Origin of the sequence: Pseudomonas fluorescens (assembly GCF_902497625.1) — a bacterium.
Lineage (GTDB): Bacteria > Pseudomonadota > Gammaproteobacteria > Pseudomonadales > Pseudomonadaceae > Aquipseudomonas > Aquipseudomonas fluorescens_BQ.
In genome coordinates this window covers 1-57,671 of sequence record NZ_CABVGX010000021.1, presented here as the reverse complement: position 1 = coordinate 57,671, position 57,671 = coordinate 1, and the positions used below count along the sequence as shown (strand labels likewise).

49 protein-coding genes and 1 pseudogene (1 of these 50 running past the window's edge) are annotated in these 57,671 nt (G+C 59.5%); 36 read left to right on the top strand and 14 right to left on the bottom strand.

Features of this window, described 5'->3' with window-relative positions; all coding sequences use genetic code 11:
* Together F8N12_RS14560 and F8N12_RS14555 are read right to left on the bottom strand one after the other, a co-directional pair.
* Positions 1 to 255 carry the 5' portion of an AMP-binding protein gene (locus F8N12_RS14560; protein ID WP_150581047.1) on the bottom strand. The gene continues 1,227 nt to the left of window position 1, outside the view, so the window shows 255 of its 1,482 coding nt (coding positions 1–255); it begins with the start codon at positions 253 to 255; the stop codon falls past the left edge of the window.
* A complete protein-coding gene (locus F8N12_RS14555) occupies positions 245 to 922 on the bottom strand; it encodes a thermostable hemolysin (RefSeq protein ID WP_150581046.1) in 678 nt (225 codons plus the stop codon). The genes F8N12_RS14560 and F8N12_RS14555 overlap by 11 nt, the downstream gene beginning before the upstream one ends.
* Before the next feature lie 189 nt (positions 923 to 1,111).
* On the opposite strand from F8N12_RS14555, the gene F8N12_RS14550 reads away from it, so the two are divergent.
* From F8N12_RS14550 to F8N12_RS27645, 3 genes and pseudogenes are all read left to right on the top strand, one after another.
* On the top strand, positions 1,112 to 1,660 hold the full coding sequence (locus F8N12_RS14550; RefSeq protein WP_150581045.1) for a cytochrome b: 549 nt from the start codon (positions 1,112 to 1,114) through the stop codon (positions 1,658 to 1,660).
* Positions 1,644 to 2,573 carry a hypothetical protein gene (locus F8N12_RS14545; protein WP_150581044.1) on the top strand — a complete coding sequence of 310 codons (930 nt, stop codon included), beginning with the start codon at positions 1,644 to 1,646 and terminating at the stop codon, positions 2,571 to 2,573. The genes F8N12_RS14550 and F8N12_RS14545 overlap by 17 nt, the downstream gene beginning before the upstream one ends.
* Positions 2,574 to 3,886: 1,313 nt before the next feature.
* Positions 3,887 to 4,525 (top strand): annotated as a pseudogene (locus F8N12_RS27645) (DNA-binding protein); the annotation flags it as partial.
* A gap of 300 nt (positions 4,526 to 4,825) precedes the next feature.
* Here F8N12_RS27645 and folE read toward each other — a convergent pair.
* The 4 genes from folE to F8N12_RS14515 all read right to left on the bottom strand — a co-directional run bounded on the left by folE (position 4,826) and on the right by F8N12_RS14515 (position 10,861).
* Positions 4,826 to 5,383 carry a GTP cyclohydrolase I FolE gene (gene folE, locus F8N12_RS14530; RefSeq protein WP_150581043.1) on the bottom strand — a complete coding sequence of 186 codons (558 nt, stop codon included), beginning with the start codon at positions 5,381 to 5,383 and terminating at the stop codon, positions 4,826 to 4,828.
* A gap of 36 nt (positions 5,384 to 5,419) precedes the next feature.
* Positions 5,420 to 6,049 (bottom strand): TetR/AcrR family transcriptional regulator, encoded by a 630-nt coding sequence (locus F8N12_RS14525; RefSeq protein ID WP_150581042.1) that lies wholly within the window; start codon positions 6,047 to 6,049, stop codon positions 5,420 to 5,422.
* Positions 6,046 to 7,227, bottom strand: a complete 1,182-nt coding sequence (locus F8N12_RS14520; protein WP_150581041.1) for an acetyl-CoA C-acetyltransferase — start codon at positions 7,225 to 7,227, stop codon at positions 6,046 to 6,048. The genes F8N12_RS14525 and F8N12_RS14520 overlap by 4 nt, the downstream gene beginning before the upstream one ends.
* A 70-nt stretch (positions 7,228 to 7,297) precedes the next feature.
* Entirely contained in the window at positions 7,298 to 10,861 is a 3,564-nt protein-coding gene (locus F8N12_RS14515; protein ID WP_150581040.1) for an indolepyruvate ferredoxin oxidoreductase family protein, read from the bottom strand.
* Between the two features lie 357 nt (positions 10,862 to 11,218).
* On the opposite strand from F8N12_RS14515, the gene F8N12_RS14510 reads away from it, so the two are divergent.
* The 8 genes from F8N12_RS14510 to F8N12_RS14475 all read left to right on the top strand — a co-directional run bounded on the left by F8N12_RS14510 (position 11,219) and on the right by F8N12_RS14475 (position 20,421).
* Complete coding sequence (locus F8N12_RS14510; RefSeq protein ID WP_150581039.1) at positions 11,219 to 12,889, top strand: DUF1302 domain-containing protein; 1,671 nt, start codon at positions 11,219 to 11,221, stop codon at positions 12,887 to 12,889.
* Positions 12,890 to 12,955: 66 nt separating this feature from the next.
* On the top strand, positions 12,956 to 14,308 hold the full coding sequence (locus F8N12_RS14505) for a DUF1329 domain-containing protein (RefSeq protein WP_150581038.1): 1,353 nt from the start codon (positions 12,956 to 12,958) through the stop codon (positions 14,306 to 14,308).
* Between the two features lie 64 nt (positions 14,309 to 14,372).
* The gene (locus F8N12_RS14500) at positions 14,373 to 15,191 is read left to right on the top strand and encodes an SDR family NAD(P)-dependent oxidoreductase (protein WP_150581037.1); all 819 of its coding nucleotides are present in this window, start codon (positions 14,373 to 14,375) and stop codon (positions 15,189 to 15,191) included.
* A 216-nt stretch (positions 15,192 to 15,407) separates the two neighbouring features.
* Positions 15,408 to 15,857 carry a nuclear transport factor 2 family protein gene (locus F8N12_RS14495; protein ID WP_150581036.1) on the top strand — a complete coding sequence of 150 codons (450 nt, stop codon included), beginning with the start codon at positions 15,408 to 15,410 and terminating at the stop codon, positions 15,855 to 15,857.
* Between the two features lie 38 nt (positions 15,858 to 15,895).
* A complete protein-coding gene (locus F8N12_RS14490) occupies positions 15,896 to 17,260 on the top strand; it encodes a phosphotransferase family protein (protein WP_150581035.1) in 1,365 nt (454 codons plus the stop codon).
* A gap of 59 nt (positions 17,261 to 17,319) precedes the next feature.
* Complete coding sequence (locus F8N12_RS14485) at positions 17,320 to 18,141, top strand: SDR family NAD(P)-dependent oxidoreductase (RefSeq protein WP_150581034.1); 822 nt, start codon at positions 17,320 to 17,322, stop codon at positions 18,139 to 18,141.
* 11 nt (positions 18,142 to 18,152) lie between these two features.
* Positions 18,153 to 19,412, top strand: a complete 1,260-nt coding sequence (locus tag F8N12_RS14480) for an MFS transporter (protein ID WP_150581033.1) — start codon at positions 18,153 to 18,155, stop codon at positions 19,410 to 19,412.
* 82 nt (positions 19,413 to 19,494) lie between these two features.
* Positions 19,495 to 20,421, top strand: coding sequence for a quinone oxidoreductase family protein (locus tag F8N12_RS14475; protein WP_150581032.1), 927 nt, complete (start codon positions 19,495 to 19,497; stop codon positions 20,419 to 20,421).
* 65 nt (positions 20,422 to 20,486) lie between these two features.
* On the opposite strand, the gene F8N12_RS14470 is transcribed toward F8N12_RS14475, so the two are convergent.
* Positions 20,487 to 21,392, bottom strand: a complete 906-nt coding sequence (locus F8N12_RS14470) for a helix-turn-helix domain-containing protein (RefSeq protein WP_150581031.1) — start codon at positions 21,390 to 21,392, stop codon at positions 20,487 to 20,489.
* Positions 21,393 to 21,534: 142 nt separating this feature from the next.
* On the opposite strand from F8N12_RS14470, the gene F8N12_RS14465 reads away from it, so the two are divergent.
* The gene (locus F8N12_RS14465) at positions 21,535 to 22,446 is read left to right on the top strand and encodes a LysR family transcriptional regulator (RefSeq protein ID WP_150581030.1); all 912 of its coding nucleotides are present in this window, start codon (positions 21,535 to 21,537) and stop codon (positions 22,444 to 22,446) included.
* 5 nt (positions 22,447 to 22,451) lie between these two features.
* Here the strand turns inward: F8N12_RS14465 and F8N12_RS14460 are convergent, their stop codons facing one another.
* On the bottom strand, positions 22,452 to 23,075 hold the full coding sequence (locus F8N12_RS14460) for a TetR/AcrR family transcriptional regulator (protein ID WP_150581029.1): 624 nt from the start codon (positions 23,073 to 23,075) through the stop codon (positions 22,452 to 22,454).
* Positions 23,076 to 23,314: 239 nt separating this feature from the next.
* Here F8N12_RS14460 and F8N12_RS27640 point away from each other — a divergent pair, with 239 nt between their 5' ends.
* The 8 genes from F8N12_RS27640 (at position 23,315) to F8N12_RS14425 (ending at position 32,963) form a co-directional block, all read left to right on the top strand.
* Positions 23,315 to 23,464, top strand: coding sequence for a hypothetical protein (locus tag F8N12_RS27640; protein ID WP_191623168.1), 150 nt, complete (start codon positions 23,315 to 23,317; stop codon positions 23,462 to 23,464).
* Positions 23,465 to 23,536: 72 nt separating this feature from the next.
* On the top strand, positions 23,537 to 25,156 hold the full coding sequence (locus F8N12_RS14455) for a GMC family oxidoreductase (RefSeq protein ID WP_150581028.1): 1,620 nt from the start codon (positions 23,537 to 23,539) through the stop codon (positions 25,154 to 25,156).
* Positions 25,153 to 26,643 (top strand): aldehyde dehydrogenase family protein, encoded by a 1,491-nt coding sequence (locus F8N12_RS14450; protein ID WP_150581027.1) that lies wholly within the window; start codon positions 25,153 to 25,155, stop codon positions 26,641 to 26,643. Before F8N12_RS14455 ends, F8N12_RS14450 begins: the two co-directional genes overlap by 4 nt.
* 64 nt (positions 26,644 to 26,707) lie before the next feature.
* Complete coding sequence (locus tag F8N12_RS14445; protein ID WP_150581026.1) at positions 26,708 to 28,375, top strand: DUF1302 domain-containing protein; 1,668 nt, start codon at positions 26,708 to 26,710, stop codon at positions 28,373 to 28,375.
* A 27-nt stretch (positions 28,376 to 28,402) separates the two neighbouring features.
* Positions 28,403 to 29,764, top strand: coding sequence for a DUF1329 domain-containing protein (locus F8N12_RS14440; protein ID WP_150581025.1), 1,362 nt, complete (start codon positions 28,403 to 28,405; stop codon positions 29,762 to 29,764).
* Between the two features lie 177 nt (positions 29,765 to 29,941).
* Positions 29,942 to 30,979: an amidohydrolase family protein gene (locus F8N12_RS14435; RefSeq protein WP_150581024.1), complete on the top strand. Its 1,038-nt coding sequence runs from the start codon at positions 29,942 to 29,944 to the stop codon at positions 30,977 to 30,979.
* On the top strand, positions 30,976 to 32,175 hold the full coding sequence (locus tag F8N12_RS14430; protein WP_150581023.1) for a phosphotransferase: 1,200 nt from the start codon (positions 30,976 to 30,978) through the stop codon (positions 32,173 to 32,175). Before F8N12_RS14435 ends, F8N12_RS14430 begins: the two co-directional genes overlap by 4 nt.
* Before the next feature lie 2 nt (positions 32,176 to 32,177).
* Positions 32,178 to 32,963: a tyrosine-protein phosphatase gene (locus F8N12_RS14425; RefSeq protein WP_150581022.1), complete on the top strand. Its 786-nt coding sequence runs from the start codon at positions 32,178 to 32,180 to the stop codon at positions 32,961 to 32,963.
* 64 nt (positions 32,964 to 33,027) lie between these two features.
* Here F8N12_RS14425 and F8N12_RS14420 read toward each other — a convergent pair whose 3' ends face one another.
* Positions 33,028 to 33,873, bottom strand: a complete 846-nt coding sequence (locus F8N12_RS14420; RefSeq protein ID WP_150581021.1) for an SDR family oxidoreductase — start codon at positions 33,871 to 33,873, stop codon at positions 33,028 to 33,030.
* A gap of 416 nt (positions 33,874 to 34,289) precedes the next feature.
* Between F8N12_RS14420 and F8N12_RS14415 the strand changes: the two genes are divergently transcribed.
* The 8 genes from F8N12_RS14415 (at position 34,290) to F8N12_RS14380 (ending at position 45,523) form a co-directional block, all read left to right on the top strand.
* Entirely contained in the window at positions 34,290 to 35,951 is a 1,662-nt protein-coding gene (locus tag F8N12_RS14415) for a DUF1302 domain-containing protein (protein ID WP_150581020.1), read from the top strand.
* Between the two features lie 30 nt (positions 35,952 to 35,981).
* Positions 35,982 to 37,349, top strand: coding sequence for a DUF1329 domain-containing protein (locus tag F8N12_RS14410; RefSeq protein ID WP_150581019.1), 1,368 nt, complete (start codon positions 35,982 to 35,984; stop codon positions 37,347 to 37,349).
* A 94-nt stretch (positions 37,350 to 37,443) separates the two neighbouring features.
* Positions 37,444 to 38,574 carry a WD40/YVTN/BNR-like repeat-containing protein gene (locus F8N12_RS14405; protein WP_150581018.1) on the top strand — a complete coding sequence of 377 codons (1,131 nt, stop codon included), beginning with the start codon at positions 37,444 to 37,446 and terminating at the stop codon, positions 38,572 to 38,574.
* Between the two features lie 35 nt (positions 38,575 to 38,609).
* Positions 38,610 to 41,141 carry an efflux RND transporter permease subunit gene (locus F8N12_RS14400; RefSeq protein ID WP_150581017.1) on the top strand — a complete coding sequence of 844 codons (2,532 nt, stop codon included), beginning with the start codon at positions 38,610 to 38,612 and terminating at the stop codon, positions 41,139 to 41,141.
* 46 nt (positions 41,142 to 41,187) lie between these two features.
* Positions 41,188 to 42,159, top strand: coding sequence for a lactoylglutathione lyase (locus F8N12_RS14395; RefSeq protein ID WP_150581016.1), 972 nt, complete (start codon positions 41,188 to 41,190; stop codon positions 42,157 to 42,159).
* A complete protein-coding gene (locus F8N12_RS14390; protein WP_150581015.1) occupies positions 42,156 to 42,974 on the top strand; it encodes an enoyl-CoA hydratase/isomerase family protein in 819 nt (272 codons plus the stop codon). Before F8N12_RS14395 ends, F8N12_RS14390 begins: the two co-directional genes overlap by 4 nt.
* Positions 42,975 to 43,002: 28 nt before the next feature.
* Entirely contained in the window at positions 43,003 to 43,824 is an 822-nt protein-coding gene (locus tag F8N12_RS14385) for an SDR family NAD(P)-dependent oxidoreductase (RefSeq protein WP_150581014.1), read from the top strand.
* A 94-nt stretch (positions 43,825 to 43,918) separates the two neighbouring features.
* Complete coding sequence (locus tag F8N12_RS14380; protein ID WP_150581013.1) at positions 43,919 to 45,523, top strand: phytoene desaturase family protein; 1,605 nt, start codon at positions 43,919 to 43,921, stop codon at positions 45,521 to 45,523.
* Between the two features lie 193 nt (positions 45,524 to 45,716).
* On the opposite strand, the gene F8N12_RS14370 is transcribed toward F8N12_RS14380, so the two are convergent.
* Positions 45,717 to 46,382, bottom strand: a complete 666-nt coding sequence (locus F8N12_RS14370) for a TetR/AcrR family transcriptional regulator (RefSeq protein ID WP_150581012.1) — start codon at positions 46,380 to 46,382, stop codon at positions 45,717 to 45,719.
* 182 nt (positions 46,383 to 46,564) lie between these two features.
* Between F8N12_RS14370 and F8N12_RS14365 the strand changes: the two genes are divergently transcribed.
* From F8N12_RS14365 to F8N12_RS14340, 5 genes are all read left to right on the top strand, one after another.
* On the top strand, positions 46,565 to 47,842 hold the full coding sequence (locus F8N12_RS14365) for a cytochrome P450 (protein WP_191623167.1): 1,278 nt from the start codon (positions 46,565 to 46,567) through the stop codon (positions 47,840 to 47,842).
* Between the two features lie 51 nt (positions 47,843 to 47,893).
* The gene (locus F8N12_RS14360) at positions 47,894 to 48,925 is read left to right on the top strand and encodes a hypothetical protein (RefSeq protein ID WP_150581011.1); all 1,032 of its coding nucleotides are present in this window, start codon (positions 47,894 to 47,896) and stop codon (positions 48,923 to 48,925) included.
* Between the two features lie 148 nt (positions 48,926 to 49,073).
* Positions 49,074 to 49,862, top strand: a complete 789-nt coding sequence (locus tag F8N12_RS14350; protein WP_150581010.1) for an SDR family NAD(P)-dependent oxidoreductase — start codon at positions 49,074 to 49,076, stop codon at positions 49,860 to 49,862.
* 10 nt (positions 49,863 to 49,872) lie between these two features.
* Positions 49,873 to 51,174: an MFS transporter gene (locus F8N12_RS14345; protein WP_150581009.1), complete on the top strand. Its 1,302-nt coding sequence runs from the start codon at positions 49,873 to 49,875 to the stop codon at positions 51,172 to 51,174.
* A gap of 23 nt (positions 51,175 to 51,197) precedes the next feature.
* Complete coding sequence (locus tag F8N12_RS14340) at positions 51,198 to 51,548, top strand: nuclear transport factor 2 family protein (RefSeq protein WP_150581008.1); 351 nt, start codon at positions 51,198 to 51,200, stop codon at positions 51,546 to 51,548.
* Between the two features lie 39 nt (positions 51,549 to 51,587).
* Here F8N12_RS14340 and F8N12_RS14335 read toward each other — a convergent pair whose 3' ends face one another.
* The 4 genes from F8N12_RS14335 to F8N12_RS14320 all read right to left on the bottom strand — a co-directional run bounded on the left by F8N12_RS14335 (position 51,588) and on the right by F8N12_RS14320 (position 55,371).
* Positions 51,588 to 52,421, bottom strand: coding sequence for an oxidoreductase (locus tag F8N12_RS14335; protein ID WP_150581007.1), 834 nt, complete (start codon positions 52,419 to 52,421; stop codon positions 51,588 to 51,590).
* Positions 52,422 to 52,505: 84 nt separating this feature from the next.
* On the bottom strand, positions 52,506 to 53,741 hold the full coding sequence (locus tag F8N12_RS14330) for an NAD(P)/FAD-dependent oxidoreductase (protein ID WP_150581006.1): 1,236 nt from the start codon (positions 53,739 to 53,741) through the stop codon (positions 52,506 to 52,508).
* A 20-nt stretch (positions 53,742 to 53,761) separates the two neighbouring features.
* A complete protein-coding gene (locus F8N12_RS14325) occupies positions 53,762 to 54,082 on the bottom strand; it encodes a 2Fe-2S iron-sulfur cluster-binding protein (protein WP_150581005.1) in 321 nt (106 codons plus the stop codon).
* Between the two features lie 26 nt (positions 54,083 to 54,108).
* Complete coding sequence (locus tag F8N12_RS14320) at positions 54,109 to 55,371, bottom strand: MFS transporter (protein ID WP_150581004.1); 1,263 nt, start codon at positions 55,369 to 55,371, stop codon at positions 54,109 to 54,111.
* Positions 55,372 to 55,494: 123 nt separating this feature from the next.
* On the opposite strand from F8N12_RS14320, the gene F8N12_RS14315 reads away from it, so the two are divergent.
* The 3 genes from F8N12_RS14315 (at position 55,495) to F8N12_RS14305 (ending at position 57,561) form a co-directional block, all read left to right on the top strand.
* A complete protein-coding gene (locus F8N12_RS14315) occupies positions 55,495 to 55,731 on the top strand; it encodes a ferredoxin (protein WP_150581003.1) in 237 nt (78 codons plus the stop codon).
* A 51-nt stretch (positions 55,732 to 55,782) separates the two neighbouring features.
* Complete coding sequence (locus F8N12_RS14310) at positions 55,783 to 56,541, top strand: SDR family NAD(P)-dependent oxidoreductase (RefSeq protein WP_150581002.1); 759 nt, start codon at positions 55,783 to 55,785, stop codon at positions 56,539 to 56,541.
* 69 nt (positions 56,542 to 56,610) lie between these two features.
* On the top strand, positions 56,611 to 57,561 hold the full coding sequence (locus F8N12_RS14305) for a VOC family protein (RefSeq protein ID WP_150581001.1): 951 nt from the start codon (positions 56,611 to 56,613) through the stop codon (positions 57,559 to 57,561).
* The last annotated feature ends 110 nt before the right edge of the window (positions 57,562 to 57,671 follow it).

Below are 57,671 nucleotides of genomic sequence, written 5' to 3'. Positions count from 1 at the left end.
CGGCGGCAGTGTCAAGCAGGTCAACCCTTCGAACAACACCGCCAGATCCCAGAGCATGGCGTCGACGCCGTTGTCCAGCGCAAGGGCGACCACTTGCACCTGCTCGTCGCGCAGGCGCTCCTGGCGATACAGCACTTGTGCATACACGGTGGCGTAATCGAGTTTCAGCGTGTCGCCCCACAGCGCGATCGCGTTGTCATTGCGTCGAGCATGCTCCCGCAAGGTTTCCTGAAAGCGTTGCAGTTCAAGCGACATGGCAGGCTCCTTCAATCGAGGTCGGCAAACCCAGGCGGCTGAACAGGCCGCTATTGCGTAAGTGGACGAACCCGGCGCGGATGTTGCCGAAGTGCACCCAGGGTTTGCTCTCGTAATAACTGCCCCAATGCTGACGCTCGTCACCCAGGCGATCCGGGTCAGCGGCGCACAATGTCACTGGTTCCAGGCCGAGACGGTGGAAGCTGTTGACCAGGCCGATACTGCCGGTGAACGTCACCCATTCCAGGCCACCCATGGCCAGCAGATAGGTAATGGCGATGATGCTCAGGCGCGCGCTGCCGGTGTCGCTGGCCGCCAGGTTGCCAACCTCGACAATGGCGTTTCGGTCTACCGAATGTTCAGCCGCCGCGCTGATCAAAGATTCGATCGGTTCGTCCAGATACCGCTCCAGAAACAGCGGCTCAAGGTGCGCGCGACGCACGCCGGCCACTGCGCACAACTGGCCCTCAGCGTTGTGCATACCGAACAACTCGGGCATGAAGTGGCGGATGTCGGCGCCGTGGGCCTTGCGAAAGCGCTGCTGGATAAAGGCTTCGAATGTCGCTCGCAAAGCGTCGTTCGGCAACGCACCCGTCAGTGCCAGCAGTGGCGTTTCAGCTTGGCCGAAATGCAAGGGCAGGGGGATGTTCCAGTCAAAATCGGGCATGGGGCGAACGCCTCCCTCAATGGGTTTGAGCGCAGTATCCAAGCCATTTCTTAACGAAGTCTGAAGGTGAAAGAAAGTTAATCCGAGAGCCGATCTTCAGACTCTCTTAAGACAGGACGGGCAGGGTATAGCGGCCGGTTCAAGGCAGCCGGATCGACCGTCCCTCACAACAATCAAGAGGCGTTTCTTATGACCCGCGACACCGCCGTAGCCCGATATGGAAAACTTTCAATCACCCTGCACTGGCTGATGCTGGTGCTGTTCGTCGGCGTTTATGCCTGTGTCGAAATCAAGGGCTATCTGCCCAAGGGCAGCGAAGCGCGAGGGTTGCTGATGGGCTTGCACGGCTTGTTTGGTGCAAGTATTTTCGCCCTGGTCTGGTTTCGCCTGATCGGACGCCTGAGCCCACGACCACCGATCACTCCGAAACCACCGGCCTGGCAGACCGCTATCGCGCACCTGACACACCTTGCGCTCTACGGGCTGATGATCGCCACGCCCATCCTCGCCTGGCTGATGCTCGCCGCAGGCGACAAGCCGTTCCCGTACTTCGGTTTTCACGTGCCGGCACCGGTAGCAGTGGACCCGGACTTCGCCAAACAGCTCAAGTACTGGCATGAGCTGATCGGCACTACGGGTTATTGGTTGATTGGTTTGCATATGGCGGCGGGGCTGTTTCATCACTATTGGATGAAGGACAACACGCTGGAAAGGATGTTGATTGAGCGAGATTCGTGAAGGACCGCTATTGGCCGTTTATCTGGATGTCGGGTTAGGGGGGAGGGCCTGCGCGGCATTGCACCGCGCAGGCGTAGTACTTAGAAGACGTGAAAAGCTCGACGGTCTGTCCGAGACGGTCTTTAAAGAACTAAGTATTAATCCAGATCACGCTAATACCGTGTTTTTCAAAAAAAAAGAAAAGGTTGTTGGTTGGAATAGACGCTGGTGGTTCTGCGGACTTTGTCTGCGAGCGGACATTACCAATGGACATGCCCCCGGGTGGCGTAAAAATTGGTGCTATCGAAATTCAACCATTTGTACGATTCATGGAGTCGATCTACAAAGGCTACTAGTTACACCTCAATTATGTCGCGCATGGGATGCCTTTTTACAGGGGCTAAAGTCCCGAAGGCTGGACGAGAACTGGACGTGCGAGCATTACTTACGGTTTAGGATTAGTATTGTTAGCAGATTAACCAATTGGAAGCGTAAACAAAGCGTTGTCGTTATTGATCTCTTTGACAGCTTGTATAATATTTTTTTGCTTGCTCCAGTATACAACGGTAATCAAGGCATGGCGCTAGATATGTTTGGCAAGACAAAGCCGTTCGTGCGCAATACGATGTCTAATTATCACGATGGTATTATGTATGGCGCTGAATTGGCCGGTTGCAAGGCCCGATTTGCCAGTTTGTTGCTAGCTGGATACTTGATGGGCGTGATAGGTGAGCAAGATTTTGAGTTTGCGGAAAACAAAAGCGCTGAGCTTAAAATATGGCGAAGTTACAATCCAGAAATAATTCGATCGATAAAATTTGGTTGCGCGAGTGCTGCAGACTATAGATCGCTCGAGTCATATCTGGCGGGTTATAGGGATATAGGTTGCATGCGGCTTATACGCGCAGTTGACGATTATTTAACTGGGTATTAAGTTATCTTGTAATATCGTCGGCGCAACGAGCTTTATAATGGCTTTTTTATACTTAAACTTTTGAATGCGTAGCCAATTCACGTTAATATTAACGCTTTTTTTTCAAGTGTCTTACTGAGCGCTTAGGTTCACTGATCATTCTTCGGTATTGTAGATAGCTCGACGAATAAGTTACTCGCTCTACTGGTTATTAGGGACGCTGCTTGAAACTAACCCATCTCCGTATGACACTGCGGTGCTCAGTCATAGCCGTCACCTCGCCAGCGGTACACACTTGCGGCTGGCTTCGGTGACGAAGCCCGAGCGCGAGCTTTGCGCTGCCTAATCACCCTTCAAGCTCGCCAGTTTTGCCCTCCGCTGTATGATGCGCGCAATTTGATTTGCCGCCAATCCGCTATCCTCTACCTTGTTGCCTTTTTACAGCCGGCGAAACAGTGGGCCGGAATCGGCCGGCGCCGCTGAGAGTCAGGCGGCCAAGCTGCTGCCGGTCCGCGCAGCGGTTTCTCAAGACGTACGCCGCGGTCAAAGCGTATAGCCAGGTGTCGGCCTCCAGTTGGCGCACATCGCCAACTCTCAGGCAAACCACTCCGAATGCCGCCGGCCGCCACCGCTCAAGGACAGCATTAGCAGGGCGCGATCACGCACGCCCTAGTCGCAAGTGGCCAGCAGCGACTGCAACGCCCTAGCATGATGGCAGTTTTTTTGCGCACGCTCATTCCCTGGCGTGATTGTGCTTTGCTTGCCTCACGCAGCGGTGTCCCCGCATCCTCACATGGATTGGCCCATTCGCTGATCCTATGCCATTTGCCATTTGCCATTTGCCATTTGCCATTTGCCCAGTCCGAAAGACGATGACTGACGGTGTTAAAGGCCAGCGGAACGACATTGGCTTTGATTCGCGAGGCCACTAGCGCGGTGTCGATTGATGGCGGCAACAGGTGTGCCTCAAACACCGTCGGCCATCAGCCGTGCCAAATGATCGAACGCAAAGTGCACGGCCACGGACGGGGATAGTAGCCTGTCGCCTAGCGCCTAGCGCTTGGCCATAACGTAGCTGCAGCTAGGCCGACCAGTAGGCGAGGGAGCTACGATAACTGTGCACGGTATTGGCCGCGGTACCAGCGGCGATAAAAGCAGCCGCGGCTTCCTGGCGTGGAGCGCCAAAGCATTTGGATTCAGCGGCGTTCCGGCAGTCCGCGATAACTGGTCTGTATTATTTGATACTTCCAAGTATTGAAAATCCATTCTTTTGGAAATATGGTCAAATAACATTTAATTATCAGACCTAATATAACTGTAGGTAAGCTAAGGCAGTGGGGGTACCAGAAAGTGATGTGTTTGCCGCTGCGGGTCCGGTGCTAGGCCGTGGCGAACGGCCGACGGTCGAACGCGTTCGTCTGGAGCTGGGGCGGGGCAACCCGGCGCGCGTCAGTGGGCTGCTCTATCAATGGTGGCGCGTTTGGCCGAGCGCTTGAGCGGTGAGACCCGCCTGCCGGCACTACCGAGAGACGTCTCAAAGGCCTTTGTTGCTGTGTGGCAGCAGGCAGTTCTGATGGCGCGGGCTGATGCCGAAGAGGCAATAGCGGAGCAACGCCAGGTGCTATCCGAGCGGGAAAGGCTGGCGGTGGTTGAGGACCGAGCGCGTCAGGATGCGGCGCAGTTCCGCCACCAAGCGGCGTAGGCGCTGACGAGGCGCCAAGCGGCTGAGACATGACTGGCCGACCTCGCCTTGTTGCTGGCGCAGCGTCGGACGCAGATCGAGTACCTGCATCAGCAGCGCGGCGATCTGTTTCGCGAGCGGGTGAAGCTCAGCACCAAGTCAGACAATCCAGCGGGAACTGCAGGCATTGCGGCTCAAGACCGAGCAGGAGCGTATCGCCCAAGAGAACTACGTGCGTGGCGTTGAAGCTCGCGCCCACCGGGTGGTCGATCACGCTAAGAAGGAGGGCAGGAGACGATTAACCAGCTAAAGATGCGCTGGCTCAGGAAGAGCTATTAGAAGTTAGGGGCAACAGCTGTCGGCTTGCAAACACCGCAAAGTCAACACGCGATTGATGTGGTTGGGCCGGCATGGCGGATGGAAGAAAGCATCGACGCGATCAGGACGGCGTTGAGCAAGTGTCAGAAGGATTTGACTGACGCCATGCGCAGCATCGCTTGAATACTGTCAGCAAGCCGGCTCCTACAGGTCTGGCGTCGAACCGAAATGTGACGTGGCAACCTGAACACGCTTCGGCAGACTGGCACGTTGCCTAGCCGCCGCGGATCAGCTGTAGGAATTCCTGTCGGGTGTTGTACGACTCCCTGAAGGCGCCAAGCATCACAGAGGTGGTCATCACCGAGTTCTGCTTCTCTACACCTCGCATCATCATGCACATGTGTTTGGCCTCGATCACCACGGCCACCCCGGCGGCATTGGTGACCTTGGCAATTGCATCGGCAATCTCCCGGGTGAGGTTTTCCTGGATCTGCAGGCGGCGGGCAAACATGTCGACAATTCGCGCGACCTTCGACAATCCCAGCACTTTGCCTGTCGGTATGTAGGCAACATGAGCCTTGCCAATAAATGGCAAGAGATGATGTTCACACAGCGAATACAATTCGATTTCACGAACGATGACCATCTCATCGTTATCCGACTCGAACAGTGCGCCGTTGACGATCTCTTCCAGCGTTTGCCGGTAGCCATGGCAAAGATAACGCATGGCCTTCGCTGCGCGTTCCGGGGTCTTGAGCAGGCCTTCACGCTGCGGGTCTTCGCCGACGTGCTGGAGAATTTCCCGGTAGTTTTCCGTCATTGGTTCGTTCATCGGTCGACCTTGTTGTTATGGGTGCGAAAGAAGCTGCTAAGCCTTTGGCCTGCTCAAACCGGTCAGCACCATGCTGGTGAACAGAGTCGTCAGACTTTCCAGAGGAGGCCGCGCGCCCTGCGGGTAACCGGCCACCACGCCATCGAGCAATGCTTGCATGCCCAGCGCCATTGGGGGGCGCTGGCCGGCCGGCAACCCACAATGACTGAGGATGTTTTCCAGCTGCCGGGTGCGGGTGTCGCGCAGCTGCTCGACGCGTTCGCGCTGCTCCAGACTGAGGCTGCGAAATTCCATGCGCGTCAGCGTGTGGCGCTGATCGTGCAAGCTGTTGAATTGCAGGTGCGCCCGCACGAAACGTTGAAGTTGCAGTCTGCCGTCAGCCTGCCGCGCGACCTTGGTTTGCAGCAACGCCAGCAGCTCGCTTTCATGCGTCTCGATCAGTTCGAACAGCAGCGCCTGCTTGCTTTCAATGTGGTTGTACAGTGACCCCGGCTGCAAATGCATCGCTGCTGCCAATTGGCGCAGGCTGACACTTTCGAATCCATGCTCGGAAAATAACCCGAGCGCCGTGTGGTACAGCAATTCGCGGGTTCCGACATCGCCATCCGGCTGCCCAGGCCAGCGAGGCTGAGGGCCGGCGGCCGTTGCGTCGCGGGCGCCAATCATGGACGTTCCAGCAAAAGGGCGACGCCCTGGCCACCGCCAATGCATAAGGTCACCAGGCCTTTTTTTGCGTCGCGCTTGAGCATTTCGTGCAGCAGCGTGACCAGCACACGACAACCCGAAGCGCCAATCGGGTGACCGAGGGCAATGGCGCCGCCGTTGACGTTCACTTTGTCAAAATCCCAATCCAGCTCTTTACCCACCGCCAACGACTGTGCAGCGAATGCTTCGTTGGCCTCGATGAGATCGAGATCAGCCAGGCTCCACCCGGCTTTTGCCAGACACTTGCGACTTGCCGACACCGGCCCGATGCCCATGATCGCCGGGTCCACGCCAGCACTCGCGCCCGCCTTGATCTTTGCCAGAACGGGCAAGCCCAACTCCCTGGCCTTGTCTTCGCTCATCAACAGCACTGCAGCGGCGCCGTCATTGATTGTCGAGGCGTTGCCGGCAGTGACGCTGCCGTCTTTCCTGAAGGCCGGTTTGAGCCCGGCCAGGCTGCCAGCAGTGGTTTGCGCGCGAGGTTGCTCATCCACGGCAAACAGCAGCGGCTCGCCTTTGCGCTGGGCAATCGGCACCGGGGTGATCTCCGCGACAAAACGGCCGGCCTCAATGGCTGCGCTGGCCAGTTGCTGCGAACGCAGGGCATAAGCGTCCTGCTGCTCACGGGTCAGGCTGTGAGCATCGACCAGATTTTCCGCAGTGATGCCCATGTGGTAGTCATGGAAGGCGTCGATCAGGCCGTCCTGCAGCAGCGAGTCGGCCAGTTGCGCGTTACCCATGCGCAAGCCGGTGCGCGCTTTGGCCAGCGTGTAGGGGGCCAGGCTCATGTTTTCCATACCGCCGGCGATCACCACTTCGGCATCGCCACAGCGAATCGCCTGAGCCGCCAGCATCACGGATTTCAACCCGGAGCCGCAGAGCTTGTTCAGGGTCATGGCCGATACGCTATGAGGAAGGCCTGCGTTCAGCGCCACTTGGCGCGCAGGGTTTTGCCCACACCCGGCCGTGAGCACCTGGCCGAAAATCAACTCATCGACCAGGTCGACGTCAATTGCGGTTTTTTTCAGCAACGCCTGGACCACCACGCTGCCCAATTCCACGGCACTGGTGTTGGCCAATGCGCCCTGGAAGGTACCGATGGCGGTGCGGGTGGCGGCGACTATCACGACTTCATGCATGCTGTGCTCCAGTTTTCGGTAGATACGGCGTGGTGCCTTTTCCGGCAAACGACGCCTGCCACACTCGGGCTTAAAGTTGGGTAACGGCTATTTTGCTGCCGGTCTGACTGGCATCGTGGAACTGCGCGTTCGAGCCATCGCGCCACCGTTCAAGCAATTGCGCCTGACGCTGTTGGGCGTGGACGAGGAAGCGCTCCTTGACCGGGCCATAACCGCGCACGCTGTCTGGCAGCTGTGCCAGGTCCTGGGCCAGGCTCAGGTTGTCGGCAGTCAAATCCATCAACACTTCGTCGAGGACTCGTTCGTAATTGGCCAGCCAGTTACGTTCCACCTTGCGTTCGTGAGTGTGACCAAACGGATCGGCCCAGGTGTTGCGCAGGAACCGGAACCTGGCCAGAAGCTTGAAGCCTTGCAGCATCCATGGGCCAAAACTGCGTTTTTTTGGCTCACGGCCACTGCCGTTGTCATTTAGCAGCGGTGGAGCGAGGTGGAAGCGCAGGCGGTAATCACCCTCGAAGCCTGCCTGGATTTTTTGCAGGAACTGGCCGTCGGTAAACAGGCGTGCCACTTCGTATTCGTCCTTGATGGCCAGCACTTTGAAGTAGTAGCGGGCGACGTTTGCCGACAGCTCGCCCGGTTGCCCGAGCAGCGCAGTCTCCGCCTGCATGAACTGCTCGACCTTGTCCCGGTAGCGCTGGGCATAGGCTTTGTTCTGATAGCCGGTGAGGAATGCCACGCGCCGCTCCAGCGTTTCTTCCAGGCTTTGCGACAACAGGCGGTCGGCATTCTGTACCTTGCCCGCTTCCAGCTTGCGCAATACCCGTGGCAAATCTTCGGCGCTGCGTCGGCCCCAGGCAAACGCGGCGAGGTTGAAGGGCACCGCCGTGCCATTCAGTTCGATGGCTTGCAGCAGCGCCGCTTCGCCAACCGGAAGCCAGCCTTTCTGGCAGGCATAGCCAAGCATGAAGGTATTGGTGGCAATCGAATCGCCCATCAATGCCGTGGCGATTTTGCTTGCGTCGATGAAGTCTGCCTGAGCATGACCGACCGCTTCAGCGATTTGTGCCGACATGGTCCGGGTCTGGAATGTCGGGTCCGGATGCTTGAGCAGGTCACCGCTTTCCGCCTGTTGCGCAAAGGTCCGCACAAAAGCGCTGGTGATGGTTTCTTCGCTGTTGATCAGCGCATGCGTAACGCCCTGGCGCAGCTTGGACAGGGTTTCGGTATTGGCGCTGACCACCAGATCACAACCCAGCAGCAGGGCCGCTTCACCTTCGGCAATCCGCGGTGCAAACAATTGGTCCTGATGCGCGGCAATGCGGATATGCGACCATACGGCGCCACCTTTTTGCGCCATGCCGGCCATGTCCAGGTTCAGCGTGCCCTTGCCCTCGATAAACGCCGCCATCCCGAGCAAGGCGCCAATCGTCACTACGCCCGTACCGCCCACGCCGGTCACCAGAATGCTGTACGGCACGTCCAGCGCGACAGTCGAAGGCGTGGGCAAGTCCCAGACTTCATCCGCTTTCGCTGCCAGCGCTTTGGGTTTGCGCAACGTCCCACCTTCGACCGTGACAAAACTCGGGCAGAAGCCGTTGAGGCAAGTGAAGTCCTTGTTGCATGAAGACTGGTCGATTTCACGCTTGCGGCCGAACTCGGTTTCCACCGCCACCACCGACATGCAGTTGGACTTGCTGCTGCAATCGCCGCAGCCTTCACAGACGGCTTCGTTGATCACCACCCGGCGTGCCGGATCGGGAAACTTGCCGCGCTTGCGCCGGCGACGTTTTTCCGCAGCGCACGTCTGGTCATAGATGATGGCCGACACGCCCTGGAACTGGCGCAGCTCCTCTTGCACTTCGTCCATCTTGTCGCGCCGCAACACCGCCACGCCGTCTGCCAGATCGTTGATGTGCTGGTATTTCTCGACATCTTCGCTGACCACTACCACGCGCTGCACGCCTTCGGCCACCAGTTGCCGGCTGATTTGCGCGACGCTGAGGCTGCCGTCGACAGGTTGTCCGCCGGTCATGGCGACGGCGTCGTTGTAGAGAATCTTGTAGGTGATTTGCACCTTGGCGGCGATGGCCGCGCGAATCGCGAGAATGCCGGAGTGAAAATAGGTGCCGTCACCCAGGTTGGCGAAGACATGCGCCGTGGTGGTGAACGGTGCCTGACCAATCCACGCGACGCCTTCGCCGCCCATCTGACTGAACGTCTGGGTCTGCGGGTAAATCCATGCTGCCATGTAATGGCAACCGATGCCGGCCAGTGCACGACTGCCCTGCGGGACTTTGGTCGAGGTGTTGTGCGGGCAACCGGAACAATAGTGGGGCACGCGGTCCATCAGATTGGTGAACTGACCTTTGCTGGCCCGCTGCGCATCGAGCACCGCCAGCCGTACTTGCAGCGGGCCGTTTTGATGCAGGCGCAAGATGCGTTTGGCCAAGGCCCGAGCGATCATCGCTGGCGTCAGGTCGCTGATCGCTGGCAGCAACCAGTCGGTGTGAGGCAGGCTCCACTCACCTTTGTCATCAAACTTGCCGACGATGCGCGGGCGGACGTCGTCGCGCCAGTTGTAGAGCTCTTCCTTCAACTGGTATTCGATCATGTGGCGTTTCTCTTCCACCACGACGATTTCCTCCAGGCCCTCGGCGAACTGGCGCACGCCTTCCGCTTCCAATGGCCAGACCATCCCGACTTTGTACACGCGCAGGCCGATCTGCTGCGCAAGCGTCTCGTCGATACCGAGGATTTTCAGGGCCTGGCACACGTCGAGGTACGATTTGCCGGAGGTGATGATGCCGATGCGCGCTTTGGGTGAGTCCATCACGATGCGGTCGAGGCGGTTGGCGCGGGCGTAGGCGAGGGCGGCGTACAACTTGTGCTCCAGCAACCGCTGCTCCTGCGCCAGGGGCGGATCCGGCCAGCGGATGTTCAAGCCGCCTTCAGGCAACGGGATTTGCGGAATGATCGGTTGTACGCGATGAATGTCGATGTCGACGATGGCCGCGCTTTCTACGGTATCGGCCACAGCCTTGAGGGCCACCCAGCACCCGGAATAACGCGACATGGCCCAGCCATGCATGCCGTAGTCGAGGTATTCCTGAACGCCCGAAGGTGCCAGCACCGGCATCATCACCGCTTTGAAAATGTGCTCGGTCTGGTGCGGCAGTGAAGAGGAGCGCGCCCCGTGATCGTCACCGGCAATGGCCAGCACACCGCCAAACTGTGAAGTACCGGCAGCGTTGGCGTGGCGGAACACGTCGCCACAGCGGTCGACGCCCGGGCCCTTGCCGTACCACATGCCGAACACGCCGTCGTAGGTCGCGCCTTCGAACAGATTGACCTGCTGCGTGCCCCAGATCGAGGTCGCGGCGAGGTCTTCGTTCATGCCTGGATGGAACACCGTGTGGTGCTCCTTGAGATAGTCGCGCGCCTTCCACAATGCCTGATCGAAACCGCCCAGCGGCGAGCCTCGATAACCGGAAATGAAACCGGCCGTGTTCAGACCGTTGGCCAGATCGCGCTGGCGCTGCATCAACGGCAGACGCACCAGCGCTTGAATCCCGGTGAGCAAAACTTTTCCAGTGTGCTGGACGTACTTGTCATCCAGAGACGGGGCCGCACTCATGTTCATTCTCCAGGCTTTATTGTCATGGCGGCGCCAGAGGCACGGCGTTGCCTTGTTATTGGCCGAAGTCTAGGGAGCGGTGTAGTCATCGTAAAATCACAAAAACAGGCAGTCGGTATTGGTTATTCCAATAACGCGCCACATCGCCGGCTTGTATTGCGCGATCCCTGTCTGGCGTTTGTGCATTTGACCAATAGCGAAATGCACTTCAGCAATGCTCCCTTTCGTTGTGCCCAAACCACCCCGTCCCGTCTACTTCAACCCACGCCGAATGCCCTGGGGCGGTGCTGATCAGCGAGGTCCACAGGGCCCGACGCCACGGCCGCCAATAACAACAAGAATGTAGAGGGAGTGTTGATGATCGACGCAAAGCTGAAGTCGTTAAGCCTGGTTGTCTGGTTCAGCGTGACCGGGGGAGCCTTGATCGTTGCAGACAGTCAGGCGGCCGAGTTTGATACCGGCAGTCCTGACCTCACAGCGCGCTGGGACAACACCGTGCGCTACAACCTCGGCATCCGGGCCGAAGGGCGCGACTCGGCATTGGCCAACAACGCCAGTTACGATGAGTCAGACGCCAAGTTTGATCGTGGCGACGTGGTGACCAATCGCGTCGATGTGATGAGCGAAATGGAAGTCGCCTACAAGCAATACAACGGCTTTCGCATCAGCGCCGCGGGCTGGTACGACCAAGCTTACGAAGACACCGACGTCGAAACCAGCCCGGGCAATGTCTACTATCCCGGCATTTTTCCCGGCACCAGCACGCCGAGTTACAACAACGGCAAATACTCCAGTTTCACCAAGCGTTACCACCGCGGACCGAGCGGCGAGTTACTGGATGCCTTCGCGTTTACCCGCTTCGATCTGGGCGACATCCCGGTCAGCGTGCGTGCCGGCCGGCACACCGTGTATTGGGGCAATGGACTGCTGATCGCCGGTCATGCCGTGTCCTACTCGCAGGCACCGCTGGATGGTCGCAAAGCGGTGAGCAACCCTGGCACCGAAACCCGCGAAATCTTCCTGCCGCTGACGCAGATTTCCACCCAGGCGCAAGTCACCGACAAGCTGTCAGTGGCGGCGCAGTATTTCTTCGAATGGGACACCACACGCGCCCCTGAAGGCGGCACGTATCTGGCCTCCGCGGATGTCGCGCTGGAAGGGCCGGACCGCTTGCCGCTGTTCAGTGGTTTCTCGCGGCCGCTGATTGACCCGCTCAAACCCAAGGACAAGGGTAACTGGGGTGTGATGGGCACCTACAGCTTCGACTTCCTGCATTCGGAAGTCAGTGCCTTCTATCGCGAGTTCGATGACTACAACCCATGGGGCCTGCAAGTGGCGCCGACTTTCGCCCGTTACGTGTATGCCGAGAACGTCAAACTCTATGGCCTGGGGTATTCCGCAGGCCCGGTGCTGGGTGGCGGGTCCCTCGGCGTAGACCTGTCCTATCGGCAAAACACCTCGCTGGTCTCCAGCAACATCAGTACGGCAGACAATCAGGGCGCACGCGGTGACACCTGGCACATGGTGGTCAACGGCCTGTGGCTGCTGCCGCGCACCGATTACTTCGACACCGGCAGCCTGATTACCGAAATGGCGTTCAGTCATGTGCAGCGGGTCACCAAGCACGAAGAACTCTTCAAGGGCGAGGGCTATGACGGCTGCCCGGCGGGCCAGGACAAGCACTACGGCTGCGCGACCAAAAACTATGTCGGCCTCGCGGTCAGCTTCGCGCCGCAATGGCTGGGGGTATTCCCGGGCTGGAATATTTCCACGCCCATGAGTGTGGATTACGGGGTCAACGGCAATGCCGCCACCGGCGGTGGCAACGAAGGCAAATACACCTGGAAAGCCGGTGTGAAGGGCACCTACGACGAGCGTGTCGACGTGACCCTGTCGTACATCGGCTACGGCAGCGAACGCAAATATGGCGAGGTTGCCGGCGTAGGCAAAACCGTGATTGGCGGGACCGGCGACGTGGGCCTGACCGACCGTAACTGGGTCTCGCTAACCCTCAGCACAGCGTTCTGAACCGCCCTTGAACTGCAATGCAGTGATTGCCGGGCTCGGCTATCACCCATCTGAATGGAGAACGTTATGACGGTTAATGCATATGCGATAGGCCTTGTGGCCGTTGCTTTGGCGGGGTCGGCCGTGGCCGATGAGGGCGCTACCATCGCCGACCTGGGCGGCAAGCTGACGACCTTTGGTGCAATTGTGGCGGGTAACGCGGCGGGCACTATTCCGCCCTACGAAGGTGGCCTGAAAGTGCCCGCAGGGCTGGTGCCCGGCGACGGCAACTGGCCAAACCCGTTCGCCAGCGAGAAACCACGACTGCGCATTACCGCGGCCAACGCCGACCAATACGCCGACCAACTGGCCGCCAGGCAAATGCAGTTGCTCAAGCAGAACCCCGACACCTATTACCTAGAGGTGTACCCCACCCACCGCACGGCGACCTTTCCGGCCAATTTTCTCGCCGCCACCCAACGTAACGCCAACCGCAAGGACTGCAAAACCGAGAACGACGGACTGTCGATCAGCGAGGGCTGCCGTGGCGGCCTGCCGTTTCCGTTGCCGCGAGATGGCCGAGAACTGATGTGGAACTACATCCTCAACTACCAGGGGGTGAATGGCTGGGACTGGAATCACAGCGCCTATGTTGTCAACGAGGGTCATGCGACGTTGACCAACACCAACCGCTCCACCGGCGAAAAACCTTTCTACCAGATGGATGTTCCGGGGCGTGATCCGAAAATAGCCCAGCGCATCTGGTCACGCATCGTCGCGCCGGCCCGTACGGCCGGGCAGGCTTCCGGGTATTGGGATTACCTCGATCCGGTCGCCGACTCTCGTTATGCGTGGAGCTACAGCACCGGCCAGCGCCGTGTCCGCAAAGCCCCGGAATTCAACTACGACACGCCCAACTCGGCATTTGGTGGTGTGGCGTTCTACGACGAAATCTTCCTGTTCTCCGGAAAGATGGACCGCTTCGACTGGAAGCTGGTGGGCAAGAAGGAAATGTTCATCCCCTACAGCAACTACACGCTGAAATGGGGCTGTGACATGGACAAGAAGCTCATGCCCAAGCATATCAATCCTGCCTGTGAGCGCTGGGAGCTGCACCGCGTCTGGGTGGTGGAAGCGACGCGCAAGGACGGCGTGCGCCACGCGCAGAAAAAACGCCGCTACTACATTGACGAAGACACCTTTGGCGCTGCGGTCTACGACGCCTGGGACGACAGCGGCGCGCTGTTTCGCACCGGCTCGCAATACAACATCCAGGCCTATGGCGTTCCGAATAATCCGCAACAGGATTCCTACTCGTTGTACGACTTCACCCGTGACCAGTACGGCATGTTCGGCAATGGCCCGACGCGCTACCGCGAGGCCCCGGTCGCTGAGCGTGAAGCCAATCCGCAGACCATAGCCGGTGGCCAGACCCGCTGACCTCATGCTCCTTTTCGGCGCTCGCCATGGGCGCCGATTTTTTTATCCGTCCCGAGATCCCTTTATGAGCGAGATTCACCAACGTTTAGCCGGCAAAGTCTGCGTGATCACCGGCGCCGGCAGTGGCATCGGCCGTGCCTCGGCCCTGCGTTTTGCCCAAGAGGGCGCCACGGTGGTGGTCACCGACCTGTTCGCTGAATCGGCGCAGGCCGTGGCGACTGAAATCGGCGCCAAGGCACTGGCCCTGCAGGTGGATGTCGGCGATGAAGAGGCGTTGCGGCTGATGGTCGAACAGACTGTGCAAACCTTCGGCCGAATTGACGTCCTCTTCAACAATGCCGTGTACCGAAACCCGGCCACTACCCGCGACATTGACTTCATCAACTTCAACACCGAGCTGTTCCACAACTGCATGCGCGTCAACGTGCTGGGTGGCGTACTGGCGTGCAAATACGCCTTGCCGCACATGCTCGCCCAAGGCAGCGGTTCGATTCTGTTCACCTCGTCCACCAGCTCGATTGCCGGGGAAATTTCCCAGTTCAGCTACGGCGCTTCCAAGGCCGCGCTCAACTGGTACGTGCAAAGCATTGCCGCCACCTTCGGCAAACGCGGCATTCGCTGCAACGGCATTTTGCCTGGAGTGATTCGCACGCCAGCCATGGAGAGCTGGGCCAACGAGGCCATGAAGGCCGCGTTTCTGGACCTGCAAAATGTACCGCAACTGGGCGAGCCGCAAGATATTGCCGCTATGGCGGCCTTTCTCGCCAGCGATGACGCCGCCTACGTCAACGGCACGCTGATGCGTGTTGACGGCGGCATGAGCTGCGGCACGCCGATGGTGCCGGTGGTGCGTAATTTTCTGCTGCCGCAAACCTCGGCTTGATCCCGAAATGCTGACGAGCAAAGCGCGGGCCATGTGGCGAGGGGATTTATCCCCGTTGGGACACGAAGCGGCCCTCCGCGACTGATCAGACAGAACAAGTCGCCTTGATCGGGGATAAATCCCATTGCCACAGATTTTTTGCTCGCCGGAAAATTGCCTCAAGTGACCAACATCACAATCTGACCCCGATCCATTCACTGCACTGGAGCCCGTTTAATGGCACTCGAACAGGAACGTTTCATCCTCGACATGCTCGCCGCCTGGGGCGACGGCAGCGATGGCAGCCGCCCGGATATCGAACGCATCATGGCCACCTTCGCCGACGACGCCGTATGGCAACTGTGGGTGCCGGGTGGCCCGGTGATCCGCGGAAGTCAGGCGCTGCGCCAGGAGATCGAGCGGCAGATGAGTTACGTCACGCATAACCGCTGCACCACGCGCCACATCGTCTCCTCCGAGCGCGTGGTGATGACCGAGCGCGATGACTACTGCGTCAGCAATGGCGTGCCGATGCCGCACTCCATGGTCGCAGTCTACGAGCTGGACGAGCACGGTCTGATCTGTGCCTGGCGCGAATACCTGGACACCGCCGATCTGGCGAAGAAAAAGGGTGTGGCGCTGGAGCACGTCGGCGGGCCGAGCGCTGTTACCACCAGCACCCATTGATACCGGCGCTGGACGACAGCGCGTGAGGAAGACCCCGTATGCCAACAATAATAAATACAAGCCCTGATCCGCTCGAAGAAAAGCTGCGTGCCTTTGTCGAAGGGCTGCTGGGCGGAAATATCACCTCCATGCAGCGCCTGCTGCGCTGGCGTCCGGCGTGGAACCTGGAGCTGCAACGGGCTGGCGAAACCCTGCAACTGCATATCCGTGGCGAACGGGGCGGCGATGTCAGCCCTTTTCCGGATCTGCGTCGTGAGGCGGACATTCTGACGTTGCTCGGTGAGCAAGGCGTGCCGGTACCGCGGATCTACGGTTTTTGCGAGGACCCGCCAGCGATCCTGATGGAGCTGGTACCGGGCAGCCGCGACGTCAAGACGGCAAAAAATGATGCCGAACGGCACGCCGTCTCACGCCAGTGGGTCGATGCCATGGCGCGTATGCATCAGCTGCCGTTGCAACCTTTCATTGACCAGGGAATTCATCTGCCGATCGGTGCCGAGGACATCACTCTCGCAGGCCTGGAAGCCTATTACCCACTGTATGCGCGCAACAAGACCCGGCCTCAGCCTCTGGCCGAATTCGCCCTCGGCTGGCTGCGCCGCAATGTGCCACAGCACCGTACCCGTCCAGCTTTCGTTCAATACGATTCCGGTCAGTTTCTGTTTGAGAACGGCAAGGTCCACGGGCTTTACGATTTCGAATTCGCCATGATCGGTGATCCGTTGGCTGATTTGGCATCGGCGCGGATGCGCGACAATTACGAGCCGCTGGGCGACAGTTTCGCCGCGCTTTATCTCTATTATCAGCAGGTGACCGGTGAGCCCGCAGACCCCGACGTCGTGCGCTACCACACGGCTCTGTTCGCCACGGTCAGCACGATGCAGTTCTCGGCATCGGTGGCCACGCCGCAACCGGGCGACCCTCATGACACCTACACCGAATTTGACATAGCCCTGCGCCGGGTGGTGGTGCATGCGCTGGCCGAAGCCATGGGTGTGGCGCTGCAAACGCCGGCGCTGGACATTGTCCAGAGCGGCCCGAATGCGCACTTGCTGACCATGCTCACCGATGCCTTGGCGCAGGTGGAGGTCGGCAGTGACTTCCAGAAAACCAAACTGCGCGCGGTGAGCAAGCTGGTCGAGTACCTGGGCCGTGGTGATGCCATGGAATTGCACTTGCGCGCGCTGGAGCTACAGGAAGCGCAAGTCCTGCTGGACCGCACCTTCAGTGACTACAGCGAGATCGATGCAGCGCTGGAAGCTTTCGTCAAAAGTGCCGGCCCTGAACACGACCAACCTTTGCTGCGGCTGTTCATGGCGCAGATCGAGCGGCGCGTGCTGGTGTATGGCAGCACCGCCATTGGTGCCTCCGCCAGCCACATCGACCTGCCGCCCGTCGTCTGACGCGGTGCAGCCTGTTTCGCCCGTCGGCTGATCGCCGGCCCCCTGTTTCTGGAGTGTTTATGTCTGTTCCTGATAACGCTTTCCTGCATCGGTATGGCCCATGGGCAGTGATCGCCGGGGCCTCACATGGCGTCGGCGAGGCGTTTGCCCACGCGCTCGGCGAGCGCGGCCTCAATTGCATTCTGGTGGCGCGCCGCGGCGATGCCCTGGCGCAATTGAAAGGCGAACTCGAGGATCGTTATGCCGTCGAGGTGCTGGTGGTGACCCTGGACCTTTCACATCCCGATGCCTGTGAACGGCTTTTAATGGCGGTCGGACCACTGCAAGTCGGGCTGTTTATCTACAACGCGGGTGGTGATCCCTACATCACGCGCTTTCTCGATACGTCGGCCAAGGACTGGGGCGCCTTGCTGCGCCTCAACTGCTCGACCGTCATGCAATGCAGCCACGCCTTCGGAGCCGCCATGCTGGAACGCGGGCAGGGCGGCTTGCTGCTGGTGGGTTCCCAGGCAGCCCTGGGGGGAATTCGCAAACTGGCGATGTACACCGCAACCAAAGGCTTTGCCCTCAACCTCGGCGAGTCGCTATGGGCCGAATGGAAGGACCGCGGTGTGGACGTGCTCAACCTGCTCATTGGCACCGTTGACACGCCGACCATGCGCGATGCCATGGTCAAACTGAAGATTCCCGATGCCTTGACCATGACCCTGCCCAAGGCGCAAGACCTGGCGCTGCTGGCGCTTGAGGAACTGGGCAATGGCCCGACGCTGATTCACCCCGAGGACACCCTTGTGCAGGTCGCGACTGCACCTGGCGCGGCACGCCGTGCGCATGTGCTGAGCAAGAGCGCGGAAGCGGCTGTGTTTATCGGCAACGACTGAGGCAACAGACCATGAAAGGCTTTGATAACGCAGAATTCAAACGCGGCTGGCGGGTACTGATTCTGGCGCTGGTCGGCGTTGCCACCAGTTCCAGTTCATTGCTGCTGTACAGCTTCAGCTCCATGGTGATTCCGATGGAACAGGCCATGGGCTGGGGCAGGGCGGAGTTGCAAGCGGCGATCACCGCGTTGTCGCTGGGCACGATCGTGGCTTCGCAACTGGCCGGCTGGCTCAACGCGCGCTACGGCTTGCGACGGGTGACGTTGCTGTCGCTGTTGGCGTTGTCCACCAGTGTCTTTCTTCTGACCTCAATCAACGGCTCGATCTGGACCTTGTATCTCGGGTTTTTTCTGGTGCCGCTGGCGGGTTTGGGCACGTTGCAGGTGACCTGGTCGCACTTGGTCAACTTGTGGTTCGAAGACAACCGTGGTCTGGCGCTGGCAATCATCCTCAGCGGCTCCGGGCTGGCGGCCATCATGTTGCCGCTGATCACCGCTTGGGCGATCAGTCGCTGGAACTGGCAGGCGGGTTTCCTCGCGCTGGGTGTATTGCCGGTGCTGCTGGCGTTGCCATTGGCATTACGCTGGTTGTTGCCGGCGGCGACCGTCAGCGACCACTCGACGCAACTTCCCACCGCCAGTGAGCAAAGCGGCGGATTGCTGCTGCGTGAGGCCCTGCGCTCGTGGCGGTTCTGGGTATGCAACCTGTCGATGACGCTGGTGGTGGCGTGCGTAGTGGGCATGGTCACCAACATTGTGCCATTGCTGCAGGACCGGGGCCTGAGCGCCCTGCAGGCGAGCCAGATTTTTGCCAGCTTCGGCGTGTCACTGATTCTGGGCCGGCTGCTGGTGGGTTACCTGATCGACCGGTTGTGGGCGCCCGGCGTCGCCTCCGTCGCGCTGCTGATGCCGGCATTTGCCTGCGCAATTTTCGCCTATGGGGATTCCACTATCGCGATGTACACCCTCGCCACCTTGTTGGTAGGCGTGGGTGCCGGCGCCGAATTTGATATCGCTGCATTCCTGATTGCCCGCTATTTCGGCATGCGCGACTACGGCCGTCTGTTCGGCGCGCACCTGGGCTTGATCACCGCCGGAGCGGCGATTTCGCCGTTGTTGTTCGCCGGGCTGTTCAAGCTCACCGGCGGCTATTCGGCGATGCTGCTGTTCAGTTTCATCTGCTTTGTGGTTGGCCCCTTGCTGCTCCTGACACTCGGCGGGTACCCGCGCTATAAGCCCCAGCCACGGGTGGCCACCCAGGGCAGTTGCTGAAGTAGATATGGACAGATAATAGATTAATGTTCAATTATTGCATCAAGTGCAGCCTGACAATAAAACAGACAAGGAGAATGCCATGCGTGCAGCAATCATTTCCGAGCGCAATGCGCCGCCGGTAGTGGGAGAGTTTCGTGATCCGCAACCGCAAGACGGCTCGGTGCTGATCGACGTCGATACCGCGGGCCTTGGCGGCTGGGATGTACTTGGCGCCTACCGACTGGGTGTTGAATATCCCTGTGTCATCCGCGGCGAAGGTGTGGGACGTGCGCCGGATGGCCGTCGGGTGTATTTCGGCGAGCGTTCGGTGCTGCCTTTTGGTGCCTGGGCGGAACGCACTCTAGTGCCGCAAGCCGAAGTGTGGGATGTGCCGGACGACGTGGATGACAAGACTGCGATCAGCATGGGCATCGCCGCGACCGGTGCCATCGTGCCGTTGGAAAAAGCCGCGATTCAGAAGGGTGAGAAAGTATTGATCCTCGGCGCGACCGGCACGCTCGGCCAGATCGCCCTGCAACTGGCGCGTGGTCTGGGTGCGGGGAAAGTGGTCGGGGCTGCCCGGTCTGCTGAGGCCCTCGGGCGATTGAAGTCGCGAGGCCTCGCTGATGAGGTGGTAACCCTGGGGGGCAGCGATGATGTCGCTGCGCTCAAGGATGCGGCCGATGGCGGGTTTGATGTGGTGCTCGACTTGGTGTGCGGTCAACCGATGCTGACGTCTTTGAAAGCGACCAACTGGGGCGCGCGAATCATGACCATTGGCACAGGCGCCGGACGCCAGCTCAATCTGGATATTGCCGATCTGCTGTTTCGCAACTTGTCGTGCATCGGCACGGGCCAGCGCCCACCCGCAGACCGTGAACAGATCTGGCTGCGTCTGCTGAAGATCGCCAAGGAGCAGCAGATTCAGGTGGATTACCTGGATTTCACCCTCGACCAGGCGGCTGAAGCCTGGGCCGCTCAGGTGAATGGGCCGCACGCGAAAATCACCGCGACGATCCGACGTTAAGCCATTGTGGCCAGGGGCAAGCCTGCTTACCACAGGTTCATTAGCCGGCGCTGTGCCGGCGCCTGTCAACGCTGGCGCTGCTGGCGGAATTCTTCGGGCGTGACACCGAGTTCTTTGCGAAAAGCAGCACTGAGCGCGGCGGCGTTGTTGAAGCCAGCCTGATAGGCCACCTGCTTGATCAGCAACCGTGGGTCCGCCAACAGCGCCACGGCTTTGTGCAGGCGACTTTGCGCGGCGTACTGGCGCAAGGTCATGCCGGTGGTGTTTTTGCAACGACTCGACAGCGTGCGCAGCGGCAGGTCGCAGGCCCGCGCCAGGTGGCCCAGGGAGCGGCCTTCTTCGCTGTTGCTGTTGAGTAGTTCGCGCAGGATGTTGAGTTGCCGAGGGTTGAGTTTTTCAGCGCAGGGTGAAGCACAGACAGCCGGCTCGGGCGCGTCGATAAATTCCCGACGCAGGTCCAGGGCAATGCTGGTGAGCAGGCACTCGGTATGCAGTTCACTGGCGAAACCCGGATTGGCCACTTCTTCGGCCAGGCGTTGCAGCGAGGCGTGCAGGTAGCCGCTTTGCAGGTTGAGCATGGCTGCGCTGACGTTGTCCTGCCAGTTCCAGCGATAACTGCCCAGGACACCGAGGGAAGCGGGATCGAACAGACACACCAGGGCTTTTTGCTCGCCGGCATCGTGGCGCAAATGGAATTCAGTGCCGCCGGGAATGAACAACAGTTTGCCCAACGGCTGGAACTGATGCGCGCCGTGACTGGAGAAACTGCCGGAGTTGGGCTTGATCTGAGCGCTGGCAGGAAGCATCAGGCGTAACAAGCAACTGTCGCCCGTTTCGATGAGGGCGGTGCCGGTGTTGGACCATTGCGCGTTTTCAACACGAATGTCGAAGCCTTGTTTTGCCAGTGAAGCTTCAGTCAGGAAATTGCCAGACGCTTCACAGTTGTACTCGCTGTAATGGATCGCGTTCATTTTTCAACCTTCAGCCATTTTTATTATTGGCGCTGAAATTCGAAGGATAACGATAGGTTGGGGCAGCTACCCGTTCTGGAGTGTAACCACCCCCTGGATCGAGCTGTTTTATAAATTCAGGCAGCAGGTATCAGAAAATCGAATGACCAAAGGCAAAGATATTTCCATGCGCCAATTGCGCTATTTCGTTGCCGCTGCGGATGCCGGGCAGTTTTCCCAGGCGGCGATGAAGGCTCACGTGTCGCAGTCCGCAATCACCGCAGCGGTGTTGCATCTGGAACAGTCCATGGGCGTCAGCCTTTTTGACCGGCTGCCACATGGGGTGACGCTGACCGCTGAGGGCAACAAGTTTGCCCAGCATGCGCGGCATATTCTGGACACCTTGCAGGATGCCCTCAGTGAACCGCTGTTTCTTGGCCATGCCCTGCAAGGTACTGTGCGCGTAGGCGCCTCCTATACAGTGCTGGGCTACTTTCTGCCGGCGTTGCTGGCACGTTTCAAACGCAGCTATCCGCAGATAGAAATCGAATTGATCGACATGGACCGGCAGAGCATAGAAGACGCTGTGGGTGACGGCGATCTGGACCTGGGCCTGACGATTGTCTCGAACACCCTGAACCTGCAAGGGTTCGCACACCAGGTGTTGATCCGCTCGCGCCGCCAGCTCTGGTTGTCCAGTCAGCATCCGTTGATGTCGGCTACCTCGATCAACCTTGAAGACGTCGCCGCCCATGCTTATATCCTTGCAACGGTGGATGAGGGCGAGACCTCGACCTTGCGCTACTGGAACTCGCGCGGGCTCGCTCCCAAAGTGGCTTTGCGTACCTCATCCATCGAGGCATTGCGCGGACTGGTGGGGCATGGCTTTGGCGTGACTATTCTTTCGGACATGCTCTATCGGGCCTGGTCGCTGGAAGGCAAGAAAATCGAGATCCGGCCATTGGTAGACGTGATTCCACCTATGGAGCTGGGGCTGATCTGGCTGCCGGACAACGCTTTGTCAGCACCGGCGCAGGCATTCCGGCAATTTCTGGTCATGGCCTGCGCCTCGTAATCCGGTTACTGGCGCACGCTTTGGTCGGGCGGCCAGGTGCCGTTGTTCATCAGGCCATCGAACGTCTCCGTCATTTCCCGCGCGGGGTTTGGATAATCATGGCGCACCCACCACAACCACAGCCCGACCAAGGCACCAACGAAACAGCGCACGGCCGCTTCGCCGCGCAGTTGATCGACCTGATAGAGACCCTGTTTTCGGTAATGCTCGCGGACCTGGATGATCAGGATGTTTTCCAGGTGGGCCAGAATCACATTCTGCCCCGGTCCGCTGAAAAATGAGGTCGTCAACGCCGCGTGGCGTTCAGTGGCGCTGAACAGCCAGGCTGAAACATCCAGTAGGACGCGGCGGTCGCCATCGACCTCGGTCACCTTGGTCGAAGGTGTGCCGATGGCTTCGTAGCCGGCGACGATCAGATCTTCCTTGTCGCGAAAATGCGCATAGAAGGTAGAGCGCGCCACCCCCGTGCTGTCGAGTAACTGCTGAACGGTGATGCCTTCATAGCCCTTCTCCAGCGCCAGACGGTACATGTGGTCCAGGAGCAATTCACGGGTACGCCGGGAACGCAAAGCGTGGCGTTGGCTGGCGTGGTTTTTATCGGACAGTGGCACGGATGCTAGGTGAGACATGCTGAACCTCGGCGGTGCTTATTATTGATTTCTTGGCGCCGGGCAGTTGAGCTTTCCGGCGGTGATCGACGAACAGTAACGGCGGGTTTTCATTCCACACAGATTAGTTTTAGAACATTTTTCGTGAAAGTGTTAATGAATCCATCGCATGCCGTACAGTTTTGCAGTTCTGTCCGTTGTGCCTTTGTGCCCTCGGCCTTACCGTTTCTCCAGTCCGACTGAGGCCCTGGAGAACAATAATGAATAACACTCCTGAAACGCCAGTACCTGTTCCCGCCCACATCCCCGAGCATCTGATACGCGATTTCGACCTGTGGTTGGAACTCACCAAACGGGTTGGCGCAACGCAGCGCCAGAGCCTGTCCGGAGCGAGTCATCGAGATGATTGATAGCGGTTACGAACCACGGTGACCGTCGCCCCGTCATCAAGGCTTTAAGCAACCAGCAAAAGAAGAACAACAATGAGCAAATCGTACGACTACATCATCATCGGTGCGGGGTCGGCTGGCTGTGTCCTGGCTAATCGTCTGTCCGCCGACCCGGACGTTTCAGTGTTGCTGATCGAGAGCGGGCCGGACCACACCAGCCCCTTGATTGCGATGCCGCGTGGTATCGGCAAACTGCTCAGTCCCGGCAACCCCCATGTGTGGAGCTACAAGGCCGCACGCGGCGAGGGCATGAGCGACGAACAGTGGCTTAAAGGCAAGACCATTGGTGGTTCCAGTTCGGTCAACGGCATGGTCTATGTGCGGGGCACACCTGCCGACTACGACAATTGGGAAGCGCAAGGCTGTACCGGTTGGGGCTGGGAAGACATGGGCCGCCAGTTTGTAGCCCTGGAAGATCACCAGTTGGGCAAAAGCCAATGGCGCGGGGTGGGTGGCCCGTTGAAGGTCAGCGTGCACCCATCCGGTCACGCCCTCTGTGATGCGGTGATCAGCGCTGCGGGTGAGCTTGGGGCGGCGCGTACCGACGACACCAACCATGTCGATTCGGTCAGTCACGGAGGCTTCGGTTATCAGCCACAAACCACCTGGAAGGGGCAGCGCTTCAGTGCCGCCAAAGCATTTCTCGACCCGGTGCGCACACGCCCGAACCTGACGGTCATGACCGGCACGCTCGTGCAGCGCATCGAATTCAGCCAACGTCGCGCGAGCGCCGTGCAGGTCATGGGAAGTGACGGCAAAGCGCGCTTCGCGGTGGTCCGCGAGGTGCTGTTGTGCGCCGGCGCCATCGAGTCGCCCAAGCTCTTGCAACTGTCCGGCATCGGCCCGGCGGGGTTGCTGGAATCACTGGGTATCGGCGTGCTGCAACACGCCCCTCAAGTGGGGCGCAACCTGCGCGAGCACGTTTACATGGCCATGCAGTACCGGGTCACCAGCGGCAGCTTCAATCACTGCTTCCACGGGATGGGGTTGCTGGGTGCCGTGGCGCAATATTTTCTGCGCAAGAAAGGACCGATGACCCATGCCGCCCACGAGGCGGGTGGCTTTATCAAAACCCGCCCGGAGCTGGATAGTCCGGACGCGCAGATCGGCGTCAGCCTCTATTCCATGGACGGCGACGGCAACAAGGTCGAAATCGACAAGCGGCCCGGCCTGACCATCGGCGGCTACTTTCTGCGCCCGCAAAGCCAGGGCGAGCTGCGCATTCAATCGGCAGATGCCTCGGTGCCGCCGCAGATCAATGCCAATTACTTGAGCGCCGACATTGATCGCAGCTCCGCGATTGCCTTGTTCCGCTGGTTTCGCCGCCTTGCTGCACAACCGGGACTCAAGCCGTTCATTGTCGGCGAACTGACCCCGGGGCCTGAGGTGGAGAGCGATGAGCAGATTCTTGCCGCGTTCCGCCGCTTCGGCCAAACCGCTTACCACGTGTCCGGCACCTGCCGCATGGGGGGCGACAGCGCTTCGGTGCTCGATCCTCAGTTGCGTGTTCGAGGCGTTGAAGGCCTGCGTGTGGTCGACACCTCGATCATGCCGTGTCTGGTGTCCGGCAACACCAACGCCCCGGCCATGGCCATCGCCATGCGCGCCGCAGAGCTTATTACCGGCAAAGTCTCAGGAGATCCAGCACCATGAGTATCCCGTTTACCCAACTGGACAAACTCTACATCGACGGCGCCTGGGTGGCCGCCGATGGCCCGCGCGAAGCGGTGCTCAATCCGGCAACGGAGGCGGTGATCGGTCATGCACCGACCGGTGATTTGCCCAGCGCCGACAGCGCTATCGCCGCCGCGCGCAACGCTTTTGATAACGGCCCCTGGCCCTGGCTGAGTATGGCCGAGCGCGCCACTTATATGCGGCGCATGCACGCTGCGCTTGTGGCTAAACGGGAGCAGATTGCTGCGCTGATCATCGCTGAAGTCGGCTGCTCTCAGGGCGTGACGTATGCCATGCAGGTGGACATGCCGCTGGGTCATGTACTGACCGCAATCGAGCAGTCGTTGCACAGCGACAGTCTGCAAATCCCTGTGCAGGCCAATCCCGATCCGTTCAACCCGACCGGGCCAATGCTGTTGGGCAGCGGCACGGTGGAGCGCGAAGCCATCGGCGTGGTGGCCGGCATCACCGGCTACAACTTTCCGTTTCTGCTGAACCTGGCCAAGGTCTTTCCAGCGTTGTTGGCGGGCAACACCCTGGTGCTCAAGCCTTCGCCGTTTACCCCATTCTCGGCGCTGCTGTTCGGTCAGGTTGCCGAGGAAATCGGCTTGCCCAAAGGAGTACTCAACATTGTCACTGGCGGCGTTGAGGTGGGCAGCCTGTTGAGCAGAGACCCACGGGTAGACATGGTCTCGTTCACCGGCTCGGAGGCAGTTGGTGTAAGCATCATGAGTCAGGCGGCGCCGACCCTGAAACGCGTGCACCTGGAACTGGGTGGCAAGTCGGCGTTGATCGTGCGCGCCGATGCCGACATTAAGGCCACCGCGCTGGGTGCCATCGCCGGGCTGGCGGTCAATGCCGGGCAAGGTTGCGCACTGTTGACGCGTTTCGTAGTGCACCAGTCGGTGCGCGAGCAATTTGTGCAGTGCGCCAAAGCCATCGCCGGGCAGTGGAAAGTCGGCGACCCGGCGGACCCGAGCGTGATGATGGGCCCGCTGATCCGCGAATCGCAGCGCGCCAAGGTCGAACACTTCATTGCCAGTGGCCGCGATGCCGGTGCCACGCTGGTGTGTGGCGGTGGACGACCCGCCCACCTTGAGCGAGGTTTTTTCAGCGACATCACCCTGTTCGATGGCGTGCGCAACGACATGCACATCGCTCAGGAAGAAATCTTCGGGCCAGTGGGGGTGGTGATCGGCTTCGACAGCGATGACGAAGCCATTGCCATCGCTAACGATTCACGCTTCGGCCTCAACGGTGCCGTGGCCTCGGCCGATGCCGCCACCGCCTACGCCATGGCCAGACGCATTCGCGCCGGCAGCGTTTACATCAACGGGGGCAGCGGCAGCCTGCCATACGCACCCATCGGTGGCTTCAAGCGCTCGGGGCTGGGCCGCGAATTCGGGCCGAACTGGCTTAAAGAGTTCACCCAGGAAAAATCCATCATCTATCCCATCGGACGCTAGCCGTAGCGCCCTGTAACCGAGGGCGCATCCGAACGACTGACAATAAAAACAACAGGTGGTTGGCATGAAAAAGATCAGTGAACAGGGCCGCATGCGAGCCCGGCGCGCGGTGGTATTGCTGGCTGTCGGGGAATTGGCGATGGGGTACGATAGTGCGGCCATGGCGGCGCCCATCGAATTGGCCAACCCGGATTTCAACCTGCGCTGGGATAACACGTTGCGCTACAACCTGGGCATGCGCATGGAAGATCAGGTCCGGCGCATCATGAACAACCCCAATTACGATGAATCTGACGGCAAGTTCGACAAAGGTGACATCGTCACCAACCGTATCGACCTGCTGACCGAACTGGATTTCTCCTATCGCAAAGAATGGGGCGCGCGTCTCAGTGCAGCCGGCTGGTATGACCAGGCCTACCACGACAGTGATGTGCGCAGCCGTGTCGCCGGCTTCCAGACCAGCTACGACAACGATCAATACAGCTCGGAAGTGAAACGCTACGTCGAAGGCCCGTCGGGGGAAATTCTCGATGCCTTCGTGTGGAAGAACTTTCGCCTGGGCGATGCGTCGGTGAACGTCAAGATTGGCCGGCATACCAATTACTGGGGCGAAGGGCTGCTGTTCGGTGCGCATGCGATTTCCTACTCGCAGGCGCCACTTGATGGTGCCAAGGCCGTCACCAGTCCTGGTATCGAAACCAAGGAAGTGTTCCTGCCCATCGGGCAGATATCGGCCAAGGCCCAGGCTACCGACAATTTGACCCTGGCTGCGCAGTATTTTTACGAGTGGGATTACACCCGGATCCCTTACGGTGGCACTTACTTTGGCGCTGCAGACCCTTTTTTCGAAGGCCCGGACCGTTTGCCGGTCGCGCCGGGTTTATCCCTCAATCGAGAGAAATCCAAATACGGTCGTGACTACGCCAACTGGGGTGTGATGGCCAAATACGACGTCGACGCCATCCAGTCGACGCTGGGCGCGTACTACCGCCAGTTCGATGACTACCAACCCTGGCTCGCACCTGAAGTGTCCGCTGCCACCGGCAGCTATCGTCTGGTGTATCCGCGCAGCGTCAAACTGATCGGTTTGAGCCTGTCCACTGTGCTCGACACGGTCTCGGTCGGTAGCGAAATTTCCTATCGAAAAGGCGCTGCCTTGAACGCCGTGGGCGTGGACCCCACTGACAACGAAGGGCCGCGCGGTGACACCTTCCACTTCGTTGCCAACGCTGTGTACGGCGTGCCACGCAACTTCATTGCCAATAACGCCACGCTGATAGGCGAATTCGCTTACAGCCATTTGCGCAAAGTGACTGACCACGAAGAGCTTTATCTGGGTGAGAACAGCAGCAATTGCGTAGATCCGCGGGCGGGCACGCCGGGTTCCGGAGGCAAGCGCGACGGTTGTTCGACCCGCGATTACGCCGCCATAGCGGTTAATTACACCCCCCAATACCTGTCGATATTCCCGTCCTGGGACATGACGGTGCCGTTGACCGTCAATTACGGTTTGTCGGGCAACGCCGCCAGCGCCGGCGGTGGTAACGAAGGCGCGTTGACGTGGTCGGCCGGCGTGCAAATGACCTACGCCCAGCGCTACGAATTTGGCTTGCGCTACTCCGACACCGAGGCCCAGTCGAAAAACATTCCCGGCGACACCATCGGTGGTAACGGCGCCGTGGGCGGCACAGACCGTGGCTGGCTGGCCTTCACCTTCAAAACCTCCATCTGACAAAGCTGAAAAGCGGAGTATCTGTTTATGAAAGGACAAATTGCATGGGCACTGGCGCTGTTGACCATCGCCACGGCCAGCCAGGGCGCGGCACCGGCCGATCAGGTGGCGCAAATCGGTAAAACCCTGACGCCGTTCGGCGCGATTATCGCGGGCAATGCCGATGGCAGCATTCCCCCTTACACCGGCGGCCTGACGCAAATCCCGCCAGGCTTCAAGCCCGATAGCGGATTCTGGGTGGACCCTTTCAAGGATGAAAAACCGCTGCTGCGCATCACTTCGAAAAACATGGAGCAGTACGCTGATCGCTTGAGCGGCGGGCAAAAAATGCTCCTGAGTAAATTCCCCGAGTATTACCTTGATATCTACCCGACGCACCGTACCGCCGCGTACCCGCAAGATATTCTGGATGCCTCTGTGCGCAACGCCAGCGCGTGCCGCACGGCCAGGGACAACCTTGCAGTCGACCCGGCGTGCCGGGGCGGGCTGCCTTTTCCATTGCCGCAAAACGGCAACGAAGTGATCTGGAATCAGCAGTTGCGCTACAAGGGCCAGGGTTACACCACCACGAAGTCATCCAACAGTTGGGTGATTGATTCGCAAGGTTCGGTGACCAAGACCGCCGAGTCCGCCACCATGGAAGAGGCGCCGTATTACCAGACCAAACAAACCGATCGGGATCCGCAGTTGTATTACCGCGCCTGGGCCTTGGACAGCTATCCGGCGCGCAGTGCCGGTCAACTGATCATTCTTGCGGACTACCTGGACCCGCAAAGCCAGCCGCGCCGCGCCTGGAGTTACACCCCGGGCATGCGCCGCATCAAATTGGCGCCGGAGTTCGCCTACGACACGCCCGTGCCCAATCAGGGGGGCGTGAACCTGTTTGATGAATTGCAGATGTTTTCCGGCAGCCAGGACCGCTTCGATTACAAGCTGGTCGGCCGCAAGGAAATGTACATTCCCTATAACGCCTACAAGTTCTATTTCAGCTGCGGTCAGGAAGAGCAATTCAAGCCGCGTCACGCCAACCCGGCCTGCGAACGCTGGGAACTGCATCGGGTCTGGGTGGTGGAGGCGACGTTGAAACCGGGCAAACGCCACGTATACAGCAAACGCACGTACTACCTGGACGAAGACACGTTCGGAGCCGGCCTGTATGACGCCTGGGATCAGGGCGGCGTTCTCTACCGTGCGTTGTTCCTGAGCGGTGTACAGCTGTACGACAAGAAATTGCCTTACACCGTGAAAAACGTCAGTTACGACTTCAATAAGGGCATGTGGTCGTTGCTGAACGATGGACTCAAAGGTGGTTATCAGGTGCACGACACGCCGCTGTCTGAGCGTGATATGAAACCCGAGTCGATTGTTTCTCAGGAGACGCAACGCTGACCTGGCGAATGATTGGTTGAGCCTGGCATCCCTCCGCGCAAATTTCATCCAGATATAATATGAACACATATCTATTATGTGTTTATATTATTCCTGGTGCATTCATCGCATCAAACGACCCGGCCGTTCGCCCAAGGGGGTTCGGACCTGCTGGCAAATGACAACAAGGAGAACGCCATGCTGATCGACGTCCACGCCCACTTGCTGACCGAGGGCATGTTCAACCGTCACGAGTTCTGGGGCCCCTTCATGAAGGTGCAAGGGCTGACCGTAGGTCATTTTGCCCTCGGCACCAAACAACCAGCCAAAGCCGCAACAGATGCCGAAGCGCAGGCGAATCTGCTGGCGCGTATGAGCCACGCCAGCCGCCGGGCGCTGATGGCCGAGCGCGGTGTCGACAAACTGGTGATGTCCACACCGTCCCACTGCTTCATGTATTGGGCAGGCGATTTCGCCAATGAATACGCGCGCATCTGCAACGACGAGTTGTCCGCCTTCTGCCGTGCCGATCCCGACCACTTCGATTTCTGGTGTCATGCCAATCTTGCCGACCCGCAAAACGCCGCCAGGGAAATCGAGCGCGCGGTCACGCAGTTAGGCGCCAAAGGCGTATGCGTGGGCGGAGCCAACTTCAATGGTCTGGAGGCGCACGACGAACGCCTGTTTCCTGTCTGGGAAAAACTCACTCAGCTGGATGTGCCAATCATGGTGCATGGCTTCAACCAGTCGATTTACTGGGGTGAAAAACACACCGACGACAAGTTCGAGACCACGTCGATTATCGGCGACTGTGTCGATGAAACGCTGTTTTTCTGGTACCTGATCTGCGGTGGTGCGCTGGATGTTTTCCCTACGTTGAAAACCTACATCACCCACGCAGGTGGCATGGCGGTTTTCCAGTTGGGGCGTTTGAGTGAATTGAATCGCGCCATGGCTCCGGATTCGCGCAACCAGCGCCCGCTTATGGATTACATGCAAAATTTCTACTTCGACCTCGATGTGCATGCGCCCGGCCTGCGCCGTGGAGTCGCCGAGGTGGTTGGGGTCGAGCGTTTGCTGTACGGCACCAACTTCGGCGGCGCCTATGACCATGGGGATTTGACCGATGGGATTGGTTTGTCGACGGTCGACCGTGAGCGGATCCGCAGTGGCAATGCCATCGAACTGCTCAAGCTTGAAGTGCCGGTTGGGTCGGACCGGATTCTGACGCCGTGACGGACAGCTTGCTGGCCATGCCAGCCGGGCGCCCCTATCCGCAGCGTAGCGGACGCCTGCCTCGGCACTTGAGCGAGCTCAGCGCGGCCTGGCTTACGCAATTGATGCAGCCTTGCTACCCGGGCATCGAGGTACTGGCGTTGGAGGCGGTGGAGGTACGAAACGGGCACACCACAAAGTTTCGCGCCAGCCTCGAGTTGAATGAAATCGGTCGGCACGCCGGCATTGCGCAGCAAGTGTGCCTGAAGTCGAATTGGTCCGAGGGATTCGAGAGCGGAGATATTTGCGAGCTGGAAGCGCGTTTTTATCATTTGGCGCGCGGCTGGTCCGATGCGCCATTACCGAGGCTGTATTTCACGGACTGGGACGCGGATGGCGGTGGTCGGGGCGTAGTGATCATGGAAGACCTTGGCCTGGCAGCCGGACAATTTGGTCATAGCAATGATCACCTCGGCGTGGACGGTGTCGCTAGCGGGCTGGAATCTCTCGCGACCTTGCATGCGGCCACCTGGAACAGCCCGCAGTTACAAGCACAAAGCTGGCTGCCGGTGTCGATGGCCAACCCGGTCGACACCGAGGGGCTGCTGCGCATGTACAACTACATAAAGGTCAACTTGCGCAAACCCGACTATCAGAAGCTGTTGCCGAAATGGATGTACGAGACGCCGGAATTGTTCAGCCATGCGTTCGATGAATTGGCTGCGTTCGAACGCGAACAGACGTCACCTAGCTGCCTGATCCATGGTGATTCGCATCAGGGCAACAGTTTTTTACGCAGCGATGGCCAACGAATCTGGCTGGATTGGCAACTGGCGAGGCGTGGCCGGCCATGGCGCGATGTCGCCTATTTCATGCTGGGGGCACTGACCGTCGAGGAACGGCGCACCGATGCGCAACGCCTATTGGGGTTGTACCGCGAAAAACTGATCAGTCTCGGTGCCGAAGGCGTGCTTGACCAGGATGCTGCCTGGGAACAGTTCCGGCGCTGGCCGGTTTGGGGAATGCAGACCTGGATGTCCAACATGGATGAATGGGGACAGGCCGGGTTGCCGATGGTGCAACGCTTCTTCGCCGCTGCGGAAGATTTTGATACTTTGCGCTTGCTGACGCATGGGCGTACGCCTCGCCGCATGCCGGAGTTGGGGCAGGGTGCGCGTCCATTGACGCAGGCCTATCAACATCTATTGGAGGATTGAAGATGGCTGGGCAGGAAGACTTGCTTTTGCAGGGCGCGGACAACTTTCGCAGCCTCAAAGGCATGCCCACCGGTTGTGGTCGTCGTATCGGTAACCATCACCTGTTGCGGGCAGAGCAGCTGCATCGACTGACGGCTGAAGACTGGCAGACTTTGCAGCGGATCGGCCTGAAAACCGTCTGCGATTTACGCAGCGCGGGGGAGCGCGAACGTTACCCCAACTGCGTCCCGGAATCTGCTATTGCACAACTTCACCTGCAAGTCCTGGGTGATGTTCGTGCCGACCCCCGGATTGCCGCCATGTTCGCTGAAAACCCGACGGAGGAGGGCGCGCGGAACATGATGCTGGAGGTTTATCGGCAACTCCCGCAGCTGTTGGCGCCGTTGTTGCCTGCGCTGTTTGAGCTGTTCTCTAACCGGCATGCATCGGTGTTGATTCATTGCGCGGCCGGCAAGGACCGCACCGGGGTTGCGGTGATGCTGCTGTTGCACGCCCTGGGCGTCGCGCCGGAACTTGTCATGGCCGATTATTTGCTGTCGGCACGTCGATTCAGTCAGCTGCAAGTGGAGCGTCAGCAAGCCATGAGCATGACGGTAAGTCACCTGGTGGGCCAAGTGGTCAGCGAGGCGGCACTCGATGCGGTGCTGGATGCCCGTCCCGAGTATCTGAATGCCGCGTATACAGCGATCGACGCCGATTACGGTGGGCTGGATTCATACCTGCAGCGCTTCAGTGGTCTGAGCCAGCAAGGCTTGCAGGCGCTGCGAAACAGTCTGCTGGAGGCCTAGGACTACGGACCGGGACTGACCCCGCACGCGCGGCGGTCAGTGGATGCTTGAATGCGTGCTCGGGTTATTCGCCTGCCGCGTTGCGTGATGCAATGGCCGCCGCGAAATCGCGCTTGAGCGTCGGGAAATAGGCGATCTGCCCACCCATTCCGCCAGCGATGTCGATCGAGGCCGCGCTGATGAAGCTGGCATATTCACTGGCGAGGAAGAGCGCCATGCCGGCAACGTCTTCAGGCTTGCCGTAGCGGCCGAGCGGCACGACCTTCATCACCATGGCGTCGAACTCTTCGCGGCTGACACCTGGTCCCATTTCTTTGTAGTGACGGTCCCACTGGCCGGTATCGATCCAGCCCATATTCAGGCTGTTGACCAGAATATTGTCCTTGGGCAGTGACATGCCCAGCGAGCGGGAGAGGGCGATGCACGAGGCGCGATTGATCACCGAGGGAATGCCGTCTGGCGTCGGGATCGCCCCGGCCAGCGCGTTGATCTCGATGATCCGCCCCCAGCGCTGTGCACGCATGAACGGCACCACGGCCTGAACGAAGCGGAAGTGCCCCATCTGCAAGATATTGGCGTGTTCGAGGATGACTTCGGGTGTGAGGGTATCCAGGTTGCCGCCACGACCTTGACCGGCATTGTTGACCAGCACGTCGACGCCGTCCCAAGTGTGTGCAACTTCCGCCACGAAAGCTTTGACTCCGTCGCTGTCGGTGACATCAACGACGCGGGCGATAACGGCCTGGGCGTGTTCCGCAAGCTGTGCGCCGGCAGCATGGACGTCGTCCTCGTTGCGCGCACAAATGGCAACGCGTGCCCCTTCCGCGGCGAATGCTCGGGCGATCGCCAGACCAATGCCTCGGGAAGCACCCGTGATGATCACGCGTTTGGCACTCAAATCAATGTTCATGGGGGTTCCTGTTGTTTTTTTTTGCCGGTTGACTGCCGTTTCGTTGCGCCGAACCACGATTCTGGTGGTCAACGCAGGGTCATTGAAAGCCTAAAGGAGGAAAGCGTCAAAGATTATTTGAACGTTTATCTGTTATGTGTGCAGTATTAGCCAAGGATTACCTGCAGCTGAATCAATTATGCGCGCAAACGGAAGCGTGATTCTGGATAGAGAACACAAATCTTTATGTGGAATTTTATTTTGCGATCCGTTACGGTGACTTTCAGCTGAGGAGGGAAGTGGTCCTGGATGCCTGCCAGACCTTTTGAGCGGACTGTCCAAGCGCGATTTCAATGACCCTGTGAGGTTTCGCAGGGCGCTTGAAGGATCGTTTGAACGCACATAACGGCTGAAAATAAAAATAAAAGGTAGTGTGTATGAAACATAAGACCAAGCAGAGTCGGCTGGTGCTGGCTCAAGGTGCGTTTACGCTGATGCTGGCTGGCGTTGCTCCAGGCGTAATGGCGCTTTCGTTCGATCTCCCCAACCCCGACTACCGCCTGCGCTGGGATAACACAGTCCGTTACAACCTGGGCGTGCGAACAGACAGTCAAGACAGTCGCATCATGAACACGCCGAACTTCGACGAGTCCGACGGCAAGTTCGACCGGGGCGATATTGTTACAAATCGTCTCGATGTGTTGAGCGAGTTCGATTTTTCCTACCTCAACGAGTGGGGCGCTCGTCTCAGCGCCGCGGGCTGGTTCGACCAGGCCTACAACGACGACAAGGTGGAAAGCAACATTCCCGGCTACGCCACCAGTTATCACAACAACAAGTACAGCAACGAAGTGGACCGCTACATGAACGGGCCGTCGGGTGAGATTCTCGATGCGTTTGTCTGGCGCAACTTCAACGTGGGCGATACTCCGGTCAACCTCAAGGTCGGCCGCCACACCAACTACTGGGGTGAAAGCCTGCTGTTTGGGGGGCACGCGGTGTCCTACTCCCAGGCACCCAGCGATGGCGTGAAAGCATCGACCAGCCCGGGTATCGAAACCAAGGAAGTGTTCTTGCCGGTCGGGCAGATCTCGGCCAAGGCGCAGGTCACTGATCACCTGTCCGTTGCCGGTCAGTACTTCTATGAATGGGAGCCTACGCGCATCCCTTATGGTGGTACCTATTTCGGTGCGGCTGACCCATTGTTCGAAGGGCCGGACCAACTGCCGCTGGCACCTAACGGCGCAGCTTTTCAGCGTCAGGATTCGCGCTTCGGCCGCGATGGTAAGAACTGGGGTGTAATGGCCAAACTCAACGTTGAAGAAGTCGAGTCTACGTTTGGCGCGTACTACCGTCAGTTCGACGACTATCAGCCATGGCTCGCCCCGCAAGTCAAAGCCGCGCAGGGTGCGTATCGGGTTGTTTACCCGCGAGGCGTGAAACTGGCTGGCGTCAGTTTTGCCCGGGTATTCAACACGGTCGCAGTGGGTTCCGAACTGTCCTACCGCATGAACGGTGCCTTGAATGCTACGGGCGTCAGCGCCCTGGACAACGAAGGCCCGCGCGGCGATACCATTCACTTCATTGCCAACGCCGTTTACGGCGTGCCACGTAACTTCATCTCCAACAACGCAACGCTGGTCGGTGAATTCGCCTACAGCCACTTGCAGCGTGTGACCGAGCATGAAGAACTCTATAAAGGGGTCGGCAAAAACGCCTGCACCAATGCCAGAACGCCAGGCATTGCCGGGTCCGGCAGCGAGTCGGATGGCTGCTCTTCGAAGAACTATTACGCTGTCGCGGTCAACTACACTCCGCAATATATTTCGATCTTCCCTTCCTGGGATATGGATGTGCCTCTGACCGTCAACTACGGGCTGCACGGTAACGCGCCGACAGCCGGTGGTGGCAGCGAAGGTGCCCTGGCTTACTCCGTCGGCGTGAAGCTCACTTATGCCCAGTTGTACGAGTTCGGCTTGCGATATGCCGACACAGCGGCCCAACCGAAAAACCTGGCCAACGGTACCGTTGCCGGTAACGGCAATGTCGGCGGTGAAGACCGCGGCTGGCTGGCTTTCACCTTTAAGACCTCCTTCTGATAAATCAAACAAGAATCGGAGAACGTGTTCATGAAACGTCCACTTGCTTTAACTGTCGCCTTGATGAGTTTTGCGGCGTGTAGCCTCCCAGCAGTTGCTGCTGGCGATGCCGCGGACCTGGGCAAAAGCCTCACGCAGTTCGGCGCCATTCAGGCCGGCAACGCAGACGGCACGATCCCCGCTTACGAGGGCGGCCTGACCACCGCACCGGCAGGATTCAAACCCGACAGCGGTTTTTGGGTCGATCCGTTCAAGGATGAGAAACCCCTGTTTCGCATCGACGCCAAGAACCTCGACAAATACGCCGACAAACTCAGCGAGGGTCAGAAGGCCCTGATAAAGAAGTACCCGACTTACTATCTCGACGTGTACCCGAGCCACCGCACTACGGCCTATCCGCAGGCAGTGCTGGACGCGACGGTGCGCAATGCCAGTAGCTGCAAAATCCAGAAGGACGGCCTCGCCGTGGATCCAGCCTGCCGTGGCGGCCTGCCGTTCCCGATCCCGAAGACCGGCAACGAAGTGATGTGGAACCAGCAGGTGCGTTACAAGATCGGCACCGGTTACTCCACCACGACTTCCTCCAACAGCTGGGTAGTGGATGCCAACGGTTCGATCACCAAGACCGCCGAGCAGGCGACGTTCGAAGAAACGCCGTACTACCAGGTCACTCAGCAAGACCGCGACCCGCTGATGTACGCCCGGGTGTTCTCGCGCAACGACTATCCGGCGCGCCGCTCGGGTGAAGTTGTGGTGCTTACCGACTTCCTCGATCCATTGGCCAAGGCTCGTCGTTCGTTCAGTTATTCCCCAGGTCAGCGTCGGGTGAAACTGGCGCCTGAATTCGCCTTCGATACACCGGTAGCAAGCCAGGGTGGCGTGACGCTGTTCGACGAACTGCAAATGTTCTCCGGTAGCCAGGACCGCTTCGATTACAAACTGGTCGGCCGCAAGGAAATGTACATCCCTTACAACGCGTACAAATTCTACTTCGGCGTTGCCAAGCAGGAAGATCAGTTCATGCCGCACCACGCCAACCCGGCGAACGAGCGTTGGGAGCTGCATCGGGTGTGGGTTGTAGAGGCGACACTGAAGCCGGGCATGCGCCACGTTTACAGCAAACGTACTTACTACCTGGATGAAGACACCTTCGGCGTTGGCCTGTATGACGCCTGGGACAAGAGCGGCGCGCTGTATCGCTCGATCTTCCTCAGCGGCGTTCAGTTGTATGACAAGAACATCCCGTACAACGTGAAGAACGTCGTGTATGACTTCAACAAAGGCATGTACGCGCTGCTCAATGATGGTTTGAAGGGCGGCTACAAGTTCATCGACAAACCTTTGTCCGAGCGTGACATGAACCCTGAGGCCATTGTGGCGCGGGTCACCCAGCGCTGATGTGATTCGCCTGTGTTGCCTGCCGGTTTGCGCATCAAGCCTGGCAGGCGTCACGGGCGGGTTTGCCCCGCGGGATGGTTAAGGAATAAAAATAATGACTAGCCCTTGCCCTGCTTCTTTTCTTCTCTGTAAATCGCGCCGGCTGATGGCTGTCGCGTTGATCGTCGGCGCCAGTTCGTTGCTGACCACGCCTGCTTACAGCGCAGTTGCGGCGTCTACCGATTCGCTGGACGTGCCGGCGCAACCGATCGACGCGCAGCTGCCAGCACCCTTGCTGTCGGTCACCACGGTGGGCGATGCAATGATTGGCGTCGGCCTGCACGGGTTGATCCAGCGTTCCACCGATCAGGGCCGGACCTGGCGACAACTCGATAGCCCGGTGTCCAGCGATCTGGTGCAGGTACGTTTTCGCGATGAGCGCAACGGCTGGATCGTCGGTCACGATGCCGTGGTGCTGCACACCAGCAATGGCGGTGACAGCTGGCAGGTGCAACTCGACGGACGCCGTCTGCTGACGTTGCTCAATACTTACTACGGGCCGCGCGCAGAACAAGGCGATGAATCGGCCGCTCTGGTGCTCAGGGAAGTTGCAATGGCCGCCAGCAGTTCGGCGACACCCGACGTATTGGCCGCACCGTTCCTGGATGTGCTGTTCGATGAGCAGGGCAATGGCTTTGCCGTAGGTGCTTTCGGCATGTTGTTGCACAGCACTGACGATGGTCAGACCTGGGAACCCTGGATCGAGCGCAGTGACAACGACCGGCGCATGCACCTGTATGGCCTCGCGGAACATGCCGGCACGTTCTATATCGGTGGTGAACAAGGCGTGGTGTTGCGCCTGGACGCCGCGCAGCAACGTTTCGTGAACGTCGAGACGCCTTACACCGGCACCTACTTCGGCGTCCGTGCCTTCGACGGTCTGCTGCTGGCCTATGGGCTGCGCGGCAATCTGTTCGCCAGTCGGGATGACGGCCAGCAATGGCAGCCCGTGCAAACCAACCTCAACAGCAGCCTGGTCAGCATCGTCGAGCAGGGCGATGCCTTGATCGTGGTAAGCCAGGGTGGGCAACTGGTCAGCGTTGACCGGCAAAGTTTGCAGGTCACGCCGCTGGCAGATGCGCGGGTCGGCGAGGTGTATGCAGCCAGTGCCACGCAACAGGCCGGGAGCCTGGTGGTCACGCGTTTCAGCGGCGCCAAGGTCATCGATATCGCCCAGGCCAACTAAAGCCGTCGGCACGATTCCCCTACGAGAAAGAGAAAATGGTCGAGCAAAAATTCAACAGCGGGATGCCAGTGATTGCCAACCTGGAGGACTTTGACAAGAACTCCGGTGGCTGGTTTGAACGGGTCATTTTCCGTCATCGCATGGTGGTCGTCGTTGCTTGCTTGCTCGCCACCGTGGTGCTGGGCTTCTTTGCTACACGGCTGCAGGTGAATGCCAGCTTCGAGAAAATGATTCCCAGCTCCAGCCCGTACATCAAGAATTATCTGGCCTACAAAAACCAGTTGCCGGGCCTGGGTAACAGCATTCGCGTGGTGGTCGAAAACAAGACCGGTGACATCTACGAGGCCGACTACTTGCTGGCGCTGCAGAAAGTCAACGACACCCTGTACCTGATCCCGGGTATTGACCGCTCCTGGATGAAATCGCTGTGGATGCCGATCGTTCGCTGGAAAGAGGTGACAGAGGAGGGCATCGATGGCGGTGCGGTGATGCCTTCGGATTACGACGGCAGCGAAAAGTCGATCAAGGCCCTGCGGCGCAATATCATGCGCTCCGGCATCATCGGCAACCTGGTGGCCAACGACGGCAAGTCGAGCATGATTGTCGCGCCGCTGCTCGATACCAACCCGCAGACTGGGCTGCCTCTGGATTACGGCGACTTTTCCACGCAACTGGAAGCGCAGATCCGCTCGCTGGAAAGTGACAAGGTGGGCATCCACATAGTCGGCTTCAGCAAACTGGTCGGTGACCTGATCGATGGCCTGTATTCGGTCATGCTGTTCTTCGGCGCATCGGTACTGATCGCCGGGCTGTTCGTCTATTTCTATACCCGCTGCCTGCGCAGTACGTTGTTGCTGGTGAGCGTGGCGGTGGCAGGGGTGGTGTGGCTGCTGGGTCTGATGCAGATCCTTGGCTATGAGCTGGACCCGTATTCGATTCTGGTGCCGTTTCTGATTTTTGCCATCGGGATCTCCCATGGCACGCAGAAGATGAACGGCATCCTCCAGGACATTGGCCGCGGCACCCATAAATATGTGGCGGCGCGGTATACCTTCCGCCGTTTGTTCCTTACGGGTCTGACCGCGCTGCTGACCAATATCGTCGGGTTTGCGGTGCTGGTGATCATCGATATTCCGGTGATCCGCGACCTGGCACTGACCACCAGCATGGGCGTGGCGGTCCTGATTTTCACCAAGCTGCTGTTGATCCCGGTGGCGCTGTCTTACCTGGGCGTGAGTAAGAAAGCCGCACGTATCGCCATCGCCAAGGATCAGGCCGGCGCCGAAAACCGTGGTGTGCTCGGGCGTCTCTGGCACGGTCTGGACCGTTTCACCGAGCGCCCATGGGCGACGGCAGTCATTGCCTTGTCGCTGCTGGTGACCCTGGTGTGCAGTGTGGTGATGATGAACCTCAAGGTGGGCGATCTGGACCCCGGCGCACCGGAGTTGCGTGCCGATTCGCGGTACAACCTCGACAACGCCTACATCACCAGTCACTACGGACTTTCCAGTGACCAGTTCGTAGTCATCATGAAGACCAACGAAGACAGCTGCCGTTTGTATCAGTCGCTGCAAAGCATGGACAAACTGGCCTGGCGCCTGCGCCAGACGCCGGGGGTGCAAACCACACAATCGCTGGCCGAAACCGTGCGGATGATCAGCTCCGGCATGGCTGAAGGCAGCCCGAAGTGGCTGAGCATCAGTCGTGACCAGGCCATCACCAACTCAGCCGTGGATGCGGCGATGATTTCTGCCCCGGGCATCACCAACCAGCAATGCTCGGTGACGCCGTTGATTGCCTATCTGGCAGACCACAAGGCTGACACGTTGACCCGGGTGTTGCAGGTCTCCGAAGCATTCGCCAAGGAAAACAATACCGCCGCCGGTGCTGAACAACCTGTGGAATTCCTTTTGGCCGCAGGCAATGCCGGCATCGAGGCCGCCACTAACATCGAGGTTGAGAAAGGCATCATCACCATGTACCTGGCGGTATACGGCGCGACGGCCTTGCTGTGTCTGCTGACCTTCCGCAGCTGGCGCGCAACCCTGGTGGCCCTGATTCCATTGCTGATGACCACCATCATCTGCAAGGCATTGATGGTGTGGCTGGGCATTGGTCTGAAAGTGGCCACCTTGCCGGTGATTGCAGTGGGCGTGGGGGTTGGCGTGGACTACGCCCTGTATCTGCTGAGTGTGCAACTGGCGGTACAGGAACGCGGTGGCAGTCTGGCGGTGGCCTATCGTCGCTCGCTGGACTTCACCGGCCGCGTCGTCGCACTCGTCGGCCTGACCATGGCAGCCGGGGTAATTACCTGGGCCTGGTCGCCGATCAAGTTCCAGGCCGACATGGGCATTCTGCTGACCTTCATGTTCCTGTGGAACATGCTCGGTGCGCTGGTGCTTATCCCGGCCCTGTCGCATTACCTGCTTAATCCGAAGGGCAATTCCAAGGCCGGGGTGACGCTCGACCTGGAAGATGCCCGCGCGCAGCAGGAGCCGCGTAAACCTTCCGCTGCCTTGACTACGCACTCATTGAATGAGCTCGCCTTCCCCCGGCGTGTCCGCTGACTAATAGCCGGGCACAGACCCGGCTGGCAATTGCAAGGAGAGAACAATGTTCGAGTTATTGATGAGTGCCGACATGATGGTTCCGGACCCGGACGGCATGACGGAAATGTTGGTCGACAAGCTCGGGATCTATAAGCATGAGCGCTGGCGTCAGGCGTTCGACAATCATCCCTACATCGCGCATTTTTTGCGGGTTCACAAATCTTTGGCGGTGTCGCCAACGCGCATCGAACCGCAGTGGCACCTGGATCGGCCGAACCCTGGCGATCCCCTGTTCCATGATTTTCTGGAAAGCCTGAAGGATTTCCAGGGCCACCATCGGCCAATGCTGACCCACTCCATTGTGCTGGCCTTGCACGGGGACAAATTCGACGCGCTGGTGGACAAACTGATGCGTCGTCGCTTGCCGTTCCGCATGGCGCAACGCACCCCGGAAATGCCGTTCGACCGTCTGTGGCTGGGCGCGACTCCGGAACAACCGTATTACCAGCCGACTGTGGACGGCGGCTTGTGCATCGAAATCATGCCAACCGAGCCGTTGCAGATGCCACCGGAAACGTACCAGTTGCCGCCGATGCAGCCGCGTGATCAGAAGCCTGGCGACATGGTGCGCGTGACGGCCCGGGGTTTCCTGGTGCGCGATCTTGACGAGACCCTGCGCAAAGTATCGACCAACCTCGACTGGGAGCCGAGCGGCCCGGTAGAGACCATCGCCAGCGAAGGTTACCGCCGTGCGCGAATGGGTTTCACCGTGCCCAACAGCGCCACCCTCGATGTACTCGAAGCGACCTACTGGAACACCGACGCCGGGCATTACGTCAACAACTGGGGGCCGGGTCCGTATTACATCCGCATCGGCGTCAACGACCTGGCGGCCAAGGCCGAGGATCTGCGGGCACGCGGCACGCGCTTCGAATGGATCGAATCGTCGCAAGCCGTTGGCGGCCGTGCATTGATCAAGATCGACCCGCAAGAACTCAGCGGCCAGGTGTTCGAGTTCGAGGAGTGCCCTGCATGAGCACAGCGCAAAACCAGCAGCCTCCGGTACTGATCAACGAAGCAGTGCGTCTGGAGCGCGATGCAATGGTGGGTTGGGTGATTCTGACCCGACCCCGGCAGATCAATGCCATCAACGACGACATTCGCCAGGGCGTACCGCAAGCGCTGGCGCAGTTGCAGCAAGACCCGCAGATTCGCGTGATCGTGATTCGCGGCGAAGGCGAGCGGGGCTTCTGCGCGGGGGCCGATATCAAGGAACGGCGCGGCCCAGAGTCGAGCCTGCAGGTTCGCCAGCGCATGGAAAAAGTACGCTGGATAGAAGCGCTGGATGGCATCAGCAAACCGGTCATTGCCGCTCTTCATGGCTACTGCATGGGCGGCGGGCTGGAGCTGGCATTGGCCTGTGACATCCGCTTCGCCGCGCCCGATGCAGTATTCGCCCTGCCGGAAACCGGTTTGGGGCTGATCCCCGGTGGTGGCGGTACACAACGGCTTTCCCGCGTGGTGGCGCCAGGTCAGGCACTGGACATGTTGCTCACCGGTGACCGCATGGGCGCCGAGCAAGCGCAGCGTATTGGTCTGGTCAGTCGCCTGGCAAGTGACAACGCCAGCCTGCTGGACGAAGTGCGCGCCTTTGCCCAGCGCATTGCAGTCAAGCCGCCCACCGCTTCGGCCTTCGTCAAGCAGGCGGCCCGGGCTGCTCTGGACATGGACCTCAAGCGCGGCCTCGATCTGGAGCTGGACCTGTTCGCCTTGCTGGCCCCGACCCAGGACGCCCGTGAAGCGGCCCAGGCGTTCAGCGAGCGACGGGAACCGCGTTTTACCGGCGAATGAAACGCTCCAAAACAATAAGGAACAGGACATGAGCACAGGAAAACTGGCAGGACGTGTGGCCATTATTACCGGCTCCGGTGGCGGCCTCGGCGCTGAATGCGCTCGGGTGCTGGCGTCGCACGGGGCAAGCATTGCGGTGGTCGATATCAATTTCGACGGGGCGACAGCGGTCGCCGAATCTTTGCTTGCCGATGGCCACCAGGCCCTGGCGATCGCCACTGACGTCTCTTCGGAAGATGACGTGCGGGACATGGTCGCCCAGGTGAAGAAGCGTTTCGGCCGTATCGACATCCTGCACAACAACGCGGCCATCCTGAATGCCGAGCAACGCCAGATGGACCGCGATTTCGTCAACCTCGACATGCAGGCCTGGGATCGTGCGATCGCAGTGAATCTGCGTGGTGCGGTGCTGTGCACCAAACATGTTATCCCGGTCATGCTGGAGAACGGCAAGGGCTCGATCATCTTCGCAACCTCCGGCCTGGGCATGCAGGGCGATATGTCACTGACCGGCTACGCGACCTCCAAAGCGGGGCTGATGATGCTGCCGCGTATGGTGGCGTCGCAATACGGCAAGCAGGGCATTCGTGGCAATGCCGTGCAGATCGGCCTGGCGCCTTCGGAACACGCGATGCCTGCGCCGTTGCTAGACATTCTGCGCGACAACCATTGCACCGCCGAACTGGGCACGCCTCGGCAGATCGCCGATGTGGTGGCGTTTCTGGCCAGTGATGAATCCTCGTTTGTCACCGGCACCACGCTGGTTGCCGACGGTGGCTTCAGCAGCCATACACCTTCGCTGGTGGCCATGCGTGCGCTGTTCGCGCAAATGGGCCGCACCGGCATGTAACGCTCTCCGGCGCCGCTCTGCCGTGCGCCGCCGCTCATCTTCGCCGCCACAGCCGCTGCGCCGCCGTGGTCGAAAGTCGACATGGAAGCTTTTGATGAACCAGAACCCACCTGCGAGCAACACCGATTTCGATGTGATCATTGTCGGCGGCGGCACCAACGGCCTTTCGGCTGGCTGCTACCTGGGCCTGGAAGGCAAAAAAGTGTTGGTGCTCGAAGCGCTGGACAAGGTCGGCGGCATGGCTTCGTCAGGTTACCTGATACCCGAAGCCCCGCAGCACCTGGTCCACCCTTGTGCGCTGGACATGATGTCGATGCGCGTGCATTCCCACGTGCCGGCCGAACTGGGCCTGGATCAACACGGCTTCAAGTCGATAGAACTAGCGCCGGGTTACGTCTATTTGCACCCGGACGGGCAATCGCTGATTTTCTGGCGTGACCGCGAAAAGACCGCCGCCGAGATTCGCCGCTTCAGCAGCAAAGACGCCGAGGCGTTTCTGCAGTTCATGAACGTCATCGACATGTTCCTGGATATCGCGCTGCCGATGATGCGGGTCGACCCGGCCAAAACCAACCTGGGTGTGAAACTGAGAATACTGGGTACCGCGATCAAGCATAAAGCGCTGAAACCCGAGCTGATGGCGTTGATGACGGGCTCTGCACTGCAGGCCGCGCGTGAGCGTTTCGAGCATCCGGTGACTATCTCGGCGATGTGCGCATTGACCGGGCTGGCAGGCGATATCAGCGCCGATGGCGGTGGCATCTATTACGCCTTGCTCGGGTTCCTCCATCGTTTTGGTGTTGGTCGAGTGCTGGGGGGCATGCAGCAGTTGAGCAATGCCATGCAGGCTCGCCTGGAAGAATTGGGCGGCACCGTGCTGGTGTCCGCGAGCGTCAGTGAAATCGTCGCCAGGGAAGGGCAGATCCAAGGCGTGAAACTGGCCGATGGTCGTCAGTTCACGGCGCGGGCGGTCATCGCCGGCTGCCATCCGAAGCCAGCGCTGGACATGGTGACGCCGGGGCAAATTCCAAAATATTTGCTGACCCGTATCGCCATGGCGCCAGCCAATGGCAAGGGCTCCGGGCCTTTGAAGGTGGATGTGGCCCTGCGTGGGCAGATTTCGCTGCCGCGTTTTGCTGCCCTTCGTGGCGACGGTGTGGACTTGCGGAAAACCGTGATGTTGATCGGCACCGAAGAAGCCGTGCTGGAAAACTTCGCCGCCTGCGCCCGTGGCGAGGTGCCGAAGCTGCCCTATATCACCGTGGCCGCACCGAGTGCCGCCGACCCGTCGCAAGCACCGGCCGGGCAGGACATCTTGTACATCTATCCGCCGGTGATGCCGGTGGCTCCCAATGAGGGTTGGGACAACTTGCGTGAGCGTGTGGCCGATCAGGTGCAGGAACAGCTGTACGACTACATCGAAGGGATCGAGGGGCAGGTGATCGGTCGGCACATCGAGGCGGCTCCAGACTTCACGGCGCGCTTGAACACGGTGAATGGCTGCGTGGTGCATATCGACACCACATCTATGCGCTCGAGCACCATGCGACCTGCACACGGCCTGGGCGGCGACACCTTGCCGGTAGCGGGCTTGTACCTGGGCAGCGCCGGGATTCACCCGGGGGGTGGGGTCAATGGCATGGCCGGGCGGTTGGCGGCGAAGCGGGTGAGCAAGTATCTGGGTAAAAAAGCTCACTAAAGCGAGTGAACCCAGGCCCGACAACGCTCCAATGTGGGAGCGGGCTTGCTCGCGAATACGGACTGTCATTCCCCAACAATGTCGCCTGACAAGACGCCTTCGCGAGCAAGCCCGCTCCCACAGGGGATTTGCTCAGGCCGGAGTGCCCGCTTGATGTCCAGGAAATTGAACGGCGTGATGACTGGCCCTGCACTCACATCCCATCGGCGTTTTTAACGGCCCCCAACGAAATACTTGCCAGCACAAAATCCGCCGAGTACTGCCGCCACGTCGCCATGCCTTGCTCCGAGTCGGTATCCAGCCCGGCCAGTGCCGACATCGAATAGCGATTGGTAAACCAGCCCGTAGTCACCAGCGATGCACTCGCCAGTAACAGGCGCGGGTTGATGTTTGCACGAAAATCACCACTGGTGGCCCCACGCAGGAGAATCGCGTCGAGCTTGGCGATCAGCTTGGGGACCATTTCCAGAAAGTGGTTGCGAGGTGTCTGGTGAGTATCGTGGTAACGGATGCCCTCCAGCGCCAGGCTGCCGAGGAAGGGGTCCAGACGGTATTGGTCGAAAAAATGATTGAGCACCGCGCGCATGGCCACAGGCGGTGAAAGCTCTTCGACACTGAGGTTGACCAGCTCCGACATGATGTTGTCCGAAGACTCGTCCAGTACCGCTATGAACAGGCCTTCCTTGGAGTTGTAGTAGTGGTAGACCAACTGCTTGGTAACGCCGGCATCCCGGGCAATTTCTTCCACGCGGGCGCCTGCCAGGCCTTTTCTGGCGAACTCCACTCGCGCAGCAGCCAGCAGGCGGTTCATTGTATTGCGCTTGCTCTGTGCGCCACCTTCTCCTGCTTTTACTACCACCTCGAACTCCTTGTGCCTGGATCTGCGCAGCTGCTCACACCCTGAAGCATTTTCCTGAAGGGCTTCGTTTGACCCTGAGTCAAACGAAGCGGACTGCCCGCTCGCACACAACCGCTTACGATGAGTTGGCAGCCGGGCAATCTTGGTGTGCAAGCACAATAAAAACAAGACAGGAAATCCTGATGAGCAACGAAAGCGCAGCACTGGATCTGGCCACCGCGTACTCCGCAGTGTCGCAAATGTATCGCGGCACAGACCTGGATATTCACGCGGTGTGCCGCGAACAGCGGCTCAAATCCCCGATCTACGAAGGCGACTTCATCACCCAGTTTGGTGTGCCGACCAACGCCGGCACTCAGCAGGGCACGCGTCCGACCTTCGCCTTGTTCAAATACCAGGACGTGATGACCGTGCTGCGCGACGGCGCGACCTACACCAGCGGATTTATCGCCGAAGGACTGGGGGCGTTTTTCGATGGCTTGATCATTCTGGCCATGGACGGTGACGAGCACCGCAAAGTACGAGCGTTGCTGCAGCCAGCGTTTATGCCGGAGACCGTGAACAAGTGGCGTCCGCAGATCGACCAGGTGATTCGCGAGGAATACCTTCAGCCCATGTTACCGGCGAAAAAAGCCGACTTGATGAAGTTCGGCCTCGAACTGCCGATTCGGGTCATGTACGCCTTGATGGGCTTTCCGTCGGATGAGCCGTCCAAGTACAAGCAATACGCGGCCTGGGCGCTAGCCATTGTTGGCGGCAACCAGATCGACCCGAGCAAGATGGTCGAGGCGCGGCGTCAGGCCGGGATCGCCGTCAAAGGCCTGTACGACGCACTGGCCGAGGTCGTGGTGCAACGGCGCGCCGAGGGCAGTCAGGGCGATGACGTCGTCGGTCGCTTGCTGCGCGCCGAATATGAGGGGCGGACGCTGAATGATCATGAGGTGATCACCTTCACCCGATCCCTGTTACCGGCCGCAGGTGAAACTACCACGCGCATGTTCGGCTCGGTCATGACCTTGCTGCTGACCACGCCCGGTCTGCTGGAACGGGTCAAGGCTGACCGTTCGCTGATCGGAAGACTGATGGACGAAACCACCCGCTTTGAACCGGTGGCGACTTTCAAGGTGCGCGAAACCGCCAAAGAAGTGGAATTCCATGGCGTGAGAATCCCCAAGGGTTCATTCGTGCAATGCATGGTGGTGTCGGCCAACCGCGATGAAGACGCCTTTGAAAACCCCGAAGTGTTCGACATCGATCGCAAGCCGAAACCTTCTTTTGGATTTGGCTTCGGCCCGCACATGTGCATCGGTCAATTCGTAGCCAAGGTGGAAATCAGCTGCGCGGTCAACGCGATCCTCGACCTGTTTCCCAACCTGCGCCTGGACCCGACTCAACCCGTTCCGCAGATCGGCGGTGCGCAACTGCGCGGGGTCTCCACGCTCCCGGTGATCTGGGACTGACTCACCCAGTAAATCCGTTTCCCGGCCTTAACAAAAACAACAGAGGGCATTATGAGAACGTTTAAAACCATTCCAGAACGCGGTGACTTCGGTTTTCAACAACTGGTTGGACCGCACAAGGTCACCGGCGCATCCCTGTCATCCGAACGCGGTTTTTTCGGCTTGCACCTGAGCAAGAGTTCGCCCTTCGGCTCGGTGCGCGATGAGCAAGGCAATATCTACTCGTTCGTCCGCTCACTGATGGCGCCCAACGGCACGCCCAACCCCACCAAGTTTTTTTACCTGAACAACCATGTCGACAACGTCAACCTGCGCATGGACCACGAAAAGATGGCCCGTCAGGCGCTCACTCCACTGCCCGTGCACAGTCTGGAAGGCGATGTTGCGCGGTGGGCCAGTCAGCCGGGTGAGCCCGGTAACGGCTGGGAAATAACCGCGAGCAGCGAACGCCTGACCTGGAAGGAAGAAGGCCTGTTTCACCTTGAAGGCCGACTGCTTGGCCCAGGGCTGCAGTGGTACTTGCCAGGCGTGGAGTGGGGCACTTTTTACGTGTCGCAGTTGTGGGATATCGCCGGTGTCTGTGAAGGGCGGCCGGTCAAGGGCGCCATGGCGCTGGATCAGTTTTACATGGCCGAAGGCGGCGCCATCCACTTCAAGAAAGACCTGGTGGTGAACAACAACAAGCATGTGATCTGGTGGTCGTTTGTCACGGTATACAAAGACGGCACCTGGGACACCGGTTCGTTCATGGTCGGTCATGACCATCTGGGCTACGCCATTTTCAACAACGAAAAAGGCGAAGTGCGGGTCACCACCGATATCGAAGGTCACACCGAGCACAAGGACGGCAGCTACTTCCTCAAGTCCGCAAAAATTGTACTGGAAGGCGATGAAGAGTGGGAGTTCCTGCCGGACGAGAAGGGCGAGATGATCGATTTCGTCGGTGGCTTCCCGATCACGGCGCAGCAGGAAGGGCGCTGGCGGCGGGTCGGCGATACCCGCGAGCCCTCGCACTGGTTAGGTTGGGGCGAGTCGGACCGGCGCAACGGCTCGGCCCGCAACGTTCCGGGCAAAGACCTGTAAACCAACCGCCCCCCTGTAGGAGCTGCCGAAGGCTGCGATCTTTTGATCTTGAAAAACAAAATCAAAAGATCGCAGCCTTCGGCAGCTCCTACAGGGGGCGTATGCGTTGCATCAATAGCCTCGACAAATACAACAATGAGGATTAACGATGAAATTCCACAACAAAGTCGTGCTGATCACCGGCGCCGGTCGAGGCATGGGCCGCGCCATTGCGCTGGCCTATGCCCGGGAAGGCGCCAAGGTGATTGTGTCGGCACGCACCGCTCGATACGGCGACGAAACCATCGCGCAGATCAAGGCGCTGGGCGGTGAAGCCTGCCTCGTGAATGGCGACATAGCCGATCGCGAGGCGATCAAAGCAATGGTGGAGGATGGCGTCGAACATTTCGGCGGCCTGGACATCGTCGTGCACTGCGCCGCCGACACCAGTCACGGATTGATCGCTGACATGGCCGATCACATCTTTGATCACATTGTGCGCAGCAATATTCAATCCTTGTTCTGGCTGGCCAAAGACAGCGCGCCGCACCTGTCAAAAGCGGTCGACAAAGGACGCCTTATCTTCATTTCATCGGGCGAAGCCAACCGCAAATACACCCCACGGCTGATTGCCTACGGCTCCAGCAAAGCCTTCATGAATGCTTTCGCGCGCGGTCTGGCGGTGGAATTTGGCGCCATGAATATTCTGGTCAACGTGGTGGAGCCCGGACTGATCGGCACCGACCACATGCTGGAAACCCTGGGCAAGGAACTGCCACATAAACTGGCCGCGCATTTCCCAATAGGTCGCTTGGGCGAGTCCGCCGACATTGCCAATGCCGTGCTGTTTCTGACCTCCAACGAAGCTTCCTACATCACCGGCACTTCGCTGCTGGTGGATGGCGGCGCCACCATGATCGCGCTGCCCAAAGTCGAAGAAATTCTCAAGGGCGATTGAGGAATCAGTCATGACAACCGAGACACGCAACACCCGCACCACCGCCCACGGCGGCACTGATTTCTCCGAATTCAAGCACGGTTGGCGTGTGGTGATACTGGGTCTGTTCGGGATTTGCACCAGCATCACCGCGGCGTTGCTTTACGCCTTCGGCACCTTGGTGATTCCCCTGGAGCAAGCGTTCGGCTGGAGCCGCGGCGACCTGCAGGCATCCATCACGTTCCTGTTCGCCGGCGTCGCGATATCCACGCAACTGGTTGGCTGGCTCTACCGCCGTTACGGCCTGCGCCGAGTGGCGATTGTGTCGATTGTGCTGCAGATCGTCGGGTACCTTGCCATCACCCGGATCCAGGGGTCGATTGGCTGGCTGTACCTGGCGTTCTTCAGCATGCCGATCGTTTGCGCCGGCACCATTGCGATTACCTGGACGCAACTGATCAACCTGTGGTTCGAGCGCAACCGGGGGCTGGCGCTGGCGGTGATTCTGTGCGGCACCGGGCTGATGGCAATGATTCTGCCGCCGCTGTTGTCGAGGCTGATTGCCGCCTATGGCTGGCAAGCCGGTTTCATTGCCCTGGCGGCGATGCCGTTGCTGTTCACGCTGCCATTGTCGTTGATGTGGCTGCGTGTGCCGGCTCACTTCGCCAGCGCGGAGACCACCACGCAAAAAGTGCTTCCGGAACTGTCCGGCATGTCCTTCAAACAAGCCGTGCGCTCCGGCATGTACTGGGGTTTCAACGTTGCGCTGATATTGTCGGTGTCATTGACCGTCGGCATGGTCACCAACCTGGTGCCGATGCTGCAAAGCAAAGGCTTGAGCGCCCAGCAGGCCAGCCAGATCTTCAGCACCTTCGGCATTTCCATTATCGGCGGACGTTTGCTGGTGGGCTATCTGCTGGACCGTTATTCGCCCTCTGTGGTGTCCGCCGTTAGCCTGGCGCTACCGGCGTTGGGTTGTGCAATTTTTCTGTTTGGCGGGGCGCAGAATATACCGCTGCTGGTACTGGCCACCCTGTGCATTGGCGCGAGTGCCGGTGCTGAATTCGATCTGGCGGCCTTCCTGATGGCACGCTATTTCGGCCTGAAGGACTACGCGCGAATCTTCGGGTTGCACCTGTGCCTGATCACCATCGTTTCCGGTCTGGTGCCCATGCTGTTCGGCTATCTCTACGATGTGTACGGCAGCTATTCCGCGGTGCTGGTGTGCTGTTTCTGCTGCGCCATTATCGGTCCGACCATTTTGCTGTGGTTGCGGATGGAACCGGCCTTTCTGGCGCGTCAACGCAACCTTCAACCGCAGCAGCACGCCTGACCCTACCCGAGGATGAACCCGACATGAGTATGGACAAACAGACGATCGAGCACTTCCTGCACGGTCAGATCGACTGCTGGAACAGGGGTGACAAGGAGGGTTTTTTTGACCACTACCGCAGTGTGTCGCCCAACGGCTTGAGTATCGAATACGTCGGCAAGCCGCCGCACGATGCCTGGCAGGTGCTGGAAGGCATGTGGGCGCAGCAGCAACCGAAGATTCGCGTGGAAGTGCGCCAGTGCATCATCAACGGCAATGAAGCGGCCTGTCATCACCTCAACGCCTTCCGCGAGCAGGAGGGGGGCGTTGAGACGATCGAGTTGTATCGATTCGAGGAAGGGACCTTGTCGGTGCGCTACTTCATCAATCAATAGTCGTTGCGCACAGCCGCTCATCGGCTGTGCGCACCGGCGTCATATGCCGTCGGTGGAGAATGACAGTTGCTGCCAATGCTCGATTTCCGCGAGCATTCTGTTCAGCTTGTTACTGATTTGCTGATAGGCGTCGGAGCCCGCAACATAGCGCAACGGCGGGTTTTCGCTGTTGGCCAGCTGCACCAGCGCGACGCCCAGCTTCGCCGGGTTGCCGGTTTGCTGATGGTTGTAGGCAGCCGACGCGCCTTTGACCTTGGCCGTGAAGGCGGCGTAATCCTCAAGTCCACGTGTGCCAAAAACAGCCGATCTGGGGTCGAGGAAGTCAGTGCGGAAAACGCCGGGCTCCACCAGTGTGACCTTGATGCCAAACTGCGCGACCTCCAGGGCCAGGGACTCGGAAAAACCTTCCACGGCAAATTTCGAGGCGCAATACAAAGCCGCTCCGCCCATCCCCACCACGCCGCCCATTGAAGACAGGTTGAACACCCGGCCGCTGCGTTGTTGGCGCATGACGGGCAATACCGCGCGACAGACGTTGAATACACCCGACACATTGGTCGCAAATTGCTTGTCAGCGTCGCTGGCGAAATTGTCTTCGAAGGGCGCCAGTTGGCCATAACCAGCGTTGTTGACCAGCACATCGATGCGGCCAAAATGCGCAACGGCGCTGTCTACGGCAACCAGCGCCTGGGCTTCGTCAGTCACATCCAGCGCCACAGCCAGAACACGCTCGCCGTACTCGGCAAACACCTTTTCCAACGGTTCGATACGCCGGCCGGTAACGACAACCCGGTCACCGTCGGCCAATGCCGCTTTGGCAATCGCAGCGCCAAGGCCTCGGGCCGCACCGGTTACAAACCAGACTTTGTTCATGGCATCGCTCCCTTCGTCATGCGAAAAAAAGCCGCGTCAGCTCAGAGGCGGGCGCGGCTGTGTGCGTTCCTCGTCCGGGCCCGCTCAGTCGCGATTGGCCGCTTCCCAGGCTTTCAGGTCAAAACCGTCAGCGGCAGCCTCTGCGGCCGTCAGCCTGGGCGCGCGGGTGAGTATCTTGCGCGCGGCCATGTGATCGCCCATGCGATTACAGGACTCCACGGCCACCAGGCGATCATTGCGGAAACACAGCACCGAGGCTTGCCTGTCTTCTACCGAACCGAGCACCACGGTGCTGTCGTAGCCATGGGAGAGCCCGGCAATTTGCAGCTTCAGATTGCCTTGATCGGTCCAGAACCACGGCAGCGCGCTGTATGGCGCCGGTTTGCCCATCAGTCGAGCGGCGACTGCGCGGCCCTGATCGACGGCGTTTTGTACGGACTCAAGCCGGGTGTGCTGCTCATTGTTTTGCAGGCAAGGGAAACTGGCAACGTCACCCAGTGCGGAAATCTGCGGGTCGGATGTCAGCAAACTGGCGTCTACCCTTATGCCGTTCTCGATGTCCAGACCCGCTTCAGTCGCCAGTTGCGCGTTAGGGATGACGCCAATGCCAAACACCACCAGATCAGCTGGCAAGACGCGCCCGTCAGCGGTTTGCACTGCGCACACTTTGCCGTTGTCGCCATCGATGCGGCTCAAGCCCTGGCGGAAGTCGAAGTGCACGCCCCAGGCTTCGTGGGCCTGGCGGAACAGTTCCGACATTTCCCGCGACACCGCCCGCGCCATGGGACGCTCGCCCAGCTCCAGCACGTGCACGTTGGCGCCCAAAGCAGCAGCGACTGCGGCGAACTCAAGGCCGATAAACCCGGCACCGATCACCACCACGTTGCGCGCTTCTTTCGCCAGTGGCGCCAGGGCATCGGCATCAGCCTGGGTTTTGATGCCGAACACTTGCGGCAGATCCGCGCCGGGAACCGGCAATGGTCGGTTGTGCGCGCCAGTGGCCAATACCAGATGGTCGTAGGCGACCGCCGTCCCGGAGGCCAGCACCACCCGTCGATTCAGGCGATCGATCGCTGTTGCCTGGTCATGCAGCAATTCAATGCGCTGGGTGGCGTAAAAATCCGCAGGGCGAAACAGCAGATTGGTCGCCTGAATCTTGCCGAGCAGGTAGGCCTTGGACAACGGCGGGCGCTGGTAGGGCAAGCCAGGCTCATCGCCAATCAGGGTAATACGCCCGTCATAGCCTTCCTGACGCAGGGAAGTAGCGACCTGAAATCCGGCCTGGCCGGCACCGACAATTACCACTGAGGCGAGGGTCATGGGAACTCCTTCATGCGCATTCAGAATTGCGAAGACGGCAGGTGCAGGACCATGCCGTCCATCTCTTGGCTGATGATCAACTGGCAGCTCAAGCGGCTGTTGTCCCGGCGCTCGAAGGCGTATTCGAGCATGTCGTTTTCCATGCCTTCGGCGGCCTGCACTTTGCCCAGCCAGGCTTCGTCGACGTAGGTGTGGCAGGTGGCGCAACTGCAGGCACCGCCGCAATCGGCCGGAATGCCCGGCACCGAGGCAAAGGTCGCGGCTTGCATCACCGATTGGCCGATATCACCTTTGACCTGATGGGCGGTGCCGTTGTGTTCAATAAAGGTCAGTGTGGGCATGGTCTGCTCCGATTCTTGTTGGGGGTTCAGGATTGGCCGGGAAGGGTTTGCGCGTTGAAGCGCGGCACGCGCCCCAGGGTCAGCAGCAGCAACGGACCGATGATGCAGCAAGCGGCGCTGTACACCAGCATCGCGCTATACGAACCGGTTCGCGCCAGCATGTAGGCGAAGAGCAACGGCGCCAGTGCCGACGCCACGGTATTCAAGCCTTGATGGACGCCAAACAGACGACCGTACTCGCGCAAACCGAAGTAGCGCGCAATCAGGAACGCGGCAATATCGAATTCCGCCCCGGCGCCAAAACCGACCAGCACCGCCGCCAGCATCAGGGGGGCGAACTCGGCTGTCGGGCTCAGGTAGATGAAACAACCCACGGCGGGCAATAACAGGCTCAGCGCAGACACTGCCGGCGGCCACAGGCGATCAAGCAAATAGCCGATCAACATGCGACCAAAGATCAGCGAGATACCAAAGCAACTGAAAATAGTGGCGGCGTCCGCAGCCGATAAACCGCGGGCTTGCAGCATGGGTACGGTGCTGGTGACCATGCCGACAATCGAAGAAATCACCAGGCTGAGGGCCAGGTTGCACGTCCAGAATTTCAGCGAGCCCATGCCTTCACGGAACCCCATCCCCGGCAATTGCTCAAGCTCACCGCCGTCACTGCGCTGAGCGGCAGCGACGGGCAGCTTGAACCACAGCAGAATCAACGGCAGCAGCACCAGCAGATTGAGCAGCGCCAGGATCACAAACGCTGCGCGCCAGTCCCACTGTTCGATACCCCAGGCCATCAGGCGGGGAATGGTGGCAGCGGTGACGCCGGTGCCGGACAGACCAATGGCCAGCGCCAGGCCGCGATTGCGATCGAACCACAGACTGATCAGCTGCGTCCACGTCACCGCCAGCGCGCCCATGCCGACGATCGGCAGCAGCGCGAAGGCAATGTACATCGACCAGATCGACTGGGTCAGCTGGGTCGTCGCGAGGTAGCCGAGTGACAGCAGCAGCAGGGAAATAACCGTGACACGCTTCATGCCGTAGCGCAGATTGAACCAACCCACCAGTTGCAGGGAAACCACTGCGCCGCCGAACAGGAAGGTGATGCAGGCCTGCAGTTCACTTTTACTCCAGCCGAACGCATCGCCCAGTGGCACCACCAGGGTACCGAAGCCATACAGCAGGGCAGCGTTGATGCTGATGGCGACACCCGCCACCGACAGGATCAGGATTCTCCAGCTTTGACGAAATTCCTGCGGATCAATGGCCGCTTCGCTTTTGGACGGATGCATGGGACTGGCTTCCTTATAGGTTTTGTTGAGCCAGTCTCAGCATATCCGCGTTAAAAATTAATTGCACATAAAATAAATAAGTGTTCATAATTTGCCATCGCTGAACCTGATAAGGAGAAAAAAATGAGTTCAGAAAAAGCGCAATTCAAAGCCGTGGCCGACCGTAGCCGCTGTTGTGGTTACGGGTTGTGTGCCGCGATCTGCCCAAGCGTCTACAAACTTGACGCCGATGGCCTGGTGTACCTCGACAACGCCGCCGTGCCACCGGAACTTGAAGAGGAGGCCCGCGAAGGTGCCGCCGCTTGCCCGGCGGAGGCGATCTGGCTTGAGCCCATCACTTCAGAAGACGAAGCCGTTTGACAGCGAAAGCATCGACCGCAACGTGTCAATCACTGAAGTGAGGATGTGCTTATGGGACACTTACACAACAAAGTCGCGCTGATCACCGGTACCGGCGGCGGGCAGGGCAGGGCCGCGGCGCTGCGGTTTGCCCGCGAAGGGGCGATTGTCGTTGGCTGCGACTTTGTCGCCGAAGGTCATGAAGAAACGGCCGCGTTGATGCGGGCAGAGGGTTTCACTCTGTACGGCTCGGCCCCGGTGGACCTGGGTGACCACGAGCAGGCCAAGGCGTGGATCGATGCCGCCGTCGTCGAGCACGGGCGCATCGACATTCTCTACAACAACGCATCCGCTGCACGGTTCGGGCTGGTCAGCGAACTGTCGATCGAAGATTGGCAGTACACCATGCGCAACGAAATCGACCTGCTGTTCTATACCACCAAATATGCCTGGCACCACTTGGCCGAACAGCGCGGGGTGATCATCAACGTATCGTCAACCGCCGCGTGGGGCGGTTCGAAAGTGGCCGGAATTTCTGCGCATTCCGCAGCCAAGGGTGCGGTGGTTTCGTTCACCCGCCAACTGGCCGTAGAAGGTGCGCCGTTTGGCATCCGTGCGGTCAGTCTGAGCCCAGGATTTGTCGCGACGCCCGGAACTCGTCCGTTTCTGGAAGACCCGAAAATGCGTGCGATGCTGCTGGATGGCGTATTGATGGACCGCCCCGGCGAACCTGAGGAAGTGGTCGCGATGGCGGTTTTCGTCGCCTCGGACGAAGCTTCGTTCATTACCGGTTCGGACTTTGTAATCGACGGCGGGTTGCTGGCGATCTAGTACGCGCGGCGCCCCTGGCAGGAGCGACCGGCACCTTTCATCATCTCGAACAATAACAAGGTGAATGACGTGGACATTATCGGTATCGGTTACATGGGCTTTGAAACTCCCAACCTCGAAGCCTGGCGTGAATACGGCCCGCAGGTCATGGGCTTTGGTATCGGTAAGAACCCCGATAGTGATCCGGAGTCGCTGTATTTCAAGATTGATGACCGCCGTCATCGTTTCGCGTTTCACCCAGGTAAAGTTGACCGGATTGCCTACATCGGCTGGGAAGCGGTCGGGCGCATGGCGTTCGAAGACGGTATCAGGAAGCTGGCGGCGGCCAATGTCGACTACAGCCGTGGCGATGCAGAGCTCTGTGAACAGCGTGGCGTGCGGGAACTTGTGCGTTTCCGCGATCCGGTCGGTTATCAGCACGAACTTTTCTACGGGCAAAAATGGATGCCGCGTTCCTTCCAGCCTGGGCGTCCCCACAGCGGTTTTCTGGCCGACGAACGAGGGGCGGGGCATGTGGTGCTGATCACCCCGGACTACACGCCGGAGCTGGAAGACTTCCTGATCAACGTCATGGGTTTCAGTTGGTATGGCGCCGGTGCCGGTAAAGGGCGAACCGGTTTTTTCCGTTCGAAACTCAACCATCACACCAGCCATGATATTGCCTACGGCCATGGGCCGGGACGCATGGGCGTGCAGCATGTCGGGCTGTTCGTACGCAATGTCCGCGATGTGGGGGAAACCTACGACATCGTGCGTCAGCGCGAGCTGCCAATGATGATGACCCTTGGCCAACATGCCCAGGACCCGCACCTGTCGTTCTACCATTTCAATCCGTCCGGTTTTGCTTTCGAGACCATTGCTGAGATCGAGCCATGGCAGGGCGATCCCTACGAGCTGAACCCGGAAAAACTCAGCCTGTGGGGCCATGAAATGGTCGGCCCGATTCTCGGCGCCAGCGTGAAGACGCCCGAAGAAGTACTCGACGCCGAGTATCTGCCGATCTACCTGGCCAAGCGCTGACATGCGCCTGGCGCGGGTCGAGGTGGCCGGGCAAACGTTCTGGGCATTGCTTGATGCCCAAACCGATCACCTGCGCAGGATCAGCGCGCCGTTCTGCCACTGGGCCGGGC

Coding starts and splice junctions, on each gene's coding strand:
- F8N12_RS14480 (WP_150581033.1), top strand. CDS start 18,153: ATGAAAGGCTTTGATAACGCAGAATTCAAACGCGGCTGGCGGGTACTG.
- F8N12_RS14490 (WP_150581035.1), top strand. CDS start 15,896: ATGCCAACAATAATAAATACAAGCCCTGATCCGCTCGAAGAAAAGCTG.
- F8N12_RS14390 (WP_150581015.1), top strand. CDS start 42,156: ATGAGCACAGCGCAAAACCAGCAGCCTCCGGTACTGATCAACGAAGCA.
- F8N12_RS14440 (WP_150581025.1), top strand. CDS start 28,403: ATGAAAGGACAAATTGCATGGGCACTGGCGCTGTTGACCATCGCCACG.
- F8N12_RS14485 (WP_150581034.1), top strand. CDS start 17,320: ATGTCTGTTCCTGATAACGCTTTCCTGCATCGGTATGGCCCATGGGCA.
- F8N12_RS14455 (WP_150581028.1), top strand. CDS start 23,537: ATGAGCAAATCGTACGACTACATCATCATCGGTGCGGGGTCGGCTGGC.
- F8N12_RS14500 (WP_150581037.1), top strand. CDS start 14,373: ATGAGCGAGATTCACCAACGTTTAGCCGGCAAAGTCTGCGTGATCACC.
- F8N12_RS14365 (WP_191623167.1), top strand. CDS start 46,565: ATGAGCAACGAAAGCGCAGCACTGGATCTGGCCACCGCGTACTCCGCA.
- F8N12_RS14360 (WP_150581011.1), top strand. CDS start 47,894: ATGAGAACGTTTAAAACCATTCCAGAACGCGGTGACTTCGGTTTTCAA.
- F8N12_RS14345 (WP_150581009.1), top strand. CDS start 49,873: ATGACAACCGAGACACGCAACACCCGCACCACCGCCCACGGCGGCACT.
- F8N12_RS14325 (WP_150581005.1), bottom strand. CDS start 54,082: ATGCCCACACTGACCTTTATTGAACACAACGGCACCGCCCATCAGGTC.
- F8N12_RS14415 (WP_150581020.1), top strand. CDS start 34,290: ATGAAACATAAGACCAAGCAGAGTCGGCTGGTGCTGGCTCAAGGTGCG.
- F8N12_RS14450 (WP_150581027.1), top strand. CDS start 25,153: ATGAGTATCCCGTTTACCCAACTGGACAAACTCTACATCGACGGCGCC.
- F8N12_RS27640 (WP_191623168.1), top strand. CDS start 23,315: ATGAATAACACTCCTGAAACGCCAGTACCTGTTCCCGCCCACATCCCC.
- F8N12_RS14400 (WP_150581017.1), top strand. CDS start 38,610: ATGGTCGAGCAAAAATTCAACAGCGGGATGCCAGTGATTGCCAACCTG.
- F8N12_RS14475 (WP_150581032.1), top strand. CDS start 19,495: ATGCGTGCAGCAATCATTTCCGAGCGCAATGCGCCGCCGGTAGTGGGA.
- F8N12_RS14550 (WP_150581045.1), top strand. CDS start 1,112: ATGACCCGCGACACCGCCGTAGCCCGATATGGAAAACTTTCAATCACC.
- F8N12_RS14470 (WP_150581031.1), bottom strand. CDS start 21,392: ATGAACGCGATCCATTACAGCGAGTACAACTGTGAAGCGTCTGGCAAT.
- F8N12_RS14425 (WP_150581022.1), top strand. CDS start 32,178: ATGGCTGGGCAGGAAGACTTGCTTTTGCAGGGCGCGGACAACTTTCGC.
- F8N12_RS14460 (WP_150581029.1), bottom strand. CDS start 23,075: ATGTCTCACCTAGCATCCGTGCCACTGTCCGATAAAAACCACGCCAGC.
- F8N12_RS14435 (WP_150581024.1), top strand. CDS start 29,942: ATGCTGATCGACGTCCACGCCCACTTGCTGACCGAGGGCATGTTCAAC.
- F8N12_RS14340 (WP_150581008.1), top strand. CDS start 51,198: ATGAGTATGGACAAACAGACGATCGAGCACTTCCTGCACGGTCAGATC.
- F8N12_RS14525 (WP_150581042.1), bottom strand. CDS start 6,049: ATGATTGGCGCCCGCGACGCAACGGCCGCCGGCCCTCAGCCTCGCTGG.
- F8N12_RS14320 (WP_150581004.1), bottom strand. CDS start 55,371: ATGCATCCGTCCAAAAGCGAAGCGGCCATTGATCCGCAGGAATTTCGT.
- F8N12_RS14330 (WP_150581006.1), bottom strand. CDS start 53,741: ATGACCCTCGCCTCAGTGGTAATTGTCGGTGCCGGCCAGGCCGGATTT.
- F8N12_RS14405 (WP_150581018.1), top strand. CDS start 37,444: ATGACTAGCCCTTGCCCTGCTTCTTTTCTTCTCTGTAAATCGCGCCGG.
- F8N12_RS14510 (WP_150581039.1), top strand. CDS start 11,219: ATGATCGACGCAAAGCTGAAGTCGTTAAGCCTGGTTGTCTGGTTCAGC.
- F8N12_RS14505 (WP_150581038.1), top strand. CDS start 12,956: ATGACGGTTAATGCATATGCGATAGGCCTTGTGGCCGTTGCTTTGGCG.
- F8N12_RS14410 (WP_150581019.1), top strand. CDS start 35,982: ATGAAACGTCCACTTGCTTTAACTGTCGCCTTGATGAGTTTTGCGGCG.
- folE (WP_150581043.1), bottom strand. CDS start 5,383: ATGAACGAACCAATGACGGAAAACTACCGGGAAATTCTCCAGCACGTC.
- F8N12_RS14335 (WP_150581007.1), bottom strand. CDS start 52,421: ATGAACAAAGTCTGGTTTGTAACCGGTGCGGCCCGAGGCCTTGGCGCT.
- F8N12_RS14420 (WP_150581021.1), bottom strand. CDS start 33,873: ATGAACATTGATTTGAGTGCCAAACGCGTGATCATCACGGGTGCTTCC.
- F8N12_RS14515 (WP_150581040.1), bottom strand. CDS start 10,861: ATGAGTGCGGCCCCGTCTCTGGATGACAAGTACGTCCAGCACACTGGA.
- F8N12_RS14350 (WP_150581010.1), top strand. CDS start 49,074: ATGAAATTCCACAACAAAGTCGTGCTGATCACCGGCGCCGGTCGAGGC.
- F8N12_RS14380 (WP_150581013.1), top strand. CDS start 43,919: ATGAACCAGAACCCACCTGCGAGCAACACCGATTTCGATGTGATCATT.
- F8N12_RS14445 (WP_150581026.1), top strand. CDS start 26,708: ATGAAAAAGATCAGTGAACAGGGCCGCATGCGAGCCCGGCGCGCGGTG.
- F8N12_RS14555 (WP_150581046.1), bottom strand. CDS start 922: ATGCCCGATTTTGACTGGAACATCCCCCTGCCCTTGCATTTCGGCCAA.
- F8N12_RS14495 (WP_150581036.1), top strand. CDS start 15,408: ATGGCACTCGAACAGGAACGTTTCATCCTCGACATGCTCGCCGCCTGG.
- F8N12_RS14315 (WP_150581003.1), top strand. CDS start 55,495: ATGAGTTCAGAAAAAGCGCAATTCAAAGCCGTGGCCGACCGTAGCCGC.
- F8N12_RS14395 (WP_150581016.1), top strand. CDS start 41,188: ATGTTCGAGTTATTGATGAGTGCCGACATGATGGTTCCGGACCCGGAC.
- F8N12_RS14385 (WP_150581014.1), top strand. CDS start 43,003: ATGAGCACAGGAAAACTGGCAGGACGTGTGGCCATTATTACCGGCTCC.
- F8N12_RS14520 (WP_150581041.1), bottom strand. CDS start 7,227: ATGCATGAAGTCGTGATAGTCGCCGCCACCCGCACCGCCATCGGTACC.
- F8N12_RS14310 (WP_150581002.1), top strand. CDS start 55,783: ATGGGACACTTACACAACAAAGTCGCGCTGATCACCGGTACCGGCGGC.
- F8N12_RS14465 (WP_150581030.1), top strand. CDS start 21,535: ATGACCAAAGGCAAAGATATTTCCATGCGCCAATTGCGCTATTTCGTT.